The organism is Citrobacter sp. MNAZ 1397 (genome assembly GCF_023613995.1).
GTDB lineage: Bacteria > Pseudomonadota > Gammaproteobacteria > Enterobacterales > Enterobacteriaceae > Phytobacter > Phytobacter ursingii.
This window is the reverse complement of the sequence record NZ_JAKIVH010000015.1, coordinates 56,534-114,204: the sequence shown is the minus strand read 5'-3', so window position 1 is coordinate 114,204 and position 57,671 is coordinate 56,534. Positions and strand designations below refer to the sequence as shown.

At 49.9% G+C, this 57,671-nt stretch carries 53 protein-coding genes and 3 pseudogenes (2 of these 56 running past the window's edge); 35 read left to right on the top strand and 21 right to left on the bottom strand.

Translation table 11 applies throughout. From position 1 onward, the window contains the following. A protein-coding gene (gene barA / locus L2097_RS25630) for a two-component sensor histidine kinase BarA (RefSeq protein ID WP_250353938.1) crosses the window boundary here: on the bottom strand, window positions 1-917 show its start. It extends 1,834 nt beyond the left edge of the window; only the first 917 of its 2,751 coding nucleotides appear in the window; its start codon is at window positions 915-917; its stop codon lies beyond the left edge, outside the window. Between the two features lie 56 nt (window positions 918-973). Between barA and rlmD the strand changes: the two genes are divergently transcribed. From rlmD to eno, 6 genes are all read left to right on the top strand, one after another. Continuing rightward, window positions 974-2,272, top strand: a complete 1,299-nt coding sequence (gene rlmD / locus L2097_RS25625) for a 23S rRNA (uracil(1939)-C(5))-methyltransferase RlmD (RefSeq protein WP_250353937.1) — start codon at window positions 974-976, stop codon at window positions 2,270-2,272. A gap of 52 nt (window positions 2,273-2,324) precedes the next feature. After that, entirely contained in the window at window positions 2,325-4,565 is a 2,241-nt protein-coding gene (relA, locus tag L2097_RS25620) for a GTP diphosphokinase (protein WP_085006998.1), read from the top strand. A 171-nt stretch (window positions 4,566-4,736) separates the two neighbouring features. Then, complete coding sequence (locus L2097_RS25615) at window positions 4,737-5,519, top strand: DUF4225 domain-containing protein (RefSeq protein WP_250353936.1); 783 nt, start codon at window positions 4,737-4,739, stop codon at window positions 5,517-5,519. Between the two features lie 391 nt (window positions 5,520-5,910). Further along, a complete protein-coding gene (gene mazG / locus L2097_RS25610) occupies window positions 5,911-6,720 on the top strand; it encodes a nucleoside triphosphate pyrophosphohydrolase (RefSeq protein WP_250353935.1) in 810 nt (269 codons plus the stop codon). Window positions 6,721-6,943: 223 nt separating this feature from the next. Beyond that, window positions 6,944-8,581: a glutamine hydrolyzing CTP synthase gene (gene pyrG, locus L2097_RS25605; RefSeq protein WP_250353934.1), complete on the top strand. Its 1,638-nt coding sequence runs from the start codon at window positions 6,944-6,946 to the stop codon at window positions 8,579-8,581. Between the two features lie 78 nt (window positions 8,582-8,659). Further along, window positions 8,660-9,958: a phosphopyruvate hydratase gene (gene eno, locus L2097_RS25600; RefSeq protein ID WP_039077700.1), complete on the top strand. Its 1,299-nt coding sequence runs from the start codon at window positions 8,660-8,662 to the stop codon at window positions 9,956-9,958. A gap of 65 nt (window positions 9,959-10,023) precedes the next feature. Here the strand turns inward: eno and L2097_RS25595 are convergent, their stop codons facing one another. Further along, on the bottom strand, window positions 10,024-11,133 hold the full coding sequence (locus L2097_RS25595; RefSeq protein WP_047369067.1) for an SDR family oxidoreductase: 1,110 nt from the start codon (window positions 11,131-11,133) through the stop codon (window positions 10,024-10,026). Between the two features lie 418 nt (window positions 11,134-11,551). Here L2097_RS25595 and queE point away from each other — a divergent pair, with 418 nt between their 5' ends. After that, window positions 11,552-12,223 carry a 7-carboxy-7-deazaguanine synthase QueE gene (queE, locus tag L2097_RS25590; RefSeq protein ID WP_039077698.1) on the top strand — a complete coding sequence of 224 codons (672 nt, stop codon included), beginning with the start codon at window positions 11,552-11,554 and terminating at the stop codon, window positions 12,221-12,223. Window positions 12,224-12,757: 534 nt separating this feature from the next. On the opposite strand, the gene queD is transcribed toward queE, so the two are convergent. Beyond that, window positions 12,758-13,120, bottom strand: a complete 363-nt coding sequence (gene queD / locus L2097_RS25585) for a 6-carboxytetrahydropterin synthase QueD (RefSeq protein ID WP_085007002.1) — start codon at window positions 13,118-13,120, stop codon at window positions 12,758-12,760. A 444-nt stretch (window positions 13,121-13,564) separates the two neighbouring features. Here queD and cysJ point away from each other — a divergent pair, with 444 nt between their 5' ends. The 4 genes from cysJ (at window position 13,565) to L2097_RS25565 (ending at window position 18,645) form a co-directional block, all read left to right on the top strand. Beyond that, window positions 13,565-15,373 (top strand): NADPH-dependent assimilatory sulfite reductase flavoprotein subunit, encoded by a 1,809-nt coding sequence (gene cysJ, locus L2097_RS25580; RefSeq protein WP_250353933.1) that lies wholly within the window; start codon window positions 13,565-13,567, stop codon window positions 15,371-15,373. Next, complete coding sequence (cysI, locus tag L2097_RS25575; protein WP_039077695.1) at window positions 15,373-17,085, top strand: assimilatory sulfite reductase (NADPH) hemoprotein subunit; 1,713 nt, start codon at window positions 15,373-15,375, stop codon at window positions 17,083-17,085. The genes cysJ and cysI overlap by 1 nt, the downstream gene beginning before the upstream one ends. Before the next feature lie 70 nt (window positions 17,086-17,155). Then, window positions 17,156-17,890, top strand: a complete 735-nt coding sequence (cysH, locus tag L2097_RS25570) for a phosphoadenosine phosphosulfate reductase (protein WP_250353932.1) — start codon at window positions 17,156-17,158, stop codon at window positions 17,888-17,890. A 476-nt stretch (window positions 17,891-18,366) separates the two neighbouring features. Then, a complete protein-coding gene (locus L2097_RS25565) occupies window positions 18,367-18,645 on the top strand; it encodes a DUF5339 domain-containing protein (protein ID WP_250353931.1) in 279 nt (92 codons plus the stop codon). A 73-nt stretch (window positions 18,646-18,718) separates the two neighbouring features. On the opposite strand, the gene L2097_RS25560 is transcribed toward L2097_RS25565, so the two are convergent. Next, the gene (locus L2097_RS25560) at window positions 18,719-19,876 is read right to left on the bottom strand and encodes a fimbrial protein (protein ID WP_250353930.1); all 1,158 of its coding nucleotides are present in this window, start codon (window positions 19,874-19,876) and stop codon (window positions 18,719-18,721) included. A 328-nt stretch (window positions 19,877-20,204) separates the two neighbouring features. After that, window positions 20,205-21,248, bottom strand: coding sequence for an aminopeptidase (locus tag L2097_RS25555; RefSeq protein ID WP_047369073.1), 1,044 nt, complete (start codon window positions 21,246-21,248; stop codon window positions 20,205-20,207). 235 nt (window positions 21,249-21,483) lie between these two features. On the opposite strand from L2097_RS25555, the gene cysG reads away from it, so the two are divergent. The 13 genes from cysG (at window position 21,484) to rpoS (ending at window position 32,710) form a co-directional block, all read left to right on the top strand. Continuing rightward, complete coding sequence (cysG, locus tag L2097_RS25550; protein ID WP_250353929.1) at window positions 21,484-22,899, top strand: siroheme synthase CysG; 1,416 nt, start codon at window positions 21,484-21,486, stop codon at window positions 22,897-22,899. Between the two features lie 9 nt (window positions 22,900-22,908). Continuing rightward, on the top strand, window positions 22,909-23,817 hold the full coding sequence (gene cysD / locus L2097_RS25545; protein ID WP_047369075.1) for a sulfate adenylyltransferase subunit CysD: 909 nt from the start codon (window positions 22,909-22,911) through the stop codon (window positions 23,815-23,817). Window positions 23,818-23,826: 9 nt separating this feature from the next. Continuing rightward, window positions 23,827-25,254, top strand: a complete 1,428-nt coding sequence (cysN, locus tag L2097_RS25540) for a sulfate adenylyltransferase subunit CysN (RefSeq protein WP_250353928.1) — start codon at window positions 23,827-23,829, stop codon at window positions 25,252-25,254. Then, window positions 25,254-25,859, top strand: coding sequence for an adenylyl-sulfate kinase (cysC, locus tag L2097_RS25535; RefSeq protein ID WP_142517687.1), 606 nt, complete (start codon window positions 25,254-25,256; stop codon window positions 25,857-25,859). The genes cysN and cysC overlap by 1 nt, the downstream gene beginning before the upstream one ends. A gap of 70 nt (window positions 25,860-25,929) precedes the next feature. Further along, complete coding sequence (locus tag L2097_RS25530; protein WP_047373181.1) at window positions 25,930-26,253, top strand: DUF3561 family protein; 324 nt, start codon at window positions 25,930-25,932, stop codon at window positions 26,251-26,253. A 173-nt stretch (window positions 26,254-26,426) separates the two neighbouring features. Continuing rightward, entirely contained in the window at window positions 26,427-26,747 is a 321-nt protein-coding gene (gene ftsB, locus L2097_RS25525; RefSeq protein ID WP_047369078.1) for a cell division protein FtsB, read from the top strand. Between the two features lie 19 nt (window positions 26,748-26,766). Next, on the top strand, window positions 26,767-27,477 hold the full coding sequence (gene ispD / locus L2097_RS25520) for a 2-C-methyl-D-erythritol 4-phosphate cytidylyltransferase (RefSeq protein ID WP_250353927.1): 711 nt from the start codon (window positions 26,767-26,769) through the stop codon (window positions 27,475-27,477). Continuing rightward, a complete protein-coding gene (gene ispF / locus L2097_RS25515) occupies window positions 27,477-27,956 on the top strand; it encodes a 2-C-methyl-D-erythritol 2,4-cyclodiphosphate synthase (RefSeq protein ID WP_039077684.1) in 480 nt (159 codons plus the stop codon). Before ispD ends, ispF begins: the two co-directional genes overlap by 1 nt. Further along, complete coding sequence (gene truD / locus L2097_RS25510) at window positions 27,953-29,002, top strand: tRNA pseudouridine(13) synthase TruD (protein ID WP_250353926.1); 1,050 nt, start codon at window positions 27,953-27,955, stop codon at window positions 29,000-29,002. The genes ispF and truD overlap by 4 nt, the downstream gene beginning before the upstream one ends. Then, the gene (surE, locus tag L2097_RS25505) at window positions 28,983-29,744 is read left to right on the top strand and encodes a 5'/3'-nucleotidase SurE (protein ID WP_250353925.1); all 762 of its coding nucleotides are present in this window, start codon (window positions 28,983-28,985) and stop codon (window positions 29,742-29,744) included. Before truD ends, surE begins: the two co-directional genes overlap by 20 nt. Beyond that, complete coding sequence (locus L2097_RS25500; protein ID WP_047369083.1) at window positions 29,738-30,364, top strand: protein-L-isoaspartate(D-aspartate) O-methyltransferase; 627 nt, start codon at window positions 29,738-29,740, stop codon at window positions 30,362-30,364. The genes surE and L2097_RS25500 overlap by 7 nt, the downstream gene beginning before the upstream one ends. Window positions 30,365-30,539: 175 nt before the next feature. After that, window positions 30,540-31,592, top strand: a complete 1,053-nt coding sequence (gene nlpD / locus L2097_RS25495; protein ID WP_229222741.1) for a murein hydrolase activator NlpD — start codon at window positions 30,540-30,542, stop codon at window positions 31,590-31,592. A gap of 125 nt (window positions 31,593-31,717) precedes the next feature. Further along, window positions 31,718-32,710, top strand: coding sequence for an RNA polymerase sigma factor RpoS (rpoS, locus tag L2097_RS25490; RefSeq protein ID WP_039077679.1), 993 nt, complete (start codon window positions 31,718-31,720; stop codon window positions 32,708-32,710). A 58-nt stretch (window positions 32,711-32,768) separates the two neighbouring features. Here the strand turns inward: rpoS and L2097_RS25485 are convergent, their stop codons facing one another. From L2097_RS25485 to L2097_RS25475, 3 genes are read right to left on the bottom strand one after another with little or no spacing between them, the layout of a single operon-like run. Continuing rightward, window positions 32,769-33,005, bottom strand: coding sequence for a non-oxidative hydroxyarylic acid decarboxylases subunit D (locus L2097_RS25485; RefSeq protein ID WP_039077678.1), 237 nt, complete (start codon window positions 33,003-33,005; stop codon window positions 32,769-32,771). A 10-nt stretch (window positions 33,006-33,015) separates the two neighbouring features. Continuing rightward, window positions 33,016-34,443, bottom strand: a complete 1,428-nt coding sequence (locus L2097_RS25480; protein ID WP_229222737.1) for a non-oxidative hydroxyarylic acid decarboxylases subunit C — start codon at window positions 34,441-34,443, stop codon at window positions 33,016-33,018. Beyond that, the gene (locus L2097_RS25475) at window positions 34,433-35,035 is read right to left on the bottom strand and encodes a non-oxidative hydroxyarylic acid decarboxylases subunit B (RefSeq protein WP_250353924.1); all 603 of its coding nucleotides are present in this window, start codon (window positions 35,033-35,035) and stop codon (window positions 34,433-34,435) included. The genes L2097_RS25480 and L2097_RS25475 overlap by 11 nt, the downstream gene beginning before the upstream one ends. A 171-nt stretch (window positions 35,036-35,206) precedes the next feature. On the opposite strand from L2097_RS25475, the gene L2097_RS25470 reads away from it, so the two are divergent. Further along, the gene (locus L2097_RS25470; RefSeq protein WP_047369087.1) at window positions 35,207-35,611 is read left to right on the top strand and encodes a MarR family winged helix-turn-helix transcriptional regulator; all 405 of its coding nucleotides are present in this window, start codon (window positions 35,207-35,209) and stop codon (window positions 35,609-35,611) included. A gap of 58 nt (window positions 35,612-35,669) precedes the next feature. On the opposite strand, the gene L2097_RS25465 is transcribed toward L2097_RS25470, so the two are convergent. Continuing rightward, entirely contained in the window at window positions 35,670-36,098 is a 429-nt protein-coding gene (locus L2097_RS25465; RefSeq protein WP_047369088.1) for an OsmC family protein, read from the bottom strand. 136 nt (window positions 36,099-36,234) lie between these two features. Next, window positions 36,235-38,796, bottom strand: a complete 2,562-nt coding sequence (mutS, locus tag L2097_RS25460) for a DNA mismatch repair protein MutS (RefSeq protein ID WP_047369089.1) — start codon at window positions 38,794-38,796, stop codon at window positions 36,235-36,237. Window positions 38,797-39,013: 217 nt separating this feature from the next. Between mutS and L2097_RS25455 the strand changes: the two genes are divergently transcribed. The 4 genes and pseudogenes from L2097_RS25455 (at window position 39,014) to L2097_RS25445 (ending at window position 41,474) form a co-directional block, all read left to right on the top strand. Further along, window positions 39,014-40,291: a tyrosine-type recombinase/integrase gene (locus tag L2097_RS25455; protein WP_250353923.1), complete on the top strand. Its 1,278-nt coding sequence runs from the start codon at window positions 39,014-39,016 to the stop codon at window positions 40,289-40,291. Between the two features lie 101 nt (window positions 40,292-40,392). Further along, window positions 40,393-40,557 (top strand): annotated as a pseudogene (locus tag L2097_RS25450) (IS110 family transposase); the annotation flags it as partial. Between the two features lie 279 nt (window positions 40,558-40,836). Then, entirely contained in the window at window positions 40,837-41,094 is a 258-nt protein-coding gene (locus L2097_RS25825; RefSeq protein WP_350029017.1) for a DUF1883 domain-containing protein, read from the top strand. Between the two features lie 8 nt (window positions 41,095-41,102). Then, the gene (locus tag L2097_RS25445; protein ID WP_250353922.1) at window positions 41,103-41,474 is read left to right on the top strand and encodes a hypothetical protein; all 372 of its coding nucleotides are present in this window, start codon (window positions 41,103-41,105) and stop codon (window positions 41,472-41,474) included. Window positions 41,475-41,735: 261 nt separating this feature from the next. Here the strand turns inward: L2097_RS25445 and L2097_RS25440 are convergent, their stop codons facing one another. Further along, the gene (locus L2097_RS25440) at window positions 41,736-42,125 is read right to left on the bottom strand and encodes a hypothetical protein (RefSeq protein WP_250353921.1); all 390 of its coding nucleotides are present in this window, start codon (window positions 42,123-42,125) and stop codon (window positions 41,736-41,738) included. 238 nt (window positions 42,126-42,363) lie between these two features. Beyond that, a complete protein-coding gene (locus tag L2097_RS25435) occupies window positions 42,364-43,230 on the bottom strand; it encodes a LysR family transcriptional regulator (RefSeq protein ID WP_250353920.1) in 867 nt (288 codons plus the stop codon). A 107-nt stretch (window positions 43,231-43,337) separates the two neighbouring features. Between L2097_RS25435 and L2097_RS25430 the strand changes: the two genes are divergently transcribed. The 3 genes from L2097_RS25430 to L2097_RS25420 all read left to right on the top strand — a co-directional run bounded on the left by L2097_RS25430 (window position 43,338) and on the right by L2097_RS25420 (window position 47,856). Beyond that, the gene (locus L2097_RS25430) at window positions 43,338-44,318 is read left to right on the top strand and encodes a quinone oxidoreductase family protein (protein ID WP_250353919.1); all 981 of its coding nucleotides are present in this window, start codon (window positions 43,338-43,340) and stop codon (window positions 44,316-44,318) included. A 398-nt stretch (window positions 44,319-44,716) separates the two neighbouring features. Continuing rightward, on the top strand, window positions 44,717-46,444 hold the full coding sequence (locus L2097_RS25425) for an ATP-dependent nuclease (RefSeq protein WP_250353918.1): 1,728 nt from the start codon (window positions 44,717-44,719) through the stop codon (window positions 46,442-46,444). After that, window positions 46,441-47,856, top strand: coding sequence for a UvrD-helicase domain-containing protein (locus tag L2097_RS25420; protein ID WP_250353917.1), 1,416 nt, complete (start codon window positions 46,441-46,443; stop codon window positions 47,854-47,856). The genes L2097_RS25425 and L2097_RS25420 overlap by 4 nt, the downstream gene beginning before the upstream one ends. A gap of 197 nt (window positions 47,857-48,053) precedes the next feature. Here L2097_RS25420 and L2097_RS25415 read toward each other — a convergent pair whose 3' ends face one another. Then, complete coding sequence (locus L2097_RS25415) at window positions 48,054-48,806, bottom strand: hypothetical protein (protein WP_250353916.1); 753 nt, start codon at window positions 48,804-48,806, stop codon at window positions 48,054-48,056. A 215-nt stretch (window positions 48,807-49,021) separates the two neighbouring features. Here L2097_RS25415 and L2097_RS25410 point away from each other — a divergent pair, with 215 nt between their 5' ends. The 3 genes and pseudogenes from L2097_RS25410 to L2097_RS25400 all read left to right on the top strand — a co-directional run. Next, window positions 49,022-50,134: a DUF3800 domain-containing protein gene (locus tag L2097_RS25410; RefSeq protein WP_250353915.1), complete on the top strand. Its 1,113-nt coding sequence runs from the start codon at window positions 49,022-49,024 to the stop codon at window positions 50,132-50,134. A 312-nt stretch (window positions 50,135-50,446) separates the two neighbouring features. Continuing rightward, window positions 50,447-50,773: pseudogene (locus L2097_RS25405) on the top strand (integrase core domain-containing protein); the annotation flags it as partial. Between the two features lie 9 nt (window positions 50,774-50,782). After that, window positions 50,783-50,938 (top strand): annotated as a pseudogene (locus tag L2097_RS25400) (IS3 family transposase); the annotation flags it as partial. A gap of 43 nt (window positions 50,939-50,981) precedes the next feature. On the opposite strand, the gene L2097_RS25395 reads toward L2097_RS25400, so the two are convergent. From L2097_RS25395 to L2097_RS25360, 8 genes are all read right to left on the bottom strand, one after another. Then, window positions 50,982-51,644 (bottom strand): DsbA family protein, encoded by a 663-nt coding sequence (locus tag L2097_RS25395; protein ID WP_250353914.1) that lies wholly within the window; start codon window positions 51,642-51,644, stop codon window positions 50,982-50,984. Beyond that, on the bottom strand, window positions 51,628-53,415 hold the full coding sequence (locus L2097_RS25390; protein WP_250353913.1) for an ABC transporter ATP-binding protein: 1,788 nt from the start codon (window positions 53,413-53,415) through the stop codon (window positions 51,628-51,630). The genes L2097_RS25395 and L2097_RS25390 overlap by 17 nt, the downstream gene beginning before the upstream one ends. Continuing rightward, entirely contained in the window at window positions 53,408-54,265 is an 858-nt protein-coding gene (locus tag L2097_RS25385) for a hypothetical protein (protein WP_250353912.1), read from the bottom strand. Before L2097_RS25385 ends, L2097_RS25390 begins: the two co-directional genes overlap by 8 nt. Next, window positions 54,243-55,766 (bottom strand): type 2 lanthipeptide synthetase LanM, encoded by a 1,524-nt coding sequence (locus L2097_RS25380; protein ID WP_250353911.1) that lies wholly within the window; start codon window positions 55,764-55,766, stop codon window positions 54,243-54,245. The genes L2097_RS25385 and L2097_RS25380 overlap by 23 nt, the downstream gene beginning before the upstream one ends. A 57-nt stretch (window positions 55,767-55,823) precedes the next feature. Beyond that, window positions 55,824-55,994: a hypothetical protein gene (locus tag L2097_RS25375; RefSeq protein WP_250353910.1), complete on the bottom strand. Its 171-nt coding sequence runs from the start codon at window positions 55,992-55,994 to the stop codon at window positions 55,824-55,826. Between the two features lie 457 nt (window positions 55,995-56,451). Next, entirely contained in the window at window positions 56,452-56,787 is a 336-nt protein-coding gene (locus tag L2097_RS25370; RefSeq protein ID WP_250353909.1) for a hypothetical protein, read from the bottom strand. A gap of 34 nt (window positions 56,788-56,821) precedes the next feature. Next, a complete protein-coding gene (locus tag L2097_RS25365; protein ID WP_250353908.1) occupies window positions 56,822-57,181 on the bottom strand; it encodes an acyl-CoA dehydrogenase in 360 nt (119 codons plus the stop codon). Window positions 57,182-57,195: 14 nt separating this feature from the next. Then, window positions 57,196-57,671, bottom strand: the 3' portion of a protein-coding gene (locus tag L2097_RS25360) for a hypothetical protein (protein WP_047370582.1). It continues 52 nt past the right edge of the window; the window shows 476 of its 528 coding nt (coding positions 53-528); the start codon falls outside the window, past its right edge; its stop codon occupies window positions 57,196-57,198.

Here is a 57,671-nt window from a genome sequence, read left to right as displayed (position 1 = left end):
GTGCGCAGCTCGTGCGACATATTGGCCAGAAACTCTGATTTAATACGTGCCGCTTCCTGGGCACGCTTTTTCGCCAGATCCAGCTCAACGTTCTGGATCTCCATCTGCTCCAGGGTTTCGCGCAGGTCCGAAGTGGACTGATCAATATTGTGCTGCATCTCTTCATGGTAGGCCGCCAGCGACATGGCCATCGAGTTAATGCCGTTCTTAAGCATGTCCAGTTCGCCGAGCATAAACCCCTCAACCCGGCTGTCCAGTTGGCCGCGGCGGATACGGTCAACCGTGTTAACCATATTACGAATCGGTCCGGTGACATCGCGCATAAGCCGCCAGCCGAAAATGAGCGCAATACCAATACAGAACAAAATCATCAGGCTTGAGATGAAAATTTCTTTGTACTGCTGGAGACGAACGGATTTGAGATCCAGCTCCAGCGCCACATACCCCAGCATATTACCCGCAGGCTTCGCATCGGATAGGGCAGACTCATCCGGCGAGTAGCCCTCCGAGATGATCGGGGTGCGCAGGATCATCAGATCTCCTCTGCGCGTTACGCTCAATCGCCGGGGGAGTGCCGAACCGTCTGCGAGGCGTAACTCACCCGGATCGAGCTGGAAATTTGAGGTGACGAACAGATGGTTCTGCTCATCATAGATGGAAATACCGCGCACGATTTCGGAATGGCGACGGTGCAATACGCTAATAAGTTGCCCAATGGCCTCGCGATCCTGCAACGTCATGCTGTATTCGCTGGAGACGGCAAGCGGTTCAATGATACTGGCACCTGCGTCTTCCAGTTGACGCTGTAAGTCGTTATAGCGGTGAACGACGAAGAAGATACTCAACAGCACGCCGATCAATACGGTCGGGGCGAGGATCAGGATCATCATGCGCGCACGCAGGCTGTAGTTGGTCATGGGGTTCCGTTATGGGAGAATGTGGCCATTATTTGTAATTGAGAAAATTCTCGGCAATGGCGCAATTCTACTCTGCAAAACGACGCGTGACGACGCGTCAGATCATAACTGTAACAGTAAACGACCTCGATCCCTTTGGGCAGGGGGTTGCGCGATATAATGGTAAGACCTTGTTTGTAAAAGATTTGTTGCCGCAAGAAACAGCGGAAATTACCCTGATTGAAGACAAGCGACAGTATGCGCGCGGGGAAGTAAAACGCCGTCTGAACGACAGTCCTGAACGCGTTGCGCCAGTATGTCCCCATTTTGGCGTCTGCGGAGGCTGCCAGCAGCAGCACGCGAGCGTGGCCCTGCAACAACGCAGCAAAAGCGCCGCGCTTGCCCGCCTGATGAAGCAGGATGTCGAAGAGGTTATCGACGCGTCGCCCTGGGCTTACCGGCGCCGGGCGCGTCTGAGTCTGAACTGGCAACCCAAAACCCAGCGTCTGGAGATGGGTTTTCGTAAGGCAAATGCCAGCGACATCATTAACGTCTCTCGCTGCCCGGTCCTGGTGCCCCGTCTTGAGGCACTCCTTGCGCCATTGCACACGTGTCTGGCGAGCTTAAAAGCGGTGCGTCATTTGGGGCATGTTGAACTGGTGCTGGCAGATAATGGCCCACTGATGGTTTTGCGCCATACCGCGCCGCTGAGCGCTGCTGACCGGGAAAAACTGGAACGCTTTTCGCATTCCGAGGGACTGGCGCTTTTTCTGGCGCCCGAAAGCGAGATACTTGAACATGTTACGGGAGAATCTCCCTGGTATAACTCTGACGGGCTACGCTTAACGTTCAGTCCACGGGATTTTATTCAGGTCAATGACGGCGTAAATCAGCAAATGGTTGCCCGCGCGCTGGAATGGCTGGATGTGCAGCCGGATGAGCGTGTACTGGATCTTTTTTGTGGAATGGGCAATTTTACCTTGCCGCTGGCAAAAAGGGCGGCGAGCGTGGTAGGTGTTGAAGGCGTTGCCGAACTGGTGGAGAAAGGGCGTGAAAATGCCCGACAAAATGGTTTGCAGAACGTGACTTTTTTTCACGAAAATCTGGAAGAAGATGTCACAAAGCAGCCGTGGGCGCGCCAGGGTTTTGATAAAATACTTCTTGATCCCGCGCGGGCGGGCGCCGCTGGCGTAATGCAGCACGTTGTAAAATTAGCGCCGGGCAAAGTAGTCTATGTTTCCTGTAATCCAGCGACACTCGCGCGTGATAGCGAAGCGTTGGTCAATGCGGGTTACCAGATTAAGCGGCTGGCGATGCTGGATATGTTCCCGCACACTGGGCATCTGGAATCCATGGTGTTATTCGAGCACAAGTGATTAATTTCGGCTTGTCGAGTTCGGCAGGCTCCGTCCCTTAAAGGAGAGGACAATGGTTGCGGTAAGAAGTGCGCATTTAAACAAAGCGGGTGAATTCGATCCTAAGAAGTGGATCGCCAGTCTGGGTATCTCCAGCCAGCCGTCGTGTGAACGCTTAGCCGAAACCTGGGAATATTGTCTGCGACAAACACAGGGACATCCTCACGCCGATCTGCTGCTATGGCGCGGCGTTGAGATGGTGGAAATCCTCTCCATGCTGAGTATGGATCTTGATACGCTGCGGGCGGCGTTGCTGTTCCCGCTGGCAGATGCCGATGTTGTCAGCGAAGACACCCTGCGTGAAAGCGTCGGCAAATCGATCGTCGAGCTTATCCATGGCGTGCGGGATATGGCGGCTATTCGGCAGTTGAAAGCCACCCATACCGATTCCGTCTCCTCTGAGCAGGTGGATAACGTTCGGCGCATGCTGCTGGCGATGGTGGACGATTTTCGCTGTGTCGTTATCAAAATTGCTGAACGTATTGCCCATCTGCGTGAAGTGAAAGAGGCGCCGGAAGATGAACGCGTCCTGGCGGCGAAAGAGTGTACGAACATCTACGCGCCGCTGGCGAACCGCTTAGGGATCGGCCAGCTCAAATGGGAGCTGGAAGATTACTGCTTCCGCTATCTGCATCCGGCAGAATACAAACGTATCGCCAAATTGCTGCATGAACGCCGTATTGACCGTGAACACTATATCGAAGAGTTTGTTGGGCATCTGCGTTCTGAAATGAAAGAAGAGGGCGTAAAGGCCGAGGTTTATGGCCGTCCTAAGCATATCTATAGCATCTGGCGCAAAATGCAGAAGAAGCACCTTGCCTTCGATGAACTGTTTGATGTTCGAGCGGTGCGCATCGTTGCTGAACGGCTACAGGATTGCTATGCCGCACTCGGTATCGTCCATACCCATTATCGCCACCTGCCGGATGAGTTCGATGATTATGTCGCGAACCCGAAACCGAACGGCTACCAGTCTATCCACACGGTAGTATTAGGGCCGGGAGGTAAAACCGTTGAAATCCAGATTCGTACCCGGCAGATGCACGAAGACGCCGAACTGGGCGTGGCGGCGCACTGGAAGTACAAAGAGGGCGCAACGGCGGGGACCAACAGCGGCGGTCGCGGTTATGAAGACCGCATCGCGTGGCTGCGTAAACTGATTGCCTGGCAGGAAGAGATGGCCGATTCGGGCGAAATGCTTGATGAGGTTCGCAGCCAGGTGTTCGACGATCGGGTCTATGTCTTTACGCCGAAGGGCGACGTAGTGGACTTGCCTGCGGGTTCTACGCCGCTCGACTTCGCTTACCATATCCACAGCGATGTCGGGCACCGTTGCATAGGGGCGAAGATCAGCGGTCGTATCGTTCCGTTCACCTACCAGTTGCAGATGGGTGACCAGATTGAAATCATCACCCAGAAGCAGCCGAACCCAAGCCGTGACTGGCTCAACCCGAACCTTGGGTACGTTACCACCAGCCGTGGCCGTTCCAAAATCCACGCCTGGTTCCGTAAGCAGGATCGGGATAAAAACGTCCTGGCAGGGCGTCAGATCCTTGACGACGAGCTGGCCCATCTCGGTATCAGCCTGAAAGAGGCGGAAAAACAGCTGCTGCCGCGTTACAATTTTAATGATCTGGAAGAGCTGCTGGCGGCAATTGGCGGTGGCGATATTCGTCTCAACCAGATGGTCAACTTCCTGCAATCCCAGTTTAACAAGCCGAGTGCGGAAGAGCAGGATGCCGCGGCACTGAAACAATTGCAGCAGAAGACCTACGCGCCGCAAAACCGCAGTAAAGATAATGGCCGTGTAGTGGTGGAAGGGGTCGGCAACCTGATGCATCACATTGCGCGTTGCTGCCAGCCCATCCCGGGCGATGACATTGTCGGTTTTATCACCCAGGGCCGTGGGATTTCTATTCACCGGGCAGACTGCGATCAACTGGAAGAGCTGCGCACCCACGCGCCTGAGCGTATCGTCGATGCGGTGTGGGGCGAAAGTTACTCTGCCGGTTACTCGCTGGTGGTGCGCGTGACGGCCAACGATCGCAGCGGATTGTTGCGCGATATCACCACCATTCTTGCCAACGAGAAAGTTAACGTTCTTGGGGTGGCCAGCCGTAGCGATACCAAAGAGCAACTGGCTACTATTGATATGAATATTGAAATCTATAACCTGCAGGTGCTGGGCCGTGTGCTTGGCAAACTGAACCAGGTACCGGATGTGATCGACGCGCGTCGATTGCACGGCGGCTGAACAGAGGATTAACGCCATCGAACTCGTTTCGGTGGCGTTTCTGTTGTGACGAGCATATTTCTGAAATTTGATCTGATAACTTAATTTAACGCGTTTCCGCGATAAACTCACTCCTGTATTAACGTTTAAAAATTATGTTAGTTGGCTTTAATTAAACGCACTGGAGAGTTTATGTTTTACGGTTCTAAAAAGGAATTTGAACAACAAAAAAATGCATTTCTGGATGCTGCGCATTATTTATGGATGACAGACCCTTTTTATTTTAAGCAGTCAGGTTTTTTTAGCCGAATTGATAGTGTGGTCAGGCAGGTCGACACTGAAATAGGAATGAACTGTCTTTCATGGGCAGGTGGCGAGGAAATATTAAAATACAAAACGGCAGTTTTGAGCTACCAGAAGTCTGTTATCTTAAATAATAAAATTTATTCGAAGTGGATGGCGGAGCAAGAATGCAAAAATAAACGATCCGCAGAGCTATACAAATTATACAATAAAATAATCGGCTTTCTGGCAGGTATAGGGCAGGTGGCTACGGGAGTGGGGATTTGTGTATCTACGGCCAGTAGTGGAATGATACCCGGTGCTTCAATGATAATGCAGGGTCTGAATAATACTTATGAAAATGGATATTACCTTGTAGTCTATGAGGAAGTCTCAGGACCACTCAGGGACGCATACCATTATGCGGCGAACAAGACCGGTTATGATGAAAAGAAGGCGGATATTGCCTACGGCACGATAGATCTTGCTCTTTCCGGATATGGATTGTTCAGAAAGATCCCCACACCACGAGAGAAATCATGGAACCTTTTTGGCATTACAATAAAACAAACAGATTATGTTCGTAGTGTGAGAGAAATGACTCAACCTGTCTTCATGCTTGAGATCATCAGTGATGAATTTACTGTTTTATCATTGATGCCTGCTTTTAATGAAAGCGACTTGAGGCACTAAAGATGGAGCAGGATGTTATCTTTTTATCGAAGTCATGGCTTCCGGTTGTTTTTTATTATTTTGCTGGAATGGTTTCTTTTATTGGGTGCTATCATCTGCATAGGTGTGCTTGTGTTTATTCAAATGCGCTATGTCGTTTTTTATTCATTGTTGTAATAAATTTTTTCGGTGCAATTCATATCATTACTGGGTTCTACGATGTAGTGGGTTATCACAGCTATGGTATCAACATATTGAAAATGTACCGTATAGCTGATTACGATACGATTAGGTTCGGTGCCGTTCTGTTCGCTGTCCTGAATGCACTATTGGTTCGGCGAATATAATAGGGAGGTGGAAGCAGTGCGTTAACACGTTATCATGAGTGAAAGTTGAAATGAAAAGAGGCTGTATGACTATCACAATCAACAAAACCCCAATCGACCGCCTGCTGGGCATCATGCAACGTCTGCGCGACCCGGAAAAGGGCTGTCCGTGGGATAAAGAACAGACCTTTGCCACCATCGCACCTTATACGCTGGAAGAGACTTACGAAGTGCTGGATGCTATTTCCCGCGAAGATTTCGATGATTTACGCGGCGAATTGGGCGATTTATTGTTCCAGGTGGTGTTTTACGCACAAATGGCCCAGGAACAAAAGCTGTTCAATTTCGACGATATCTGTGCCGCTATCAGCGACAAGCTGGAGCGCCGCCATCCGCATATTTTCGGTGACGCGCATGCGGAAAACAGCAGTGAAGTGCTGGCCCGTTGGGAACAGATTAAAAGCGCTGAACGTGCCGAAAAATCGCAGCATTCCGCGCTGGATGACATTCCGCATAGTCTCCCGGCCTTAATGCGCGCCCATAAAATCCAGAAACGATGCTCAACTGTAGGCTTTGACTGGACCTCGTTGGGGCCAGTGCTGGACAAAGTCTACGAAGAAATTGACGAAGTGATGGATGAGGCGAAACAGGCTGTTGTGGACGAGGCGAAACTGGAAGAAGAGATGGGCGATTTGCTGTTCGCAACGGTCAATCTTTCGCGTCATTTAGGCGTAAAAGCGGAAGTCGCGTTGCAAAAAGCGAATCTGAAATTCGAGCGTCGTTTCCGCGAAGTTGAGCGGATCGTTGCCGCCCGTGGCCTGGAAATGAGCGGAATCGACCTGGAAGCGATGGAAGAGGTCTGGCAACAGGTAAAACGCCAGGAAACTGATATCTAAAGATATTGTGCTTTCAAGTGCGATTTGTATGATTTTTTAAATAACAAGCGCTTGATTTACGTCAAAATCATTTTGCTGAAAGTGGCTATTTTCTCACTCCTTATTACAGGTGAGGTTAGGGATAAGGGGTGAGAATGAAAGTTTGTGAGGCACGCCCTGTTCAGGTATACTACTTTCCCGTCCTGGTTATTCCATCGTTTCACCCTAACTTCTCAGGTTCAGCATGACAACGAACTATATTTTTGTGACCGGCGGGGTCGTATCCTCTCTGGGTAAAGGCATTGCCGCAGCCTCCCTCGCAGCCATTCTTGAAGCCCGTGGCCTCAATGTGACCATGATGAAACTGGATCCGTATATCAACGTCGATCCGGGTACCATGAGCCCAATCCAACACGGGGAAGTGTTCGTTACTGAAGACGGCGCCGAAACCGATCTGGACCTGGGTCACTATGAGCGTTTCATCCGCACCAAGATGACCCGTCGTAATAACTTCACGACTGGCCGTATCTATTCCGAAGTGCTGCGCAAAGAGCGCCGTGGCGACTACCTGGGCGCGACCGTTCAGGTTATTCCGCACATCACCAATGCTATCAAAGAGCGCATCATTGAAGGCGGCGAAGGCCATGATGTCGTGCTGGTGGAAATCGGCGGTACCGTAGGCGATATCGAATCGCTGCCGTTCCTCGAAGCGATTCGCCAGATGGCCGTTGAAGTGGGCCGCGAACGTACGCTGTATATGCACCTGACGCTGGTGCCGTACATGGCCGCTTCGGGTGAAGTGAAAACTAAACCGACGCAGCACTCCGTAAAAGAGCTGCTTTCTATCGGTATTCAGCCTGATATCCTGATTTGCCGTTCCGATCGTGCCGTGCCGGCAAACGAGCGTGCAAAGATTGCTTTGTTCTGTAATGTTCCGGAAAAGGCTGTTATCTCCCTTAAAGATGTCGATTCCATTTATAAAATTCCGGGCCTGTTGAAATCGCAGGGGCTGGACGATTATATTTGTAAACGATTCAGCTTGAACTGCCCGGAAGCAAATCTGGCCGAATGGGAACAGGTCATTTACCAGCAGGCGAACCCGGTAGATGAAGTCACCATCGGTATGGTCGGCAAGTACATTGAACTGCCGGATGCCTATAAGTCAGTTATCGAAGCGCTGAAACACGGTGGCCTGAAAAATCGTGTAACCGTCAACATCAAACTGATCGATTCGCAAGATGTTGAAACACGTGGTGTCGAAATTCTGAAAGGTCTGGATGCTATTCTGATCCCTGGCGGTTTCGGCTATCGCGGCGTGGAAGGCAAGATCGCCACTGCACGCTACGCGCGTGAAAACAATATTCCTTATCTGGGCATTTGCCTGGGGATGCAGGTTGCGCTGATCGAGTATGCTCGCAACGTCGCTGGAATGCAGGGCGCCAACTCGACGGAATTTGTGCCAGACTGTAAGTACCCGGTTGTGGCGCTCATTACCGAATGGCGTGATGAAGAAGGCAAGATTGAAGTACGTTCGGAAAAGAGCGATCTCGGTGGCACCATGCGCCTCGGCGCACAGCAGTGCCAGCTTGGCGACGACAGCCTGGTCCGTCAACTGTATGGTGAGCCGACCATTGTCGAACGCCATCGCCATCGCTACGAAGTTAACAATCTGCTGTTGAAACAAATTGAAGCTGCGGGTCTGCGTGTTGCAGGCCGTTCCGGCGATGATCAGTTGGTCGAGATCATCGAGGTGCCAAATCATCCGTGGTTTGTCGCTTGTCAGTTCCACCCGGAATTTACTTCTACGCCGCGTGATGGGCACCCGCTGTTTGCAGGCTTTGTGAAAGCCGCCAGCGAGTATCAGAAGCGCCAGGCGAAGTAAGAGTTAGAACGGCAGTGCACCCAAATGGGTGCATTGTTTGTCTGGAGTTTTAGTTTAACTTGTACTGAGGAAATCCTAATGTCCAAAATCGTTAAAGTCATCGGTCGTGAAATCATCGACTCCCGTGGTAACCCGACTGTTGAAGCCGAAGTACACCTGGAAGGTGGTTTCGTTGGTCTGGCAGCTGCTCCGTCAGGTGCTTCTACGGGTTCCCGCGAAGCGCTGGAACTGCGTGATGGCGACAAATCCCGTTTCATGGGTAAAGGCGTACTGAAAGCGGTTGGCGCGGTTAACGGCCCGATCGCTCAGGCAATCCTGGGCAAAGATGCCAAAGATCAGGCTGGCATTGACAAGATCATGATCGACCTGGACGGTACTGAAAACAAATCTAACTTCGGTGCTAACGCAATCCTGGCTGTTTCTCTGGCGACCGCTAAAGCTGCTGCTGCTTCTAAAGGCCTGCCGCTGTATGCACATATCGCTGAACTGAACGGCACCCCGGGCAAATACTCCATGCCGGTTCCGATGATGAACATCATCAACGGTGGTGAGCACGCTGACAACAACGTCGACATTCAGGAATTCATGATTCAGCCGGTTGGCGCGAAATCCCTGAAAGAAGCAGTACGTATGGGTTCAGAAGTGTTCCACAACCTGGCTAAAGTTCTGAAATCCAAAGGTATGAACACTGCTGTTGGTGACGAAGGCGGCTATGCGCCGAACCTGGGTTCCAACGCTGAAGCACTGGCTGTTATCGCAGAAGCGGTTAAAGCTGCGGGTTACGAGCTGGGCAAAGACATCACTCTGGCGATGGACTGCGCGGCTTCTGAATTCTACAAAGACGGTAAATACGTTCTGGCTGGCGAAGGCAACAAAGCGTTCACCTCCGAAGAATTCACTCACTTCCTGGAAGACCTGACCAAACAGTACCCGATCGTGTCCATCGAAGATGGTCTGGACGAGTCTGACTGGGCTGGCTTTGCTTACCAGACCAAAGTTCTGGGCGACAAAATCCAGCTGGTTGGTGACGACCTGTTCGTAACTAACACCAAGATCCTGAAAGAAGGCATCGAAAAAGGCATCGTTAACTCCATCCTGATCAAATTCAACCAGATCGGTTCTCTGACCGAAACTCTGGCTGCGATCAAAATGGCGAAAGACGCTGGCTACACCGCTGTCATCTCTCACCGTTCTGGCGAAACTGAAGATGCGACCATCGCTGACCTGGCTGTTGGTACCGCTGCTGGCCAGATCAAAACCGGTTCTATGAGCCGTTCTGACCGCGTTGCTAAATACAACCAGCTGATTCGTATCGAAGAAGCACTGGGTGAACAAGCACCGTACAACGGTCGTAAAGAGATCAAAGGTCAGGCATAAGCCTGTCTTTCTCTGAAATGAAAATGCCAGCCTTTGGGCTGGCATTTTTTTTACCTGTGATAACGTTATTTAAAATCGACGGCCATTTGCTGCGGAATGGAAAGCCCGCGGGTGGTCTGTACGCACTGGGCGATATAATCGGTAAAACGCGGCGGCTTCGGCATACCCAATTCGATGAGTTTGTCATTGCTAAAGCGGACGTTCAGCATGGCGAATGCGCCGTATAGACGCATGGCTTTGAGCATCAGACGCTCGTTGCAGGGCCCAAAAATATTTTTCAGTTCACGACGCATCTTCACCAGCGTTTCATAGCTGACCTGCGTATAGACATCTTTAACCGGCACGGTTTCCAGTGCGCAAGCCATCGCGGCATCAATATCAGCAAACTTCACGCTGTTCTCTTCGCCTGCGGAGATATGGATAACTTCCCCTGCCGGGATGTCGCTTTTCAGCATCATGATTAGCGCATCGGCACAATAGTCCACCGGGACCACGTCAATGCGGTCTTCCAATGAACACATGAATTTTTGCAGCATCAGCGCCATGCTGAATACCCAGAAGATACTGCTGGAGGGCTGGCAGCCGTAATGCGTATGACCCACTACAATAGACGGGCGTGCAATAACCAGCGGCAGGTTCGGATAAGTTTTGCGCATCAGGTGTTCAATGGTGGATTTGGAGTGGGTGTACTCCACCAGATGCTCGGCGTTTTCCTTGAATTCCTGGCTTTCAAAGACCAGTGAATCGGCTTCCGGCGCACACGACATAGCCGTACCGACATGCAGGAAACGCTGCAGCCCCTGCACTTTTGCCATCCGTCCGGCAAAGGCCAGCGTGCCTTCAACGTTGACTTTCCAGATGAGCGGGTTGTTACCAAAAGAGGCGACTGCGGCGCAGTTCAGCACGTGGGTGACGCTGTCCAGACGCGGGTCGTCAAGAAATTGCTCCGGCGTACCCAGATCACCGATGATGATATGTTCGCAGGTCAGACGGGAGAGAATGGATTCGCTGATGTTGAATTTGCGCATGTTCTCTTTTACGCGCTCAACGCCAGCCTGGCTATCCGTTGCCCTGACTAAAAGTAAATAGTTGATTTGACTATCATCATTAAGTATTTTCTCAAACACTGCACCACCGAGGAATCCGGTGACGCCGGTGATCAGTAGAGTTTTCATGATCGCATGCTCATTGTTGTTAATTCGCGGATTGTATTCAGCGAAAATTAAACAATGCTTAAATAAGAGAGGCGGGAATAAATCGATTTCTTAAGGTAATTTTAAGCTTTAAATGCGGAACAAGATTAATTGGACAGGTAAACATAAAAATAAATTCACTAAAAATAAAAATATTTATAACTATTTGAAATTATTGATATTTAATTCTTTGCTTTAAGTTTTTATTTTGATGTTTTTCTTATGTTCATGAGCGTTAGTGAAATAATTTATTACAAATAAATTGATGCTAAGCCTGCTATGCATTATCCATTTTTTTGCTTTATTTCGGTGACATTCTCGCAACATTTACTCGTACCGTAACTCGCCCTGAAGAGCGAAATCTGTAATAATTAATGTTTATTCCCAGGCAGAGTTGATTATGCAGTACCCGATTAATGAGATGTTCCAGACCTTGCAAGGCGAGGGCTATTTTACCGGCGTTCCTGCCATTTTTATTCGTTTACAGGGATGCCCGGTTGGTTGCGCCTGGTGCGACACCAAACACACCTGGGATAAGCTTGAAGATCGGGAAGTCTCCCTCTACAGCATTCTGGCCAAGACCAAAGAGAGCGATAAATGGGGGGCGGCGAGCAGTGAAGATCTGCTGGCGATTATTGAGCGTCAGGGATGGACTGCGCGCCATGTGGTGATCACCGGCGGCGAACCCTGTATCCATGATTTGATTCCGTTGACCCATCTTCTGGAAAAACAGGGGTTCAGTTGTCAGATTGAGACCAGCGGCACTCATGAAGTGCGTACGTCTCATGCGACATGGGTGACCGTGTCGCCGAAGGTAAATATGCGCGGGGGCTATGACATCCTCCAGCAGGCGCTGGAACGGGCTGATGAAATCAAACACCCGGTTGGGCGTACGCGTGATATTGAGGCGCTTGATGAGTTGCTGACGCAACTGACGGATGACAAACACCGCGTTATTGCGCTCCAGCCTATCAGCCAGAAAGACGATGCCACCCGCCTGTGTATCGAAACCTGTATCGCCCGCAACTGGCGGTTGTCGATGCAGACGCACAAATATCTGAACATTGCCTGATTCGTTTTCTGCGGGGGTTTTTGACCAGCAGAATGCGCATTGCCTGAGCGCCCGGCCCACGTGCCGGGCGTTTTTGTTTTTCCGCCGGAAGGGCGGGGAAGTGAGGTGTGAAACAACGCTATCCGGTGAAATCGGTTTTTACCTTGGGTGTGTTTTTATTCTTAATAATAATCAATATGTTAGTTTTTCTTGTCACACCGAAAAAATCGGTAGAATTTGAGATGCAATAAATAATTCTATAATTCAATGGATTATATTTAGAGTGTTCCCCGCGCGAGCGGGGATAAACCGTATTCATGTTCGAAATTTTCACCATTCCACATGTGTTCCCCGCGCGAGCGGGGATAAACCGCAATGGACTACGCTTTGCTTTCGGGCTTGTGCCGTTTGTGTTCCCCGCGCGAGCGGGGATAAACCGTTTTTTGGTCGCATGAATTTGCTCTATGAGCGGTGTTCCCCACGCTAGTGGGGATAAATAACCATAACGGAAGGGAAATAAGCTTACGCAGGCGCTAACGGCACAGAAGCGGAAAATTACTCGCCGCGGTAGATACACCCTGCAGTACAGGTCTCTTTAATCATCACTGCGCTCAGCAGGGGCACGACAGGTTTAACCTGATCCCAGATCCATTTTGCCAGCACTTCGCTGGTCGGGTTTTCAAGGCCCGGAATATCGTTAAGATAGTAGTGATCCAGACGATCGTAAGTCGGCTTGAATGCCGCCTTGAGCTCAGCGAAATCCATGATCCAGCCCGTATGCGGATCCACCTCGCCGGTGATCTCCAGACGCACCATAAATGAGTGGCCATGAAGGCGACCGCATTTATGCCCGGCTGGCACATGCGGCAAACGGTGAGCGGCTTCGAACATGAAATCTTTAAATAACGTGGTGGACATACTGAACTCTCTGACTGGCTGAAAAAACCGCGGCATGGTAGCCGAAATGACCTTTTTTATCATTAACTAAAATCGGCAAAAGTGATTAATCGCTACGCTTTACCGGGGTTATTATATTTTTACCTTTAAAATCAATCAATTAATTAATCTATTTTACTGTTATAAACTATGAGTAAAACAGGTTAGTTCTTTTGGTTATTTATTATTTCCAACCTTTCTTTAATTGTTATTATCCCCGCCGTTAACCTTACTTTCTCTTCTGTTTTTAGTGCGCTGACAGGGCGTGAAAACAGCTTTGCTTTACTCTACATAATTCGTGTTGCAGGAAGGCGGCAAGCGAGCGAGTCCCGATGAGCTTACACCGGTAAGTGATTCGGGCGAACGAGAACAGCCAACGCATCTGCAGCATGAAGTATGACGAGTATTACTGGAACATAACGACGCATGACGACTCAGGTCCCACCTTCCGCTTTGCTTCCGCTGAACCCGGAGCAACTGGCACGCCTTCAGGCGGCCACAACCGATTTAACACCCACCCAGCTTGCCTGGGTTTCCGGCTATTTTTGGGGCGTGCTGAACCAGCAACCCGGTGCGGCAGTTGCAACGGCAACACCTGCCGCGACCGAAGCCCCGACCATTACGCTTCTCTCCGCTTCGCAAACCGGCAATGCGCGTCGTGTTGCGGAAGCACTGCGTGACGATCTGCTGGCGGCAAAACTTAACGTCAAACTGGTGAGCGCGGGCGACTATAAATTCAAACAAATCGCTAACGAAAAACTGCTGATCGTTGTTGCTTCTACGCAAGGGGAAGGGGAGCCGCCGGAAGAGGCCGTTGCGTTACATAAGTTCCTGTTCTCGAAAAAAGCGCCGAAGCTTGATGGCACTGCCTTCGCCGTACTGGGGCTTGGTGACACGTCCTATGAGTTTTTCTGCCAGGCAGGCAAAGATTTCGATAGCAAACTGGCTGAACTGGGCGCCGAGCGCCTGCTCGATCGCGTCGACGCAGACGTTGAGTTCCAGGCCGCCGCCGCTGAATGGCGCGCGCGCGTGGTTGAGGTGCTGAAAGCACGAGTCCCGAAAGAGACGCCGGCCCAGGCCGCAGTGACGGCAACCGGTGCGGTGAATGAGGTTTTCTCCAGCCCTTATACGAAAGAAGAACCGCTGACCGCGACGCTCTCAGTGAATCAAAAAATCACGGGCCGCGATTCAGAAAAAGACGTGCGTCATATTGAAATCGATCTGGGCGATTCCGGCCTGCGCTATCAGCCGGGCGATGCGCTGGGCGTGTGGTATCAGAACGATCCTGCGCTGGTAAAAGAACTGATTGAGTTACTGTGGCTCAAAGGCGATGAACCCGTCAGCGTAGACGGCAAAACCCTGCCGCTGTCCGAAGCGCTGCAATGGCATTTCGAGCTGACGGTCAATACCGGCAATATCGTAGAAAACTACGCCACCCTCACCCGCAGTGAATCACTGCTGCCGCTGGTGGGCGATAAAGCCAAATTGCAGCATTACGCCGCGACCACGCCGATTGTGGATATGGTGCGTTTCTCTCCGGCACAGCTGGATGCCGGAGCGCTGACCGGCCTGCTGCGTCCGCTGACACCGCGCCTCTACTCCATCGCCTCTTCACAGGCCGAAGTGGAAACCGAAGTGCATGTCACTGTCGGTGTGGTGCGCTATGACATTGAAGGCCGCGCGCGCGCGGGTGGGGCATCGAGCTTCCTCGCCGATCGCGTGGAGGAAGAGGGTGAAGTGCGTGTGTTCATCGAACATAACGATAACTTCCGTCTGCCAGCCAACCCGGAAACACCGGTCATTATGATTGGTCCGGGTACCGGTATTGCGCCGTTCCGCGCCTTCATGCAGCAGCGTGCGGCAGAAGGGGCGGAAGGTAAGAACTGGCTATTCTTCGGCAATCCGCACTTTACGGAAGATTTCCTCTACCAGGTCGAGTGGCAGCGCTATGTCAAAGAGGGTGTGCTGAACCGTATCGATCTGGCCTGGTCTCGTGACCAAAAAGAAAAAATATACGTACAAGACAAACTGCGTCAGCAAGGCGCGGAACTGTGGCGCTGGATTAATGACGGTGCGCACATTTATGTCTGTGGCGACGCGAATCGCATGGCGAAGGACGTTGAGCAGGCTTTACTGGACGTGATTGCCGAGTTTGGCGCGATGGACGCCGAAGCGGCGGACGAATATTTAAGTGAGCTGCGCGTAGAGCGCCGTTATCAGCGAGATGTCTACTAATGAGTGAAAAACATCCAGGCCCACTGGTGGTCGAAGGAAAACTGACAGACGCCGAGCGCATGAAGCTGGAAAGCAACTATCTGCGCGGAACCATTGCGGAAGATTTGAATGACGGTCTGACCGGCGGCTTTAAAGGCGACAACTTCCTGCTGATCCGTTTCCACGGCATGTACCAGCAGGATGATCGTGATATTCGCGCTGAGCGTGCGGCACAGAAGCTGGAGCCACGCCACGCGATGCTGCTGCGCTGCCGCCTGCCGGGAGGTGTTATCACCACTAAACAGTGGCAGGCGATTGATAAATTTGCCGCTGAGAACACTATCTATGGCAGTATCCGCCTGACCAACCGTCAGACGTTCCAGTTCCACGGCATTCTGAAAAAGAACGTGAAACCGGTACACCAGATGCTGCACTCCGTTGGTCTGGACGCACTGGCGACCGCTAACGACATGAACCGTAACGTGTTGTGTACCTCCAACCCGTACGAGTCAGAACTACACGCCGAAGCCTACGAATGGGCGAAGAAGATTTCTGAACACCTGCTGCCGCGCACTCGCGCTTACGCAGAGATCTGGCTCGATCAGGAAAAAGTGGCGACCACTGACGAAGAGCCGATCCTCGGTCAGACCTATCTGCCGCGTAAGTTCAAAACGACGGTCGTTATCCCGCCGCAGAACGATATCGATCTGCACGCCAACGACATGAACTTTGTCGCGGTCGCGGAAAACGGCAAGCTGGTGGGCTTTAACCTGCTGGTGGGCGGTGGTCTGTCTATCGAGCACGGTAATAAGAAAACCTATGCCCGTACGGCGAGCGAGTTTGGCTATCTGCCGGTTGAGCATACGCTGGCCGTTGCCGAAGCGGTGGTCACAACCCAGCGCGACTGGGGTAACCGTACCGACCGTAAAAACGCGAAGACCAAATATACGCTGGAACGTGTGGGCGTTGAGACTTTCAAAGCGGAAGTTGAGCGTCGCGCAGGTATCAAGTTTGAACCGATCCGTCCGTATGAATTTACCGGGCGCGGCGATCGCATAGGCTGGGTGAAAGGGATCGACAATAAATGGCATCTGACGCTGTTTATCGAAAATGGTCGAATCCTCGATTATCCGGGGCGTCCGTTGAAAACGGGCCTGCTGGAGATCGCGAAGATCCATAAAGGCGAGTTCCGTATTACCGCCAATCAGAACCTGATCATCGCCGGCGTGCCGGATAGTCAGAAAGCGAAAATCGAAAAAATCGCGCGTCAGAGCGGCCTGATGGATGCCGTGACGCCGCAGCGTGAAAACTCGATGGCCTGTGTATCATTCCCGACCTGCCCGCTGGCGATGGCCGAAGCAGAGCGCTTCCTGCCGTCGTTTATCGATAAAGTGGAAGAGGTGATGGCGAAGCATGGATTGAGCGATGAGCATATTGTGACGCGCGTGACGGGCTGCCCGAACGGCTGTGGCCGCGCGATGCTGGCAGAAGTGGGCCTGGTGGGTAAAGCACCTGGCCGCTACAACCTGCATCTGGGCGGTAACCGCATCGGGACACGTATTCCACGGATGTTCAAAGAGAACATTACCGAGCCAGAAATCATCGCTTCGCTGGATGAACTGGTAGGGCGCTGGGCGAAAGAGCGCGAAGCGGGTGAAGGTTTCGGTGATTTCACCATCCGCGCCGGCATTATCCGTCCGGTGCTCGACCCGGCGCGCGATCTCTGGGATTAAGCTTCCTTGCCTTCCCCCTCTCCCTGGGGAGAGGGATGGGGTGAGGGGAGAAAACACACGAGAGGTAATTATGTCCGTACTCGATCTATCTGCCCTGAATGCTCTGTCGAAAGACGACCGCACGCAGGCTTTGGCGGAGGCTAACGCTCAACTGGAAGCGCAAACCGCAGAAGAACGCGTGGCCTGGGCGCTGGAGAACCTGCCAGGTGAGTATGTGCTGTCGTCCAGTTTTGGTATCCAGGCGGCGGTAACCCTACATCTGGTGAATCAGGTGCGCCCGAATATCCCGGTTATCCTGACGGACACGGGTTACCTGTTCCCGGAAACCTATCGGTTTATTGATGAGCTAACGGACAAGCTCGGCCTGAATCTGCAGATTTACCGCGCGCCGCAAAGCCCTGCCTGGCAGGAAGCGCGTTACGGCAAGCTGTGGGAGCAGGGCGTTGAGGGTATAGAAAAATACAATGACATCAACAAAGTTGAGCCGATGAACCGGGCGCTGAAAGAGTTGAATGCGCAAACCTGGTTCGCGGGCCTGCGTCGCGAGCAGTCCAGTAGCCGTGCTAATCTGCCTGTGCTGGATATTCAGCGCGGAGTCTTCAAAGTGCTGCCGATCATCGACTGGGATAACCGTACGGTTTACCAGTATCTGCAAAAACACGGCCTGAAATATCATCCGCTGTGGGATGAGGGCTATCTGTCCGTGGGCGATACACACACCACGCGTAAGTGGGAGCCGGGCATGGCAGAAGAGGACACCCGTTTCTTCGGCCTTAAGCGCGAGTGCGGCCTGCACGAAGGCTGATGGTGAGTTGTTCGTTATTACATGAAGAAGCGCCCGGCTAACCACCGGGCGTTTTTTATTGGCGGTGGTATGGGGTTACGCGGGTGAAATGAGATGTTGCACCGGTTGTGGTGTTCTTTAATGAGTAGAATCAAAGTATTACCGTTCTTAAAAAATACGGAAACGTTGCCAGGATGTTGGGTGTGGTAATTACTGTTCAAATTTAACGCGTGACGTTTAGAGTATTCCCGCGCCAGCGGGGATAAACCGGCCTCGGAAATCCTGGGCAGCTCAAAATCCTGGTGTTCCCCTCACCGCGGGGATAAACATGGCTCCGAACATTAGTACGAAATATCGAGGCGTGTTCGCCGGGTGAGTAATGTGCACCTTAACCCCTTCATCTGTCCGATTCCGGACACGTTCCGCAGAACCGATTTTGTTATCGTAACAACGCCATTATCCATGGCATGGAATATGACAACGTTATCAGGGACATTATGATGAAAAAGATCACACTGGCGGCACTCCTTATGACCACTGGCTTCTCTGCTTATGCAGAAACGGAAACCTGTAAACAGTATTTTGCTGAGGTAGATAGCTTTATTGAGCTGGCATCAAAACAGGAGGGGACAAAGGCACAGGCCGATATGCTCAAAACACAGCATGCGGAAAGTAAAAAACAGATGGAGGCCCTCACGGCGGAACAGCAGGATGAAGGATGTAAGCAAGGCCTGGCAGCCATGCAGCAACTGAAAGCAGCCATGAACCCCAAGTAACCCCACACGTTACAGGCCACGCACTCCGTGGCCTCTTTTCGCGAGAATAATCAGTAAACAAGCGACCTCACCCTCAATTATAATTCGCCAGGATCTCAATGGCTGAATTAGCCAGCCCCGGTGATTTGGTTTCGCCCGTAGGAACATATCTGGCGGCCAGTTTTACCTGAACAGGTGCTGGTGTTACGCCAGGCGTGAAGGTTTGGGTCGATACCACATTGGGTGCGTCAAAAATGACAGTGTCTGAAGGAATACCTGTTGATGAGGTAAGCGTGTTGGCATCACCCCAGACAAGCTGGATGCCGTAACCCGTTGCGCCCCCGGGGGTAAGGGCAATGGTGCCAGGAATAGCGCTGACAATGCCGGCTCGTGGCAGAACAGAAAGGGCTAAACCCATATGTGGCGTATTCGCGGTTCGGCTTGAAATAACATTGCTATTGTTCAGTGTTGCTGTCATTCCGTAACCCCATGACGTGGGACAGTTCACCGTAAATGTGGCGTCTTTCCAGCGAGACGGAAAATCGCCAAAATGCTCGCCCATTAACACGGTTTTATTTTCGATATCACAGGTACCCGGATTAATATCGAGAGTACCGGACAGTTTCGCATGCATCACCGACCATGTATCTAATGCTGCTGAACTGCTCATATTCATGCGAGAAGCGTAACTATCTGATGCCTTTGCTTGCAGGCCGAGATCAACATAGATATCTGAAAAATTCAGCGATCCTGTCCCTAATTTACCCGGTATCTTCCACAGGGTGATTTTAAGATTAAACTCGGGCGTTGCTTGCGCCAGCGTATTTGTCAGAGACCACGATCCAAGGACGGTTGGCGTTGTAATGGTATTTAGCGCTTTGTTGCCGCCAGAAGTCATTTCATTGAATGATATTCCTATACCATTTATTGAGGTGGGAAATATAACATTGCCATCGTGAATATGTGGTGTTGTGCTTGTTCTCACAAATGCGACCCATAAGAGTGTCGTTCCTGCACCTGACTCAGTGACCTGACACTGGCTATTTGCCTTGCCGAAATGAAAATAATTATAGGTATAGAGTTTTCGGTAATGCGTTGTATCGTTTGATAAACCTACTGTTATTTTATCAAGAGAAGCCGAGTGGGGTAATGTCACTGTGGATGCAGAGCCACCATAGCAATTAATAGTGAAAGCAAATGATAATGTCGGCCATATCATTACAGTCAATATCAATAATATTTTTTTAAACATAGCATACCACTTACATACGTGATTTTATTTCCACAGCACGGAAATGAATTCACCATATGAATACTAAGATTTCGTGAAATAAGTTTGAGTAAAAAACTGAGAGCAGATTAAAATGTTATTTTCGATAGATCAATAAAAATCGATCGGTGCTAACTATTGTTTTTAAGGATCAATTTATAGTTATCAATGGGTTATTTCAACTTAATTAACGTAAATATAAAAAGAAACAAACCGATAATAAATCAATAAAATGTCACAGGACGTGGGTTAATGACGTAATACTGAAAAAAGACTTACCCGGTCATACGAGTCAGTCTTTTTTCTGATCCTATTTTTTCTCCGCCTTTGCCAGTTCTTTTACCAGCGGCAGCATAATGCGCACTACATCACGGCTGCGGCGGTCAATACGGCCGGGCAGGGCCTGATCGATATGCTGAATGTTATCCAGCTTGATATCGTGCCAGCTCACGCCGTCCGGGAACGCTTTCGATTTAGCACGCTGCTGATAGCCATCCTTTTTCCCCAACGACCAGTTTGTCGCCTCGACGGACAAAACCGGTATACCGGCTTTATCGAATACGCAGGCATCATTGCAGCAGCTTGTTCCCTGCGGAAAGGCGGGATTCAGGCCCGGATTAGTGGTCGCTTTAATACCCAGGTTACGGGCAATCGCCAGCGCCCGATCGCGCGTCAGTTTCCGCACTGAGGCAGGGGTCTTCTTGCCGCTATTAAAATAGAGGTTATCGCCAACGATAAGGTTGTCGAGATTGATCACCAGCAGGGTATGTTTTTTCTCTCTTTCAGACATGCGGCTAAGCACGTTCTCAGCACCCAGGCTTCCTTCTTCTTCGCCGCTGGTCGCCATAAAGCGAATGGTGTACTCCGTTGGCACCGATTTGAGTTGTTCAGCCAGTTCCAGCATCACGCCCACACCTGCGGCATTATCATCGATGCCCTGTAATGTCAGGCCACCCAGATTATGATTGGTATCAGCATCGCTACGCGGCGCGTAGGTGTCCAGATGAGCCATAATAATGATTTGCTGCGGATGCGTGCCTTCATGGGCGGCTATTACCGTACTGCCCGTGACGTTCTGCCAGTTTTGCTGATTATCATGGGTCGTCCAGCTGTAGCGGCTGTTGAATTTGCGGATGTCACTCTGGTAACCCATCTGCGAAAACTGCTGGCGAAGGTAATCCGCTGCGAGCATTTCGGCAGGGGTGCCGGTCATTCGGCCGGGAAAATAGGTGGCGATATGACGCGCCTGGTTGCTTGCAAATTCGCCGGTATGAGGTGCTCGTGCCTGAGCAGAAAAAATGAAGCATACGCCGAGCGCCAGGGCAGCGGTACGGTGGCGCAATGCGGAAAGCATAGAGAGTCCTTTTACGACAAAAATTTTAACGCGCTTAGTATGAAACTGTGATCCGTTTTACACAATTTCATTTGTTCTTAACTCTGCAAAAAGAGGGGAGTTAAGCACTTTTTGGCATTTGTTTTTTTAGCGCGTTATTCCTTTGCGGAACTACTCATTCCAATTCGTAATTTCATTCGCTCTAAGCTCCCCCCTATAGTCCCACTATTACTGGTTGCTAATGAGTTGTTGCCCTGTGGATTACCTGCCTTTATTTGCTGACGTCAAAGACCGTCCCGTGCTGGTTGTCGGTGGTGGCGACGTTGCTGCCCGTAAGATTGCCTTTTTACGTCGCGCAGGGGCACGCGTAATGGTGGTGACAAAACATCTCGAACCCTCACTACAACAACTGGTGGATGAGCAAAAAATTTATCTGCTGGCTGATGTGTTCGAGGAAGCGCAACTCGATAATGTCTTTCTGGTGATTGCGGCAACGGATGACGCGACAGTCAACCGTCGCGTTTTTGACGCCGCAAATGCCCGCCATCGTCTTGTGAACGTGGTTGATGACCAGCCGCTGTGCTCATTTATCTTCCCGTCGATTGTCGACCGCTCGCCGCTACTGGTGGCTATCTCTTCCGGTGGGAATGCACCGGTACTGGCGCGATTACTGCGTGAAAAGATTGAAGCATTGTTGCCCGCAAACTTAGGCCGTATGGCCGAGGTGGCCGGACGCTGGCGCACGCGCATTAAAGCATTTCGAAAAACCACCGATGAACGTCGTCGTTTCTGGGAGAGCGCCTTTCGTGGTCGTTTTGCCAGTCTGATGGCGGCGGGCAAAGAGCAGGCGGCGGAACAGGTGCTGGCCGATGAACTGGCAAAACCGGGTAGCAGCACCGGCGAAATTATCCTGGTTGGCGCCGGCCCGGGCGATGCAGGGCTGTTAACACTGCGTGGTTTGCAGGTTATACAGCAGGCTGATGTGGTGTTTTACGATCATCTGGTGACCGACGGTGTGCTGGAGCTGGTACGCCGTGATGCGGAACTGATCAGCGTCGGGAAACGCGCAGGTTCACACCTTGTTGCGCAGCATGATACCAACCGCTTGCTGGTTGAGGCGGCGCAGGCGGGCAAAACCGTGGTGCGTTTAAAAGGCGGCGACCCGTTTATTTTTGGTCGCGGCGGTGAAGAGTTACAGGCGGCTGCCGAAGCGGGCATTCCTTTTCAGGTGGTACCGGGCGTTACGGCGGCCTCCGGCGCGACGGCTTACGCGGGCATACCGTTGACTCATCGTGACTACGCACAAAGTGCCACCTTTGTTACCGGACATTACAAAGCCGACAGCGCGCCGTTTGACTGGAGGCAACTGGCCCAAAGTCGCCAGACGCTGGCTATCTATATGGGTACGATGAAAGCGGCAGAGATCGGCGAACAACTTATCGCTCAGGGGCGTGAGGCAAATACACCGGTCGCGGTGATTTCGCGCGGCACACGGGCTGATCAACAGGTCAGAACCGGCACATTACAACAACTTGAGGAACTGGCGAAAGATGCGCCGATGCCCGCCCTGCTGGTGGTGGGCGAGGTAGTTCAACTGCATCGCGAACTCGCCTGGTTTCAACATGCAACAGACTCAGAGGCGTTTGGCGCCTCTGTGGTGAATCTGGCTTAAGGAACGGTTATGGATCAAAAACGACTCACTCACCTGCGACAACTGGAAGCGGAAAGCATCCATATCATTCGCGAGGTGGCTGCCGAATTCGCTAATCCGGTGATGATGTACTCCATCGGCAAAGACTCCAGCGTGATGCTGCACCTGGCGCGTAAAGCCTTCTATCCTGGCACGCTGCCTTTCCCGCTGCTGCACGTGGATACCGGCTGGAAATTCCGTGAGATGTATGAGTTCCGTGACCGCACGGCGAAGGCGTATGGCTGTGAGCTGCTGGTGCATAAAAACCCGGAAGGGGTGGCAATGGGCATTAACCCCTTCGTTCACGGCAGCGCCAAGCATACCGATATCATGAAAACCGAAGGGCTTAAGCAAGCGCTGAACAAATACGGCTTTGATGCAGCCTTCGGTGGTGCGCGCCGTGACGAAGAAAAATCCCGCGCCAAAGAGCGTATTTACTCGTTCCGCGATCGCTTCCACCGCTGGGATCCGAAAAACCAGCGTCCGGAGCTGTGGCATAACTACAACGGCCAGATTAACAAAGGCGAGAGCATCCGCGTGTTCCCGCTCTCTAACTGGACCGAGCTGGATATCTGGCAATATATCTACCTGGAAAATATCGAGATTGTTCCGCTGTACCTGGCCGCTGAACGCCCGGTGCTGGAGCGCGACGGCATGCTTATGATGATCGATGACGATCGTATCGACCTGCAACCTGGCGAAGTGATCGAACAGCGGATGGTGCGCTTCCGTACTCTTGGCTGCTGGCCGTTGACCGGCGCTGTAGAGTCAGAAGCGCAAACGCTGCCGGAAATTATCGAAGAGATGCTGGTTTCTACCACCAGTGAACGTCAGGGCCGCGTGATTGACCGCGACCAGGCAGGCTCCATGGAGCTGAAAAAACGTCAGGGATATTTCTAAGGAGCCGCCATGAATACTACTATTGCCCAACAAATTGCCAACGAAGGCGGCGTCGAAGCGTACCTGCACGCACAGCAGCACAAAAGTCTGCTGCGTTTTCTGACCTGCGGCAGCGTCGATGACGGGAAAAGCACCCTGATCGGCCGCCTGCTGCACGACACGCGCCAGATTTATGAAGATCAGCTCTCTACGCTGCACAATGACAGCAAACGTCACGGCACCCAGGGTGAAAAACTCGACCTGGCCCTGTTGGTCGACGGCCTGCAGGCAGAACGTGAGCAGGGCATCACCATCGACGTGGCGTACCGTTACTTCTCAACCGAGAAGCGCAAATTTATCATTGCCGACACCCCAGGGCACGAACAGTACACCCGTAATATGGCCACCGGTGCGTCAACCTGTGATCTCGCGATCCTGTTGATTGACGCCCGTAAAGGCGTGCTGGATCAGACGCGTCGTCACAGCTTTATCTCTACGCTGCTGGGCATTAAACACCTGGTGGTGGCGGTCAATAAAATGGACCTGGTCGGCTTTAGCGAAGAGACCTTTGAGAACATTCGTCAGGAGTACCTGACCTTCGCAGAACAGCTACCCGGCAATCTGGACATTCGCTTTGTGCCGCTGTCCGCGTTAGAAGGCGACAACGTCGCCAGCCAGAGCGCCAACATTCCGTGGTACAGCGGCCCGACGCTGCTGGAAGTCCTCGAAACCGTAGAAATTCAGCGCGTTGTGGATACCCAACCGATGCGTTTCCCGGTGCAGTACGTTAACCGCCCGAACCTCGATTTCCGCGGTTTTTCCGGTACGCTGGCCTCAGGCAGCGTGAAAGTGGGCCAGCGCATCAAAGCTCTGCCATCCGGCGTGGAATCCACCGTCGCGCGTATTGTGACCTTTGATGGCGACCTCCAGGACGCGCATGCGGGTGAAGCGATTACCCTGGTGCTTAAAGACGAAATCGACATCAGCCGTGGCGATCTCATTCTGGATGCGCAGGAGAGCGTACCTGCGGTGCAGAGCGCCTCTCTTGACGTGGTGTGGATGGCTGAGCAACCCCTGACGGCAGGGCAGAGCTATGACATCAAAGTGGCAGGTAAAAAAACGCGTGCCCGCGTTGATGCCATTCAGTACCAGGTGGATATCAACAATCTCAACCAGCGTCAGGTGGATACGCTGCCATTAAACGGTATCGGGCTGGTCGATTTGACCTTTGATGAGCCGCTGACCCTGGATGCCTATCAGCAAAACCCGGTGACCGGCGGTGTTATCTTTATCGACCGCCTGAGCAACGTGACGGTAGGCGCCGGTATGGTGCGCGAAGTGCATCAACAGGAGACTTCTGTACCATCGCAGTTCAGCGCCTTTGAGCTTGAGCTGAATCAGCTTATCCGTAAGCATTTCCCTCACTGGGGCGCGCGTGATTTGCTGGGAGGTAAATAATGGCCGCACATGATGAGAACGTCGTCTGGCATCCTCATCCGGTTACCGTAGCGCAGCGTGAACAACTTCACGGGCACCGTGGGGTTGTGTTGTGGTTTACCGGACTGTCCGGTTCCGGTAAATCGACGGTAGCGGGCGCGCTGGAAGAGGCATTACATCAGCAGGGGGTCAGTACTTACCTGCTTGATGGTGACAATGTGCGTCACGGCTTGTGTAGTGATTTGGGGTTTAGCGATGAAGACCGCAAAGAGAATATTCGTCGGGTTGGGGAAGTGGCCAGCCTGATGGCGGATGCCGGGCTTGTGGTGCTGACTGCGTTTATCTCCCCGCATCGTGCTGAGCGGCAGATGGTGCGTGAACGTGTGGGGGAAGGGCGCTTTATTGAGGTTTTCGTGGATACGCCGCTGGCGATTTGCGAAGCACGCGACCCGAAAGGGCTGTATAAAAAAGCCCGCGCGGGGGAGTTACGCAACTTCACCGGCATTGATGCCGTTTATGAAGCGCCTGAGAAACCCGAAGTTCACCTCGAAGGTGAACAATTGGTAACAAATTTGGTGGGCCAATTATTAGACCTCATGAGACGGGACGATATGATCAGATCCTGAGACAGTGCCGGGGATACGCAGAATGTGGGGCGTATCCTGTTTCGTCGGCCGTCAGTTAATGGGATCAGATATGCGTAATAGTCAGAACATCACCATCTCAAGGTCGGATACCATCACGACCAGCGACGACACCACCTGGTCCCTTCCTGGGGCCGCAGTGGGCTTTGTCGCGTGGCTGTTGGCGCTGGCTATCCCTTTTCTGATTTACGGTCCTAACACGCTGTTCTTCTTCCTCTACACCTGGCCTTTCTTCCTTGCGCTGATGCCCGTCTCGGTTGTGGTGGGTATTGCCCTGCATTCTATCGTCAATGGCAAATTGCTCTACAGCATCGTCCTCACTGCGCTCACCGTTGTGGCCATGTTCGGTGCGTTGTTTATGTGGTTGATGGGCTAAAGCCGTCCATACTTCAAACCGTAACTCACATTAAGACAATGTGTCCGGGCACAACCCTACGGAAAGGTGCGCAAATATGTTACATTCTGTCGCGGTGACTCGTTATCACCCGGCCCCGGTGTGGAGTCTGAGAAAAAGTTATGGGATGATGATGCCGTTTTTCAGGGGGCAGGATGGGTAAACTAACGCTGCTATTGCTGGCTTTGCTGGTCTGGCTACAGTATTCGCTGTGGTTTGGCAAAAATGGTCTTCACGACTATAGCCGTGTCAGCGAAGATGTGGCCGCACAGCAGGCGACAAACGCCAAATTAAAAGCGCGCAACGATCAACTCTTTGCTGAAATTGACGATCTCAATGGTGGCCAGGAAGCGATTGAGGAACGCGCTCGCAACGAATTAACGATGACCAAACCGGGCGAAACCTTTTATCGTCTGGTGCCGGACGCGTCCAAACGCAACCAGGGGTCAGTACAGAACACACAAAATAATCGATAAACAATCCCGGGTTTACGACATGTCTGTAATTATTCCGGACGTTTGTGCGGTGGTGCCGGCCGCCGGATTTGGCCGCCGCATGCAAACGGAATGTCCCAAGCAATATCTTTCCATTGGCGATAAAACGATCCTCGAACACGCGGTGGCAGCCTTACTGGCCAATCCGCACGTGGGGCGCGTTATTATCGCTGTCAGCCCCGGTGACGAGCGATTTGCCCGCTTGCCGCTGGCGCAACATCCTGCCATTACCGTTGTGGCTGGTGGCGCAGAACGCGCAGATTCCGTACTGGCGGGGCTGAAAGCTGCGCAAGGGGCGCAGTGGGTGCTGGTGCACGACGCCGCACGTCCTTGCCTGCATCAGGATGATTTAAACCGCCTGCTTGCGCTTCGCGAAACCAGCCGGGTCGGCGGTATTCTTGCTGCGCCGGTTCGCGATACCATGAAGCGTGCAGAGCCGGGTAAAACGGCTATTGCGCATACCGTGGAGCGTAACGATTTATGGCATGCGCTCACGCCGCAATTTTTCCCCCTGGAACTTCTGCACGACTGCCTGACGCGCGCGCTCAACGACGGTGCGACGATCACCGATGAGGCCTCGGCACTCGAATATTGCGGATTCCACCCGGAACTGGTCGCCGGACGCGCGGATAATATTAAGGTGACGCGTCCCGAAGATCTGAAACTTGCAGAATTTTATCTCACCCACTCTGAACACCAGGAGAAGGCATAATGCGCATTGGACACGGTTTTGACGTACACGCATTTGGCGGCGATGGCCCCATTATTATCGGTGGCGTCCGCATTCCCTGGGAGAAAGGCCTGCTGGCGCACTCCGATGGCGATGTCGCGTTACATGCGCTGACCGACGCCCTGTTAGGCGCCGCGGCGTTGGGAGATATTGGCAAATTGTTCCCGGACACCGACCCGTCGTTCAAAGGGGCAGACAGCCGTGCGCTGCTGCGTGAGGCATGGCGTCGTATCCAGGCCAAAGGCTATGTGATTGGCAACGTGGACGTCACCATCATCGCGCAGGCGCCGAAAATGCTGCCGCATATCCCGCAGATGCGCGTATTTATCGCCGAGGATTTGGGCTGCCATATGGATGACGTGAACGTAAAAGCGACCACCACCGAGAAACTCGGTTTTACCGGTCGCGGAGAAGGCATTGCCTGTGAGGCGGTAGCGCTCCTGCTTAAGGCCGCGAAATGACAGAGTTCGAACAACTGACCTATTTGCACGGTAAGCCTGCGGGAAGTGGTTTGTTGAAAGCCAATCCGGAAGATTTCGTTGTCATCGAGGATTTGGGTTTCGAGCCGGACGGTGAAGGCGAACATATTCTGGTGCGTATTCTGAAAAACGGCTGCAATACCCGCTTCGTTGCGGACGCGCTGGCAAAATTTCTTAAAATACACGCCCGCGAAGTGAGCTTTGCCGGACAGAAAGATAAACATGCCGTGACGGAGCAGTGGTTGTGCGCTCGCGTGCCTGGCAAAGAGATGCCAGACCTGAGCGCGTTTCAACTGGAAGGCTGCAAAGTGCTTGAATATGCTCGTCATAAGCGCAAACTGCGTCTGGGCGCGCTTAAGGGCAATAGCTTTACGCTTGTACTGCGCGAAATCAGCCACCGTGACGATGTGGAGTCTCGCTTGCAAGCCATCAGCGAAGGTGGCGTACCGAATTATTTCGGCGCACAGCGTTTCGGTATCGGCGGCAGTAACTTACAGGGTGCGCTACGCTGGGCGCAAAGCGATGCTCCGGTGCGCGATCGTAATAAGCGCAGTTTTTGGTTGTCGGCAGCGCGCAGTGCGTTGTTTAATCAAATTGTTAGCGAGCGCCTGAAAAAAACAGACTTTAATCAAGTTGTTGACGGCGATGCGCTACAATTATCGGGGCGCGGAAGCTGGTTTGTCGCGACCGAAGAAGAGCGTGCCGAACTGCAGTCGCGCGTTGATGCCAGGGCGTTGATGATTACCGCGTCAATGCCGGGAAGCGGCGAGTGGGGAACGCAGGGCCAGGCGCTGTCCTTTGAGCAGGCGGCCGTTGCCAATGCACCGGATCTGCAGGCTTTGCTGGTGCGCGAAAAAGTAGAAGCATCGCGCCGCGCTATGCTGCTCTTTCCGCAACAATTAAGCTGGAACTGGTGGGATGACGTGACCGTTGAGTTACGCTTCTGGCTGCCGGCAGGTAGCTTCGCCACCAGTGTGGTAAGGGAAATTATCAATACATCGGGTGATTATGCGAATATTGCTGAGTAACGATGACGGGATTCATGCGCCAGGGATTCAAACGCTGGCAAAGGCCCTGCGGGAGTTTGCCGACGTACAGGTCGTGGCTCCCGATCGTAACCGTAGCGGCGCATCGAACTCTTTAACGCTGGAATCCTCCCTCAGAACCTTCACCTTCGACAACGGCGATATCGCGGTGCAAATGGGCACCCCGACCGATTGCGTCTATCTGGGCGTCAACGCGCTGATGCGCCCGCGCCCGGACGTTGTCGTCTCCGGCATAAATGCCGGGCCGAACCTCGGAGATGACGTTATCTATTCTGGTACTGTCGCGGCAGCGATGGAAGGACGCCATCTGGGCTTTCCGGCTCTGGCGGTGTCGTTAAACGGCCAGACGTATTACGAGACAGCCGCCGCTGTCACCTGCTCCATTCTGCGCGCGCTGTCGCGCGAGCCGTTACGTACCGGGCGTATTCTGAATATTAACGTCCCGGACTTGCCGCTCAGTGAAATCAAAGGTATTCGTGTTACCCGCTGTGGCAGTCGTCATCCAGCGGATCAGGTCATTCCGCAGCAGGATCCACGAGGCAACACGCTTTACTGGATTGGCCCGCCGGGCGAGAAATGCGACGCCGGGCCGGATACCGATTTTGCCGCTATCGATGAGGGTTTTGTTTCTGTCACCCCGCTACACGTGGATTTAACCGCGCATAGCGCGCATGATGTTGTTTCGGGCTGGCTGGAACGCGCCGGAGTGAGTAAACGATGGTGAGCAGACGCGTACAAACACTGCTTGATCAATTACGCGCGCAGGGCATTACCGATGAGCATGTGCTGGAAGCCATCTCTCTGGTGCCGCGCGAGAAATTTATCGATGAAGCGTTTGAACACAAGGCCTGGGATAATGTGGCGCTGCCTATCGGCCAGGGCCAGACAATCTCTCAGCCTTATATGGTGGCGCGGATGACAGCTTTACTCGAGCTGACGCCGCAATCACGGGTGCTGGAAATCGGCACGGGGTCTGGTTATCAGACTGCGATACTGGCGCATCTGGTCCATCACGTTTGTACGGTTGAACGCATTAAAAGTCTGCAATGGCACGCACGACGCCGCCTTAAACAACTTGATTTACATAATGTTTCAACTCGACATGGCGATGGCTGGCAGGGTTGGCAGGCGCGCGGTCCATTTGATGCCATTATTGTCACAGCCGCACCGCCAGAAATTCCGGCGGCATTAATGTCGCAACTGGATGAAGGTGGGATTCTCGTTTTACCTGTGGGCGACGAGCAGCAATTTCTGAAACGTGTTCGCCGGCGGGGAGGCGAATTTATCATCGATACCGTGGAGGCCGTGCGCTTTGTGCCGTTGGTTAAAGGCGAGCTGGCCTGATAAACAGATTTTTCCTGATGTTTTCATGCCGCATCAGCGTATGGTGGGCAAACTTGCCGAAACCGTTCACGGTTAATTTTAAGTCATTGGTAGCTAACACATTCCTGGGGGATAAATGAGCACGGGAAGCCCTAAATTCACCGTAAGCCGTGTTGCGGCACTATCACTGGTTTCTATCTGGCTGGCAGGCTGTACAAGCTCCAGCAACGCACCCGCTCCGGTCAGTTCGGTGGGTGGCAATACCAGCTCCAGCAGCAATTCCGGAATGTTAATCACTCCGCCGCCAAAAATCGGCACCGCATCACAGCCGCAAATACAACCCGTTCAGCGCCCGGTAACACAGCCCACGCCTGTTCAGTCAGTGCCGGAACAGCCTGTTCAGACTGTGAATGGCAAGATCATCTATAACCGTCAGTATGGGAACATTCCGAAAGGAAGCTATACCGGTGGAAGTACCTATACCGTCAAACGTGGTGATACCTTATTTTATATTGCGTGGATAACCGGGAACGATTTCCGCGATCTGGCCCAGCGTAACCATGTCGCTGCACCGTACGGCCTGACGGTAGGTCAAACCTTGCAGGTGGGTAATGCATCAGGTGCGCCAATAACGGGCGGAAACGCGATAACGCAGGCAGATGCGAGTGCACAAGGAATTGTCTCAAAACCTGCACAAAATTCCACCGTAGCTGTTGCTTCAAAACCAACAATTACGTATTCTGAGGATTCAGGTGAACAAAGTGCTAACAAAATGTTGCCGAACAACAAGCCTGCGACCCCTGTCACAGCGCCTGTTACGGCTCCAACAGTTAGCACTACCGAACCGACCATCAGCAGCACGTCAACCAGTACGCCAATCGCTTCATGGCGCTGGCCGACAGATGGCAAAGTTATCGACAACTTCTCTGCTACCGAAGGTGGCAACAAAGGTGTCGATATCGCTGGTAGCAAAGGACAGGCAATCGTCGCGACCGCAGATGGGCGCGTCGTCTATGCCGGTAACGCGCTGCGCGGTTACGGTAATCTTATTATCATCAAACATAATGATGATTACCTGAGTGCCTACGCCCATAACGATACGATGCTGGTCCGGGAACAACAAGAAGTTAAGGCGGGGCAAAAAATCGCTACCATGGGTAGCTCCGGAACCAGTTCTACACGCTTGCATTTTGAAATTCGTTACAAGGGGAAATCCGTAAACCCGCTGCGTTATTTGCCGCAGCGATAAATCGGCAAAGTGGTTGAACCGTTCCTCATTGTTGTCGTTGCAGCGCGCGCAGATGCCGCTGCAATGGTCAGTAATGAAGTGCTATTCAGGTGCTTTGTCCAGGGATCACGGGTAGGAGCCACCTTATGAGTCAGAATACGCTGAAAGTTCATGATTTAAATGAAGATGCGGAATTTGATGAGAACGGAGTAGAGGCTTTTGATGAAAAAGCCTTAGTTGAAGAGGAACCCAGTGATAACGACCTGGCCGAAGAGGAATTGTTATCGCAGGGCGCAACCCAGCGTGTGCTGGATGCGACTCAGCTTTATCTTGGGGAAATTGGTTATTCCCCGCTGCTAACGGCCGAAGAAGAAGTTTATTTTGCACGTCGCGCATTGCGTGGTGACGTTGCATCGCGCCGTCGCATGATCGAAAGTAACCTGCGTCTGGTAGTGAAAATTGCCCGTCGTTATAGCAATCGTGGCCTGGCATTGCTGGACCTGATTGAAGAGGGGAATCTGGGCCTGATCCGTGCGGTTGAGAAATTCGACCCGGAACGTGGTTTCCGCTTCTCCACTTATGCGACCTGGTGGATTCGTCAGACTATTGAACGGGCGATTATGAATCAAACCCGTACTATTCGTCTGCCAATCCATATTGTTAAAGAGCTGAACGTTTATCTGCGTACCGCGCGTGAGTTGTCCCATAAACTGGACCACGAACCGAGTGCGGAAGAGATTGCCGAGCAACTCGATAAACCGGTCGATGATGTGAGTCGCATGTTGCGCCTCAACGAGCGTATCACCTCGGTGGACACACCGCTGGGCGGTGATTCTGAGAAAGCGCTGCTGGATATCCTGGCCGATGAAAAAGAAAACGGTCCGGAAGACACCACGCAAGATGACGACATGAAACAGAGCATCGTCAAATGGCTGTTCGAACTGAACGCCAAACAGCGTGAAGTGCTGGCACGTCGTTTCGGTCTGCTGGGATATGAAGCAGCAACGCTTGAAGATGTGGGTCGTGAAATCGGTCTGACACGCGAGCGCGTCCGTCAGATTCAGGTTGAAGGTCTGCGCCGTCTGCGTGAAATTCTGCAGGCGCAAGGGCTGAATATCGAAGCACTCTTCCGCGAATAAGTATGAACATCAAAAGGCCGGTTAAATGACCGGCCTTTTTCTTTGCGCGCTTTCCGGCTTAACGCTTATCTGCCGCCAGTAACGGTGGGATTGTTGGCACCTGCGGCGCGTCATCTATATCTTTTTGCGTCATACGAAACGCCTCCGGATAGTGTTCGCGGCTGGTGCGGCGTAGTGGTTCGGTATCGCGCCAGGTATACAGACAATGCTGGCACTGATAAACAGTCCAGATACCTTTCACCGGTGAGGTTGCCATCACCTCAATATGTTCATCGGCACAACGTGGACAAATCATTCTCCCCTCCTTATTTACGTGCGGCCAGCATCGCGGTCAGTTTTTCAACCCACTCTTTGGTTTCAGGTAAATCCTGTACCGGCTGGCTGTAGTGACCGCGCCTGTCCGGTGCGACCGGTGTCGTCGCGTCGATAATCAGTTTGTCGGTAATGCCTGCCGGACTTGAGCCAGGATCCAGCTCCAGCACCGACATATTCGGCAACTGTACAAGATCGCCTGCCGGGTTCACTTTTGATGACAGCGCCCACATCACCTGTGGCAGGTTGAACGGGTCAACGTCTTCATCGACCATAATCACCATTTTTACGTAACCCAGGCCGTGTGGCGTGGTCATTGCACGCAGCCCCACCGCGCGGGCAAAACCGCCGTAGCGTTTTTTGGTTGAGATAATTGCCAGCAGACCATGGGTGTACATGGCGTTCACCGCCTGTACTTCCGGAAACTCAGCTTTTAACTGTTGATAAAGGGGGACACAGGTTGCCGGGCCAATCAGGTAGTCGATTTCGGTCCATGGCATGCCCAGGTATAGCGATTCAAAAATCGGTTTTGTGCGATAAGAGACCTTATCAATACGCACGACCGTCATATTGCGCCCACCGGAATAGTGACCAGTAAATTCGCCGAACGGCCCTTCGATTTCGCGTTTACGCCCTTCGATGACCCCTTCGAGGATCACTTCCGAGCCCCATGGCACATCAAAACCGGTGAGTGGCGCAGTGGCGATGGGGTAAGGACTTTCGCGCAGCGCGCCGGCCATTTCGTATTCTGACTGATCGTATTTCAGCGGCGTGGCGCCCATGAGGGTGATGATTGGATCGTTACCCAGCGTAATGGCAACCGGCAAGTCTTCGCCGCGTTCTTCCGCTTTATGCAGATGAAGCGCGATGTCGTGCATCGGTACCGGCTGCAAACCTAGTTTGCGTTTACCTTTCACTTCCATGCGGTAGATGCCAACGTTTTGCTTACCAAAATGGTCAGGATCGACCGGATCGCGGGAGACGACGCAGGCTTTATCCAGATAGAAACCGCCATCGCCATCGTTCAGGCGAAACAACGGCAGGATGTCGAACAGGTTAATCTCGTCACCATCAACGGTGTTTTCCGCCCACATCGGATTTGCGCGGCGTTCCGGTGCGACAGGGAAGGTATCCCAGCGGCGAATAAATTCTTCAATCTGCTTTTTAACCGGGGTGTTCGACGGCAAACCCATGGAAATGGCGTGATTCTGCCAGGAACCAATGGTGTTCATGGCCACGCGCGCATCGGTAAAACCGCGAATATTATCGAACCACAGCGCAGGCGCACCGTCGCCAATACGCCCGGTTGCATTAGCCGCCGCCGCGATATCCGGCTCGGCGTTAACCTCTTCACTGATTTTCAGCAGTTGCCCTTCGTCATCAAGGGCCTGCAGGAAGCTTCGTAAATCATCAAAAGCCATATTCTTTCTCCTGTGAAAAATGCTGTGCCGCCCGCAGGCCTTCCCAGCGGCGTGCTTTGCTGTGCTCCAGACCAAACTGGTCGAGCACGCGGGTCACGATATGCCAGGTAATGTCATCAACGGTCTGCGGATGGTTGTAATAAGCGGGCATGGGGGGAACCATCGCTACCCCCATGCGGGAAAGCGCTAACATATTTTCTAAATGAATGGTGCTAAGCGGCATTTCGCGCGGGACGAGGACCAGCTTGCGGCCCTCTTTGAGCACGACATCGGCGGCGCGTCCGACCAGCCCTTCGGCATAGCCCGCACGAATACCTGCCAGTGTTTTCATGCTGCAGGGAATAACTATCATGCCGTCGGTACGAAACGAGCCTGAGGAGATGGTGGCAGCCTGATCGGCCGGGTTATGCGTGACATCTGCCAGTGCCGCAACGTCGCGGGCAGTCCAGGGGGTTTCCAGTTCGATGGTGGTTTTCGCCCACTTCGACATCACCAGGTGAGTTTCAACCTCTGGCATCTCATGCAGCGCCTGCAATAACGCCACGCCCAGAGGGGCGCCGGTTGCCCCCGTCATCCCGATTATCAGTTTCATTCCCCACCTCAATCATTGTTCGTATGCGAACATTTAAAAATAACCTACTCCCGGGAATCGGCACAGACAAGATTGTTCGTATGCATGCGCATTTTTTGTTAAAAAATGCCGCGTTAAAATTCGGCAAGTTAATGGCTATCATAGGGAGGAGAAACCCGTAATGGAGCATTCATGGAGTTAAGAAAAGAGGCCTTTCACCTGCTACGTCAGCTTTTCCAGCAGCATACGGCGCGCTGGCAGCAGGTACTGCCGGAACTGACCAAACCACAATATGCGGTGATGCGTTCTATTGCCGAAAACCCCGGCATTGAACAGGTAGCCCTGACGGAGGTGGCGGTCAGCACGAAAGCGACTCTCGCAGAAATGCTCAGCCGTATGGAGACGCGTGGTCTGGTACGCCGGGAACACGATCCTGACGATAAACGACGCCGTTTCTTATTTTTGACCGAGGAAGGTGAAGCCGTGCTGCAAGCGAGCATCCCGGTGGGTAATGGCGTGGATGCCGAGTTTCTTGGCAAATTAAGCGAGGAAGAGCGCGAACAATTCACGCAACTTATTCGTCGGATGATGCGCTGAGTAGTGGGGAAGAGCAGGAAACAAGCCGGGCGGTTTGTTTCCTGCCTGATACGGCGTATTAATTCAGTGTGTATTCCAGCGAGATTTCCGCATTCAATACTTTGGATACCGGACAACCGGCTTTGGCTTTCTGAATGGCTTCATCAAATTTAGCGGGGTCGGCACCCGGAACTTTGACCGCACTTTTCAGGGCGATTTTGGTAATCGCGAATCCGCCGTCAACCTGGTCCAGCGTGACAGTTGCCGTGGTGTCGATACTGTCAGCCGTGTAGCCCACTTCCCCCAATATCATCGAGAGCGCCATTGAGAAACAGGCTGCATGTGCTGCACCGATCAGCTCTTCCGGGTTAGTCCCCTGAACGCCTTCGAAACGGGTGTTAAAGCCATAAGGAAGTTGCTTAAGCGCACCGCTCTCGGTTGAAACCGTCCCTTTCCCACGTTTCAGATCACCTTCCCAGTGAGCCTGCCCTTTCTTGTGAATTGCCATAACATGGTTCCTTTTCATTATTGAAAGAAATAAGTCGAGTCAGATAAAAAGTATAGAAGCCGATATCGGGCTTGCCTGGCAATCGGGGAATTTATTCGATAAACAATGGCCCGCAGGGAACTGCGGGCCGGGAGTATTAGACGAGACTTTTCAGGCGGTAAATCCACTCGAGTGCCTGACGTGGCGTAAGGGAATCCGGGTCCAGATTTTCCAGCGCTTCCATTGCCGGGCTGGTCTCTTCCGGTACGGCTAACAGCGACATCTGCGTACCATCAATCTGCGTGGCGCCCGCACCCGGCGACAGGCTTTCCAGCTCACGTAATTTTCCACGCGCACGCTTGATCACCTCTTTCGGAACACCCGCCAGGGCGGCGACTGCCAGACCATAGCTTTTGCTCGCCGCGCCATCCTGCACGCTGTGCATAAAGGCGATGGTGTCGCCATGTTCCAGCGCGTCAAGATGGACATTCGCCACACCTTCCATTTTTTCCGGCAACTGCGTCAGTTCGAAATAGTGGGTGGCGAACAAGGTCAACGCTTTGATTTTATTCGCCAGATTTTCCGCACAGGCCCATGCCAACGACAGCCCGTCATAGGTAGAGGTGCCGCGCCCAATTTCATCCATCAGCACCAGGCTGTTTTCCGTAGCGTTATGCAGAATGTTGGCCGTCTCGGTCATCTCCACCATAAAGGTGGAACGCCCGCTTGCCAGATCATCTGCGGCACCCACACGGGTAAAGATGCGGTCAATAGGACCAATTTCCACCTTCTGAGCCGGAACATAGCTGCCGATATAGGCCAACAGCGCAATCAGAGCGGTCTGGCGCATATAGGTACTTTTACCGCCCATGTTCGGGCCGGTAATGATCAGCATTCTGCGCTGTGGAGACAGATTAAGCGGGTTCGCAATAAACGGCTCTTTCAGCACCTGCTCGACCACCGGGTGACGGCCTTCAACGATACGGATACCCGGTTTATCGCTGAAGGTCGGGCAGCAGTAGTTTAGCGTGTCCGCACGCTCCGCCAGGTTGACCAGCACGTCCAGCTCTGCCAGCGCCGTGGCGCTCTGCTGTAAATCGCCAAGGTGTGGCAGGAGCATGTCGAACAGTTCGTCATAGAGCTGTTTTTCCAGCGCCAGCGCTTTGCCTTTTGAGGTCAGAACCTTGTCTTCATACTCTTTCAGTTCAGGAATAATGTAGCGCTCGGCATTTTTCAGCGTCTGACGGCGAACATAGTGAATGGGGGCAAGATGGCTCTGTCCGCGGCTAATCTGAATATAATAGCCATGTACGGCGTTATAGCCGACCTTGAGGGTGTCGAGCCCCAGCTTTTCGCGCTCGCGAATTTCCAGCCTGTCGAGGTAGTCTGTCGCGCCGTCTGCCAGCGCTCGCCACTCATCCAACTCTGCATTGTACCCCGGGGCGATAACGCCGCCATCGCGCACCAGCACCGGCGGCGCGTCAATGATTGCACGCTCCAGCAGTTCACGTAGCTCAGTGAACTCGCCCATTTTTTCCCGCAGGTTCTGTACCGGCTCGCTCTTCACGTGCGCCAGTTGGGCTCGGAGTTCCGGTAGTTGCTGGAAAGCATGGCGCATCCGCGCCAGGTCGCGTGGTCTGGCGGTACGCAGCGCCAGACGAGCAAGGATACGCTCCAGATCGCCAACCTGACGCAGGACGGGCTGCAATTGCGCGGTGTTTTCCTGCAATGCGCCAATGGTTTGCTGACGTTCGAGCAATGTTTTGGTGTCGCGTACCGGCATATGCAGCCAGCGTTTGAGCATACGGCTCCCCATCGGCGTAACCGTACAGTCGAGCACGGATGCCAGGGTGTTTTCGATACCGCCTGCCAGGTTCTGGGTAATTTCCAGATTACGGCGCGTTGCGGCATCCATAATGATGCTGTCCTGCTGGCGCTCCATAGTGATGGAACGAATGTGGGGCAGGGCGGTGCGCTGGGTATCTTTGACATACTGCAGCAGGCAACCCGCAGCACAGAGGCCGCGCGGGGCGTTTTCTACGCCAAAGCCAACCAGATCTCGGGTACCAAATTGCAGATTAAGCTGCTGACGCGCGGTGTCGATTTCAAATTCCCACAGCGGGCGACGACGCAGGCCGCGACGGCCTTCAATCAGGGATGTTTCCGCGAAGTCTTCGGCATAGAGTAATTCAGCCGGGTTAGTGCGTTGCAGTTCTGCCGCCATGGTTTCACGATCTGCGGGTTCACTGACGCGAAAACGTCCGGAGCTAATATCCAGCGTGGCGTAGCCAAATCCTTTACTGTCCTGCCAGATGGCCGCCAGCAAGTTGTCCTGACGTTCCTGTAATAATGCCTCGTCGCTGATGGTGCCGGGGGTGACAATGCGCACCACTTTGCGCTCGACCGGCCCTTTGCTGGTGGCCGGATCGCCGATTTGCTCGCAAATCGCTACCGATTCACCCAGGCTGACCAGTTTCGCCAGGTAGTTTTCTACCGCATGATGCGGCACCCCGGCCATCGGGATGGGTTCACCTGCGGAGGCTCCGCGTTTCGTCAACGAGATGTCCATGAGTTGAGATGCGCGTTTTGCATCATCATAAAACAGCTCGTAAAAGTCGCCCATGCGATAGAAGAGCAGGATATCCGGATGCTGCGCTTTCAGTTTCAGATACTGCTGCATCATTGGGGTGTGGGCGTCGAAATTCTCTAGTGTACTCATCAGTTTATGATGTCCATTTTCTTAAATTTTAATGAGTTAGTGGTGTTTGTTGTTCTCATTGAGTTTCACTTTGTCTCATTGGATCTCATGAAATCCTACATTTAAATGTAGGTTAAAGTGTAGCTTGCCAACCTATAGCCTGGTAAAATATGGCTACATACAGCACAACCTACATTTCGTTTCATAAATGCGTAGGAAGCATGATAACGGAGTCTTTATGGCAGGAAAACAAGAGGGAAAGCCACTTTCGTTTAAAGCGGTAGAAATGATGAAGCCAGGTGACAAAGATAAAGCTGATATTGGCGAAAATCGTGGTTTACGCGTCTCCTGCGGTGCAACTGGGGTTAAGTCTTTTTTCTACCGTTACACGAGCCCTGTGACTGGAAAACTTGCTCAGGTAAAAATTGGCAACTTCCCGCAGACTTCTCTCGCCGTTGCACGCCTTAAACTCAACGAATTAAAGCTCCTCCGTCAGGAAGGTCGGTGTCCTGCATCAGAACTCAAGCAGGAAAAACAACTTCGTGCAATCGAGGCTGAACAGGCCAAAGTACCTGAATTAACTGTGCAGGGATTAGTTGAGCTCTACCTGACTGAGCGCGTTGAGGACCGCAAAACTAAGGATGGCAAAATCATTCCGGGAGCCCGGAAGAAGAAAGGCCAGGATGAAGTGCGCAGAACACTGTATGCCGATGCGGTAGATAAGTTGGGTGATCGTAATGCAGCAGAAATCACACGCAATGAAGTGATTACGCTTATCAATGGCATTGTTGCCAGAGGCGCAAAAGTGCAAGCCGGTAACGTTCTAAGGGAGCTCTCATTGGCCTACGAGTTCGCTATTGGTTTGGGGCGTTTTGATGCCAGCTTTGCTAATCCCGCGCTGTTGGCAAAGTCCAGCCTCCGTCAGACTCGAATCAAGCTTACCAATAATCGTGGTACGCGTGTGCTGAGTGAAGCTGAGCTTAAAAAGTTTCTCCAGTGGCTGTCAGGCTCTGCTTTTTCCCCAACAATCAAAAACGTGCTTCGTCTAACCTTGTGGACAGGTTGCCGCACCGGAGAGGTCTGTAACATGGCGTGGAAGGATGTTGATCTGGAGAAGGGTACGATACACCTGCGTGAGACTAAAACGGGTGTTGAGCGTTATGTCCAGTTATCCACTCAGGCCGTAGACTTTCTTAAAGTGCTCCGCCTCAACTCGGATACCTACCTATTTCCGTCTACACGAACAAGACGACCAATCCAGCAAAAGTATCTGACAGAGAATGCCTGGCGCTTACGTGAATCCGGCCAGATGTTAGATATACCGAGCTGGACGCCACATGATTTACGGCGGACAGTGCGTACTGGACTGTCACGGCTGCAATGTCCTAACGAAGTGGCAGAGGCGATTCTGGGGCATACAAAAGGTGGTGTGGAAGGAATTTATAACCTTTATAAGTATGATGATGAGTGTAAGAAGTGGTTGCAAGTTTGGGCAGATTATATAGATAGTTTTTAAATGGTTTGAATCGCTACGGGTTTAACAGACACCTCACATGCCATCTTTGGACTGACCCCGTTGTGAGGACAGGAACTGTCTACGATCGTGGGGTCAGTCCACAGAGCCTCAGAGAGAAGGGTAAATCTCACCAGTCTGCGCTCCGGGCACTGGCGTTCAAATGGATCCGGATAATTTATAGCTGCTGGAAGAAAAGAATCTGTTACGACGAAGCAAAGTATTTGCTGGCTCTGGAAGCGCGAAACTCGCCCTTGCTGAAGTCATAAAAAGCTTGTCGAATGTCTCAGGGCGTGAAGCGGAAGTTCGGAATTGTTCTGGCCCCGAGGACGCATTTCAAACATCACCGTGTGTTAATCAACGGAATGCAGAATGATTTAATTAAATCAGCCAGCTATTATATATAGGCTGGTGTTGACATCCACTGCCAACTGTTTGTTTTGTCTACTTGATTAAGAATCCATAAGTGAGCTGTTTACTACTTAAATAGTAAACAGCATAATTTATTTTCCCGGTATTTAGTAGGTTATTAGAGCGAGTCACTTTAAATGAATTTTTTGCATTACAACCTTAACTTAACGAGCGGTAATGTTGTTGAGGTTACATTAGATAAACAAGCAAATGTACGTCTGATGGATGACCTCAATTTTACAAAATATAAAAAAGGCTTGCAGCATCAGTACTATGGTGGACATGCAACTAAGTCCCCCGCAAGGCTAACTGCTCCACGTTCAGGACGCTGGAATTTGGTTATCGACTTAGGGGGGTACTCTGGGACAGTTAATGCATCGGTTAGGGTTCTATAGGCATAATTATGACGCAGACATCAGAGAAAGGGAATGGATTTACTGTTGCCATTCGCCGTGCAAAACTTGATACGTTAACTATATATGAGATATCTGAAGACGAATTGCTGACTATAGAGCGAGGTTCACCGGATTCTATTTATCTTACTATCGCAATCGCTTTGTTATCTTTCGCATCAGCAATTTTTTGCTCATTACTTGTTACAGAAATAAAATCCACGGTTGTCATGATCGTCTACGTACTAATAGTTATCGTTGGATTTGTTATTGGATTTATATTATTGGTTTTATGGAAAAGAACAGAAAGTTCTGTTTCAGCATGTATAACTATTATACGAAAAAGATTACCCCCTCCAGAAGGAGAACAGGCAAACCCATAAATTCAGTAATGATGATTGTTATTTTGATGACCATTGTAAGGACTAAAACATAGAAGTTTTAATATTGAGCTGCTCACCAATTTTAATAAATGACTTACACTCTATTGATTAACATATCAAGTTGTTGGTAGTGTCGGCTTTTGGCACTTAACGGACCGTTGCGAAGGTCTGCTGTGAGCGAGGAGCTGACTTTGAGACCGACATCACCGGCATTACTACTTGAGCCGGTGATTAAAAAAATTCTGGTGCAGGCTGGCATATTTATTCACAGTAAGTTATTAATGGTTTTACAGATGATAAAACATCAATAACATCATCACTTGTAACGATTAAGTAATGTACTATCTCATCATTATCATGGATATTGGCACTTTGATTATTAAACCAAATCAAATATTCTGATCCTTCAACCAAATAAATCCCTGTTAGCATTTGGCCGTTGAGTTCATCTTGTAGCTTTAATAAATCACCTTCATCTGTGACACGAAAAGAATGTACCCAATCAAACACTATGTCAATTTCATCTATTTTGTTTTCTTGAGTTGAGGATAATGTGATCTGTAGAGCACCTGATGAATATCTAAAATTCACCAGAAATCTGTTTTTAAAACAGAAACCATCATTTTTGATATGTTTTAATTTCTTAGTCATATAAGACTCCTCGGGACATTATCGTGAATAGAGAGCATCCTACCATAATGCATTACGAGCTTATCGACGTCTGCTCTTGGCACAAAGTAGACGTTGCATCAGATAATGCCCGCTAAGAGTGAAAAGCGAACAGGTGAGTTTGAATCATACCTGGCGGAGATAAAACTCAAATCGTACCGATATTAATTAACGAGAAGCCCTGTCAGTCATATAACATGAGAAATTAACAAGAAAAAACTCAGATATTCTTGTCAGGCGGGCAGGACCGGCCAATGATTTCAGCAAGGAAATCCATCACCACGACAGCAGAGTGATTACGCTTAATTTCAGGGTAGGCAACCAGCCAGATGTTCCTCACGGGCGAAGGCAGATTTTCCTGCAGCCTTACCAGTTCGCTGTCATTATCACCCATAAAGCAGGGTAAAGTAACGATGCCCAATCCTTTCCGGGCAGCCTGTTGCTGCGCCATCAGATCGCTTGCCCGAAAGATAACACGCCGCCCGTTCAGCAGTGATTCAAGCCATTGCTGCTGCGTGACATGTGCAAGCGTGCTGTCATAAGCAATAAAAACCCAGTCTTCCTGAGGAATTTCTTGCCAGAACCGAGAAGCATAAAGACCAAAGCGCATAGTACCTATACGCCTTGTCATCAGGTCTGGATCGTCAGGCCTTTCAAGGCGAACCGCAACGTCAGCCTCACTTTTATTCAGAAGAACATGATGCGAAACGCCGGATAATGACAACGTGATACCCGGATGTTTCCGGGTGAAGCCTGCTATAGCAGGCGCAATGAGGTGTGCTGCAACGGCAGGTGACGCGCTGATATTTATAGGCATGGCTGGTTCGGCACACAATGACCTCGCCTGGATTCGAATACGGTCTGCAATGCGGTACATTTCGTCAGCGCTGGAGGCGATAATCCGCCCATGCCCGGTAAGCATGGTACGGCGTGGCAGGCGCTCTGTGAGCCTGAGGCCCAGCGAACTTTCAAGGGCTGTAATCCGGCGGCTCACCGTGGCGTGGTCCACGCCAAGCTCCCTGGCCGCGGCAGACAGGGAACCACACCGGGCAAGGGCGAAAAAAAAATGTAAATCCTGCCAGTCCATATCTCACCTCTTGTGCATTTTTACACATGTATGGTGCTTTTATACCTGTATTCTTCCTGCAATAAACTCATTTATAGTTTTCTCACTTCATAAGTGAGGAAAAAATAATGTCGTTAGCAATGATTATCAGCCAGCCGGGTGGCCCTGAGGTTCTTAAAGCGGTGGAAAGAGAGTCAGTCAGTCCCGGTCCCGATGAAGTTCGTATCAGACACGAAATAATCGGCGTGAATTTCGTTGACATCTATTTTCGCTCAGGACTCTACCCCCAGCCATATCCCCAGGCGGTGCCTGGTTTTGAAGGGGCCGGCGTAGTCACAGCAACGGGCAGTAACGTCAGCGCCTTTGCTGCAGGTGACCGAGTTGCCTATACGGGAAATCCGATGGGCGCTTATGCTGAATCCCGCAATATACCTGCCAGCCGCCTCATCAGGATTCCGGATGGTGTGGACACACGTACAGCCGGTAGTACGATGCTTCGGGGCCTTACCGCACATATGTTGCTCAACAAAGTAAGGGAAGTCAGGGCTGGCGACTGGATACTGGTTCATTCTGCTGCCGGGGGGCTGGGGCAGATAGTGACTCGCTGGGCAACGATGAAGGGGGTCAGGGTTATTGGTACAACGGGCTCACCGGAAAAAGTGGCAACGGCCCGCCTTGCTGGCGCGAGTGAAGTTTTGCTCCATACAGACGCCGCATGGCCGGAGAAAGTCCGCGATATCACGGAAGGGTATGGCGTGCATCTGGCCATCGACGGTATCGGAGGAACAATGCTCTCCAGAACGTTCAGCGTGGTCCGCCCTTTTGGCACCGTCGCCAGTCTTGGCCAGCCTGCCGGCCCTATACCTCCTGTGCGGGTGGAAGAACTGGGATTTGCCCGATCTATAGCACTGATGCGACCCAGTTCACTCGCCTATGCAGATGATGCTGCGCTTTACAGAAAGGGAGCGGCCGACCTTATGTCAGCACTGTCGGCAGGACTTGAAAATCACATTGGCGCTGAATTTACCCTTACCGACGCAGCAGAAGCACACCGGGTTCTGGAGGCGGGTCATACAACAGGAAGTGTCATTCTCACGGTTCAGTATTGAGACTCTGACGTGAATGAAACGAGCGACGCAGGCATCTTTAAAGGAATGCCGTATCAGTGACGTGACGACCAGGCTGGATTTATGTCCCTTAAGGACAATCATTCAACCCTTGTCGTCCCTTTCAGGTACTGCTAAGGAGATATCCAAGAAATTAGATAAAGGGGATGAGCCTGCTAAATTACTAACGTTCATACAATATCCGCTTCTGGCACAAAGCGGACAGGCTTCGTGACCATCATGTCTGCTGTGAGCGAACAGCGGACCTTTGTTTGATTGAAGTGTTTCCTCTCAGCTGAGTCAGCGTGTATACCCGCAATATCACAATTAAATAAGAAAGGGTATGTCATAATTCCTGCTATTACGGCGCAAATACAACATTCGTGGATTAGGAAGGAAACATGGCTGTTATCCGCCACATCAGCATTCAGAATTTTCGCTCAATACGGCAGGCAGAATGGTTTCCAGGTTCAGGGCTGAATTGTCTGATAGGGCCTGGAGATTCAGGGAAATCGACCTTTATTGATGCTATTGACCTAGTACTCGGAGCGCGAAGATCGTTCACATTCAGTGATGCGGATTTTTATCTCATGAATTCCGCTACTCCAGTCTGCATCAGTGTAACTCTCGGACAGCTTGATGACGGGCTTCGGAACCTTGAGAACTATGGGCGTTATCTTCGTGGTTTCAATAGCGAAACAAAGGAAATCCATGATGAACCTCTGGCAGGAGATGAAACCGTACTCACACTGAGAATGGTCGTTGGTGCAGATCTCGAACCAGACTGGTGCTTATTTTCAGAACGAGCAACAGTGGAAGGGGTAGAGAAAAGGTTACTGTGGAAGCACCGGGAGCAGTTAAGCCCTACTCGCCTTGGGGCAACCTCGCATCATCATCTGGCATGGGGCAACCGCTCAGTGCTGAATAAATTATCTGCAGAAGATTTTGATATCAGTTCAACGTTGGCCGAACTGTCCCGACAGACACGACACAACTTTGCTGCCCGGCAACTACCGCAGTTGGATAACATTCTTACCGAGGTCAGAACCATTGCAAATGAGTTAGGCGTTCAGGTTGGAGAACTTAAAGCGCTGCTGGACGTGAATGGCGTCTCCCTGTCTAACAGTGCGATCAGCCTGCATAACAGTGATAACACGCCACTGAGAATGCTTGGTACAGGATCAACCCGATTGCTGGTGAGCGGGTTACAAAAAGCTGTCGGGGGGCCGGGGATCATACTGGTTGATGAAGCAGAGTACGGACTAGAGCCTTACAGGATCAGCCGACTCTTGAATCAACTGGGTTCTCGTGATGATGAGCCTACTTCGCAGGTATTCATCACCACCCATTCCCCATATGTTCTCAGGGAACTCAAGGCAACCCAGCTCTGTGTGTTGCGGAAACTAGAACAACCGCCCCCAGAGCCTTCACACAATTTCCTGACACTAAGTGGGGACGATAAGGAACAAGCTACCTTAAGGGCCTGCGCTGAAGCCTTTTTCAGCAAAGCCGTAATTGTGGGCGAAGGTGGAACTGAGGTTGGTTTTATCAGAGGGCTGGACTTGTCCAGACAACGCAGGGGAAGAACAGGCTTTCAGGATCAGGGGGCCTTTGCTACAGATGGCGGCGGCGGGGACAATTATTTCAAACGCGCCGAGGTTTTTGCACAACTGGGATATCGTACTGCCTTATTAAAAGATTCAGATATCACGACACCTGCACACAGGCAACAGACAGAACATTGCCGGGCAAGCGGCGTTACCATTTTTGAATGGGGTAATGGTTTTTCAACAGAGGGTGCCCTGCTAGCTTGGTGTCCTGCTGAGACTATCCGTGACATCGTTCTTCTTGCTGCGGATCTGAACAGCCAACAACAAGTGGATCAGCACATTCATAACTGCTCCCAAGGGGCTTATAACTTTGACACATGCACAGGTGAACCGACAGAAGAAATGAGAACGCCAGTGGCTCACGCTGCTGGCAAATATGGCTGGTTTAAAACGATCGGGAAGGCTGAGGATCTAGCGGAGAATATCGTGGGTCCGGTCATCAATCAGTTTTCACGACCATTCAAAGCAATTATAAGAGATATGCTGGCGTGGGCAGCAGAAAACGGTGACCCACGATGAGTGTGGATGCCATTTTAAACGCCAGTAAAGGCCTGATTGTAGCGCCAGCGGGATGTGGCAAAACCCACCTGATTACTGAAGCACTTGGTTTTGCGCAAAGTAAGCCGTATCTCGTGCTGACGCACACAACCGCAGGTGTAACGGCACTCAAAAAGCGACTGAGCCGTTTTGCAATTCCTCCGCGGAACTATGTTGTGACAACAATCGATGGATGGGCTCTGAAAATAGCTGGCTGCTTCCCGGGATTGTGCCCGCTCGGTGTGGGTCCTGAAAATCCAACCGTTTTTTACCCTTCTCTTCGCCGTGCCGTACGGGATCTGGTTGTTAACGGTAATATTAGCGAAATCATCACAGCTACTTATTCGCGTTTGCTGGTCGATGAATACCAGGACTGCAATAGCGAGCAACATGAACTGACTTGTGCGCTTTCACGTTTGCTACCAACGGTAGTCTTTGGTGACCCGATGCAGTGTATTTTCAACTTTAGCGGCCCTATGCCCAACTGGAACCAAACCGTGGAAACTTTTTTCCCTACTCTGGCAACCTTACAAACGCCCTGGCGTTGGAACAATGCACAAACGCCAGATTTGGGCCAGTGGCTCCTTGAGCAAAGACATCGATTACTTCTCCGGGAGCGTATCGACTTAAGGTCCTGTCCTGACTATGTACGTTTTCGGCCTCTTTTACGAAATCATAATGACAATATCCAGCGCCAGCAGCGCGAATATTACTCGCTGCTGCGACAGTTTCCCAACGACTCGGTTTTAGTTATAGGTGATTCACGAAGAGCGTCATCCAGGCATCAATTTGCACAACGAATCAATGGCATTGATGTTGTTGAACCAGTAGATCTGAGTGACGTGATAAAAATGGCTGCATCCCTTGACGATGCTAATGCTGCCAACGTGATGCCAAGGCTTTTACAGGCAGCAGCTGAGCTGATGACAAACGTTGGCGTTAGTACAACCTTACGAAGAATTAGTTCTATTCAGGCTGGACGAAACAGAACAGCCCCTTCTTCGCTTGAGAATGCTTTGATAGCACTTGCTCTGGCCCCAACCCGACAAAATATTCGAACGACACTCCTTTTGCTCGAAGAGAAGGAAGAGACACGCGTATTCAGGGCCGGAGCTCTGCACGTTCTAAAAGATGCGATAAATCTGTCCATCAGTTCACCTGACAAAAGCATTAGAGAGTCTGCATCAGTTATTCGTGAACAACGTAGATACCAAGGTGAAGGACGCGTATCGCACCGTTCAATAGGCTCAACTCTTCTTCTGAAAGGTCTGGAATGCGACCACGCGGTGATACTAGATGCGGGAAATATGGGGGCAACTGATTTGTATGTTGCGCTCTCAAGGGGAGCTAAATCTGTTACGATCTTCTCAGGTCGTGATGAGTTCACACCCTAATAGCCCACCATAGACTGCCCCCTAGACGATCGTACCTTAGTGTTTATAAGGCCTGCTCTTGGCACTGAGCGGACCGGCGCGAAGATCGATGTCCGCTGTGAGCGAAAAGCGGACTTAATATAACATGGAGGCACGTTGACTATCCTGCGCCTGGTGCCGAGATATGGACATCATCTTTTTAATAAGTTTTTAATTTTTCAGCAAAGTTCTGCATATATAACATATGTGTTGATATTTTTAGGGGCGCATTGATATTTGTTAGCGACTCTGTTTTTGAATGCTTTACTTTCAGAAATAAATTTTAATGTAGCCCCTTTTGCGAACAAAACCTCCAACTCATGACCATGCCCGGCTAATTCTTTATCATAGACAAATGCCTTTGTTTTAGTTGCATTAGTTTTTATAACAATGAGATCCAGCCTGTTAGCATCCCAAGCTTTTCCCCTCCATTCTCCATTATTTAGAGCAACCTTTGGGCAAAATGATGTAGACAGAACTCTATCAGTAACAAACGTGGAGGAGGGATTACCATGCTTATCACTCGGCCATAGCCCGCCGTGAAATAAGAATTGTCCATCTGGGAGTAATATCCCATATGTTTTGACTGCTTGATCAATAATATTAAAGTCATTTGGCGGGTATGAATCTTGATAATCTAGCAATTCAATAGGCACAAAGGATGGCATTAGGCTTAACCATTTCGAGTACTCATCACTTGTATCAAGAAATTTTGCAACAAACCTATCAAGCCTTGATTCATGTTGGTTTGCAGCTAGAAACTCTGCCGCATCCATTGGATGGCAAATGGTTTTATCAATCTGTATGTTGATACTCACACAAGGTTTCCATATACCTTGCTTTATCATTTCCAAACTTTCTTCATTAGTAGGTTCGCGGGTTTTCCATATGTCATGTGGAACACCGAATGGATTGATACTTTTAATATTCATAACAAACTAAATTTAGCTTAAGGTTAACTACATGATTAGTTGATATTATTGAATAACTTTTCTAGAGTCAAATGTATGTATCTGGCATAGAACGGACAGCCACTGGAGTATGATGTCCGTTATGAGCGAGGAGCGTAAGTTGGCACTTTAGTGGACTGCTCCAACAAAAGTGACTACAGAAATAGTTGCAATTCAAATTACATAAGGAGAATAAAATGGAAGTCAATGAGCTTAGAAATATTCTTATCCAGCATAATGGCCTTCGAAATACTGATGAAGTTTATACATTTTATTATGATGAAACTAATAACATCCGAAAACTATATTTAAAAGATTCTGGCTTTAATGTTAAAAAAGCGGATAATTTCATCCTTTCAGGAATACTACACAAAGGGTTAAACACTGGCAGTGATTATTTAACTTTATTTCAAATGCTTAATCTTCAAAAAAACGCCCATGAGCTAAAGCTCAGACATATTGCTAAGGGTGGTTTTTTGGATATGCTTAAGTCTGATAAACTTTTAATTATTATAAATTGGCTCATTGAAAATAAATTCTACATTCATTACTTTAATCTTAATATCACATACTGGTCTGTTATTGATATTATTGATTCTATTATTGGTGAGCTACAAAATCCTTTTTATATCATGAATCACATGTCACTAAAGAGCGATTTTTATGAGCTTGTCAATAGCAATTCTGATGTTTTCTTAAATGCTCTCCACGAATTTAACTACCCAGATATTCCTGCAGAAAAAGCTCATGAGTTTTGCCTATGGCTTATCGATTTTACATGCATGCACAGTAGTATGCTGTCGGATTTTAGAGCGAATGTACTCGAAAACTTGGTTAAAGAATCTATCAAAATTGAAGATCTACCGTTCATATCGGGATTTCATGGTCGAGAGCTGATCGATAACTTTATGGTATTTTATTTAAGAAACTTGTATCTTTTTAAAAATTCTATTCACATATTTGATGAAGAAAAAAGCATACAGGATGAAGTTGAAAATTTCCCGTTAACTGAAAATGGCATGCGAATACAGAATCATGAATTCGTTAAATCTCACCACTCAGAGGCTGTTCAACTATCTGATGTTATTGCAGGCTTTTTGGGTAAGTATTTTTCTTACTTAAAAGATGTAAATGACGAGCAATTAGTGCTTGATAAGGCAGGCTTAACTAGCAAGCAATTAAAGACGCTTTCTGCGTTAAAACACATTATTGATATTTCTGATGATGTTAGCAGTGGATTTTTTAATGTAGTTATCAGCGAGGGAGAGCAAAGAAGAAACAACTGGTTTTTACATAATGTAAAATTGTAAGGGTTAAAGTCTGCTATTGGCACGGAGCGGACAGAAATCAAGGTCACAAGGTCCGCTGCGAGTGAGGTACGGACTTTTGTAGTTTTCAGGGCTCGTGGATATTTTACGTACATAGCCGTATATTTGTTAACAGGGAGCAGGTCAGGACACATCAAAAAAATTATTTTTTAGATGGGTGTAATGGAGTATGATATTTCTTAATGGTGTAAATCTAAATACTTGATAAGAAGCATATAATCATCACGAATCACTGAATCGCCACGGGTTTAACAGACACCTCGGAGTCATTTAAGATGGCTTAAAGAGAGGTGTCCGCTGAAACTGCGGATGGACAACGTCCCGGAACTCATCTCGCTGACGCTGGCGCAATGGGCAGAAGAGCATGGTGTGGTACTGGAATTTTTTAAACCAGGCAAGCCAACACAGAATGCCTTTATCGAACGTTTTAACCGGACCTACCGGACAGAAATACTGGATTTTTACCTGTTCAGGACACTGAATGAAGCACGGGAAATAACAGAGTGCTGGCTGACGGAATATGACAGTGAGCGGCCTCATAAATCCCTGAATAACCTGACGCCGGAAGAGTACCGGCTGATGGCTGAAAAACCGGAAATCTCAAAAAGTGCGTGGAACTAAAACGGGTGTGCTTACACAGCCAGCGCTATGAATTGCGGCCTTTCCACAATGACGCGACGGGGGAAGCCGTTGCGTGATAAGCAATAGGGAAAAACATCACAAGCTTCCCCCATTACCCCGGAACAAATTAAAATACGTGAGCTTAGGAAAAAGCTACAACGTATTCCATCGCTAGTTTTCTGTATCCGGTTCGTTCAAATATAACACATTATTGATTTTTATTTAGCAAGTAACGGATAATCCCGGCATAGTCTTTCTCAAAACTTTCATCTGTTGTTGTATCAAGGGCCATATTATTAACCAGATATTTACCCCGAACGAAAAAAGCTGGAACGAACCTCAATCCTAAACTGCTGGCTAGAGTATCCTGCCGATTTACTGCTGCTGTAATCTCAGTTGAGTCCCAGATGGATGTCAATTCATTCGTTTTCATCCCTTGATTTATAAATAGAGCTTGAAGACTTTTTTTGTCGTGTACCACGTTTGACTTTTGCATAGCGTTAAATATGATAGGTGTCATTTCTGACTGCTTGTGCAGAAAATTTGCCACCGCCCAGGCTCGGGTTAATTCAGAGCCAAACGGGGCAATATGGGATGAATGATAGCGTTCGAAGCTCGTACCTGAAGGAAATGATGCAACAATAGAATTATTGATATCCGACTTCATTTCAAAATAATAACAATGTGGACAGTTGAATGAAAAGTACTCCACCACGTCAGATACTCCTGAAACAGTATTAGGTAGTTCAAAGTAATCTTTACCCGACACATATTCCTTCGCTTCACACGGTATTACCCAAAGCAGGCATATCAGAACTATGAAACCTTTAACTCCTTCAGCAAATTGTAGTTTATCAAGCAACTTCATCATTTTTACTCTCTCCATATTGATATTGTTCTCGTTGTAATTTCAGCAGTGAATAATACTCCCCTTGTGCCTGTTCTAACTTGACTGGGGTACCACACTCGACAATCTCACCCTGCTTAAGGACAATAAGGTAATTAGCGTGCTTCACAACGCCAAGGCGATGGGTGACCATGACAGCAGTTCTGCCCTGGACAAGGGTAGAAAATTGGCGAAATATTTCAGCCTCAACACGAGGATCCATGGCGCTTGTCGGCTCATCAAGGATGACCAGGTTGCCCGGTGCATAGAGTGCTCTGGCCAAAGCAAGACGTTGCCATTGCCCGCCCGAAAGTTCCGTACCACCATATTCTTTACCGATTAACGTCTCTGGTCCGATGCCATTACCCAAATCAAACTGAGCTATTTCGCAGGCCTTTAAAAAATCCCTTTCTGTTTCAGAAGTGGCCATATTTGTAAAAGTTACGTTCTCTTTTATGGTCATATTATAATGACCAAAATCTTGGAAAATGGCGCTTAATTGACGTCGCCATTGCTTAATATCTATCCTCGCTATATCTATACCGTTACAGGTTATACGACCGGAAGTAGGAAGATAAAGTCGGCAGAGAAGTTTTATCAATGTACTTTTACCCGCACCGTTTTCTCCTACTATAGCCAAGTGGTCTCCAGTTCGAAGGGTCAGGTTTATATTCTTCAAAACGTAATTTTCACCATCATAGGTAAATGATACGTCTTCAAATCGGATCTCTTGCAACTGGCCGGAATTTTCTTCAACTGGGATGTCCTGCGTTGCATTAGCAATAGTTTCCAACGCCTTAAGCCGCGCAAAGAATCCAAAACAAACACCCACGTTGGCAAATGAGTACACCATCCATTGACAGGATAGCCCAAAGAACGAAATGGATTGGATCGTCCCTAATAGCCCTCCCACCGATATCTTCCCTGTGGAAAGGTAATCCACAAACCAAAACATAACGCCGAGGGAACACAACAGATAAAGGATATTCCATGGCTGGGGTCGCATCAGTTGTTTCTTTCGAACAAGGTTGAGTTCATCTTCAAGCTCGTTAAACGACTGTTGGTGTTTATCTAAGAAAAAACCAGACAAGTCGAACAACCTAATTTCTTTCGCGAGTTTTACATCCAACAAAACAGAGAGAAAATATTTAATCCTTCTAGCGGGCATCCCCTTCCCGAGCATTGCTTTAAAGATATCGATCTGCGAATAAGCTACCGCAAATGTCACCGGGATAAGCGGAAGCAGAAATGCAAGGGGTAACCACCATACAACCGATGCCAGAACCATAGATAGACTGAGCAGTGTCAGGGTGCCCCTGAAAATATCGATCAGATTAACAAGTAGGTTAAGGGGGCGGTGTGCAGCTTCTCGTGACAATATTTCCAGATCGTCATGTAGGCCTGGGGATTCAATCAGCATCAGGTCATCAATTCGACACGCTGCCTCCATTATTTTTTTTTGGGTCAGGAATGTCGCTTTTGAGTTCAGGATACTCTGCAGCGTACTGATAATTGGTGCCAGGATTCCGGGGACTACGAATGTTAGAGCCCATAGTATTGCAATCGTTGTTAGACCTGTATGGTCAGCACTGCCGATTATGTTTCCAAGATGTATGCTGGTCATCACACTCAGAGTTGGCATAACCCCCTGTAGTGTGATTAACAGCAAAAAAATAAAAGACAGTTTTGGTGAGGAACGTAGCAATAGCGAAACCGAGTAACGGATAAGCTGTAGTTTACCGATAATCTTACCCATGATTACTCTCCATGGTGATAGGGTGACCTGAAGGGTATACGATCACTTCGTCAAAATGTAATGGAACCCAGACACTCATCGAAAGGGCGTCCGACTCCTCACTGCGGTAGTAAGATGAAACCATTTTTACTTGGTACTGCTCACCACATCGAACACATGCATCACTTATGCGAAACGATTCAAGTTTTCTTCCATCTGGGGTGGCAATGAAGATCATATCCTTGGAGAAAATTCCACAGGAATTGACGGATATATTATAAGCGTGCTTTTCAATTATCCTCTGACAGAGTGAGCGATAGGATAACCACGAATATTTCGTTGCGTGAAAGTTATGGCAGATAACGACCACTTCTTGATAATTTGCTTCGAGGATAATGGACAGTTTATCTGTCATCATTATCTCCCGCTGTTCAGCCGTAACAGAAGAAAGAACCTCCTCAGCAATCTTGTCATACTGTAATAAATTAGTTAAGACCTGCCTGACAGAGGACTCGATTGTATTAGGTAAAAACATGCAATTTATGTTCCGGGAAATCGAATAGGGTATATCGATGCCGAATATATCTATATTCGAGGGCAGGCAGAGAAGTAGGTTCCTGAATTCGACAGACCTCATCCACCAATACGTTGATGAGCTGAGAAATTTCGTCATTGCCGTTTCGTCAAAAGATTTCCGTTTCAGAGCATACAAAACAAGATCAACGGTTGGGCACTCTACTACAACGGCCACTGGTATATCCGAAGCTAGCCCGTTTATATATGTTCTTCTTGTTTGCCACGATTCGTCTGAACCATGACTGTTCTGCCCCAGAAAAGTGATGCGGCGATTACCTCGCGGTGAGATGGACATGCATACTCCTAGCGATCAGTTCACGTTGTCTATTCAGGTAAGTGGTCGGGCGAAAGAAGTTGGATTTTATTTGTTCGATCGGAGGCTTAGTAAAGAAATTAATAATTATTTCGCCATCAGAACTGAATAAAGAAGTGGAATCACAGCGTATGTAAAAGATTGGTATATCATAATTTTTGAGACTTTGGGCTTCATAAGGGATAAGTGCCGCGAAACGGTGATGTGCGCCCTGATAATGCAAGAATTCATCAACAAGAGGCTGAAATGTTGATTCAATCGAACGACTTACACTAGGATGAATAATTTTATTTATGACCAGCATATAATAGGCTGTAGTTCTGATTAAGTAACGTGGCCTGATTTCACCATGTTTACTAAGACAAGTTATAACTGCGTCTTTGTTGGCCACAAGTTTTGAGTAGGCATCCTCATAGCCAGAAATAACGTCCGGAATATAATTTTCAGATTGAACCGGCTTACCGTTAAAATGAGGATAATTTTGTGTTTTCCTCTTAAAACCATGCTCATAGCGAACTTGAATGCGTTCGCTGGCATCATTTAGCGCATGTGGATGTGTGTAAGACTGGAAGATATTTGTCACTGCCGTTAAGGCTGATGTGTGACCAATACCATTCATCGCGACTTCCGGGCTTTGGAGTAATCCACTCTGGTAAACTGATCGTTCAAAATCCGGATTGTCATCAAAAAAATACTGAAAACTGGTTTCAGCATCTATGAAGTACACCCTATTCTCATCCACGATAAAATTGTCAAAGTGACAGTCGTTGATATTCAGCATATCGGCTAGGGCCAGAATCTCCCCGTAACGGCGGTAAGTATCTGCCGCTTTATCAAACGATGATAGTGGCCTATTATCCACATATTCCTGCCATAAGTGTGTCCTGCAGCTTAGTGTGTCAGGGCACACAGCTTCTAACCCGACGATATCACAAACGGCGTTTAGTACTGATTCTACAGAAGAATCTCTGGGTTTATATATAATACGCCTCTGTCCCATAATCAAAAGCACGGGTTGTTGCCCATTCTCATGGCGGTCACCTCCGAGAATTTCAATCGCTGTTGCTGATGATGATGGTGGAAGATTAAAAATATCTTGTAGTTGTCGGAAATCTGTTGTCAATCGCTGAAGGAATAAAGTTAAGTTGGCAAATGTTGTATCGCAAATATGAACAGCCAAACTTTCAAGGAAGGCATTCTGTTTTAATATCTCCGGACGCCACTTCCCGTCACTATTTTTGAAGTAGTTGGTATACCGATCTGTTGATGAAGGGGGTTGGTTACTAAGCCATGCATCAAAGGCGATGACGAAATCGGGTAGATAAATCTGATCAAGTGTTTCAGCAATATGCGTCAATACAGCACTATAATCGATGTTAAAAAGGTTGTAATCGTAAAGTAATTTACTAATTTTTTTTTGTGAATTGTCTAAGTGAGTAAAATATAAATATGCCCTATAAGGTTCGATAAGCTGGTATTTCATCTGAGTATCCCTCAAACGAAAAGTGGCACTATAGAGTGCCACTTAATGTATCAGTGATTAGCTGAAGAAGTCTGCAGAAACTTCTTCAAGCTCTTTAGAGAGAAAATCCTCAGAGCTGATCCAACCGCCACAGTCACAGGTTCCACTGGCGCAGTCCACGCCACTGTTAGCCATATACCCACGAATTTCTGAAATCTTATCCGGTGCTACCTCTACGATACGTTCCATTGAAAACCTCACTTAGATTATTAATAGAAGAATGATCTAAAGCTACTGTTTTTCGCGAAGTGCTCTTGTGCGCACCATTTATTAATATCTGAACTCAGGAAATTTTCACATATCATTATTTAATTGCGTTCTACAACGAAGGCAAGCCAAGCCATAAAATGTATTATTTTCATACGCATGTAGTATTGTAAGAAAATGTAAACATGCGTCAATTAAAGTATAATAATAAAATCAGTAAACTATTATAATTTGATTAATTTATGAGCGGTCAATTCATAATCTTGTCACTTAATAGCGTGTGTCAAGACATCACTGATTTTGACTTGCTCAATATATTATTTTGTTAAATAAATTCATTTCAGCTTTCCATGAAATATTTTTCCGGAGATGGAGTAATGTTTTTTTTACAATTTAACACCTGTGTTCCTCCTGAAAGAAAAACACGCTAGCAAAAAAACTATAAACCCCATACATTAATATAAAACTGCCCTTTACCATCGTCAGTTTTCTGTATCCGGTAAGTTATTGGCAATGAATCTTGTCTGCCGGGTTTTGCAAATGCTAAATCAGCCGCGCACTGGTAAACATCAAGACCCGACTCATGACTTACCGTCCTGACGTTCTCGACAGAAATACGTACATCCTTATCCAGCGTCATTCCTTTCTCTATCGTTTTCCGTGCTATATCAACGACCAGATTCTTAGCGTCATCGCTATTGCATTTTGGTGTCTTATCGCCGCAGCCCACTATTAAACCCGCTGCAATCAGCACCAGAGATATGTTTATTTTCATTCATTGTTCCCCTCAATTCAGAGTGGTTATCTTGTTATTTTTTATTGTATAGACCATCCATTGCGCCTGCTGCCGAAGCCCCGCAGTATCCTTCGCAACCACGAGTCATTACGCTGGTTTTTCCATTATTCATTTCACTGAGCACAGCAACACACTGGCTGGAACTGTCGTTCCAGATCCAACGACGTTTCTGATTCTCACCAGCAGTTATTTGTTGTGCTGTGCCTTCCATGTTGCAGAGCCCTTCTCCATCTCTGGTTGATGCGTTGATGCTGAACTCCGCATTACCGTTCCCTGCCTTTAGCGTTAAAACCGCACCCGGCTTAGCGTATTGGGCTGCGATTGTCGGGAGGGCAATGGCTGCCAGTATTAATGCAATAACTGTTTTCTTCATCGCTGAATATCCTGTTAGCTGATACGAATGTTTTTGGTGATTTTCCCCAGTGCCAGCGGTCTGCGTTTTTCCACAAAGAAATACACTACGTTGAAAGCTGATTTACGGTGATTTCCCCGACCCAGGGAAGGCCAGTTACGGAAAGATTCGATCTGTTCTTCTGAATAGGGCGTGTCAGAGAAGTCAAACAGTACAAGCAGGGCTTTGCCGTCGTGCTTCATCAGCTTCTTCACTTCCGTGCTGTTTACGGTTGCGGAGACATTGGAACGAGCTGCTGTTGGCTTACGGACTGCAAACTCAACAGCCACATCGTCAATCACAAAGTCAATGAAACCATGTCCGGATACCGTTCCTGGTAATCTGCTTTTGACTTCTGGCGAGACGTTATCCGCAAACCAACCCAGTAAATAGCAACGTACTAATGGCAGTAGTTCCCGCTCGCTACATTCATTCAGACGCAGCGTTTTCACAAATTCACGCCGGTAAAGGG

Bases quoted from the DNA above. Each gene is read 5' to 3' on its own strand.
- L2097_RS25565 (WP_250353931.1), top strand. From the start codon at position 18,367: ATGATGAAAAAGATCACACTGGCGGCACTCCTTATGACCACTGGCTTC.
- L2097_RS25385 (WP_250353912.1), bottom strand. From the start codon at position 54,265: ATGTCCATCTCACCGCGAGGTAATCGCCGCATCACTTTTCTGGGGCAG.
- L2097_RS25410 (WP_250353915.1), top strand. From the start codon at position 49,022: ATGGAAGTCAATGAGCTTAGAAATATTCTTATCCAGCATAATGGCCTT.
- L2097_RS25365 (WP_250353908.1), bottom strand. From the start codon at position 57,181: ATGAAGAAAACAGTTATTGCATTAATACTGGCAGCCATTGCCCTCCCG.
- ispD (WP_250353927.1), top strand. From the start codon at position 26,767: ATGTCTGTAATTATTCCGGACGTTTGTGCGGTGGTGCCGGCCGCCGGA.
- L2097_RS25470 (WP_047369087.1), top strand. From the start codon at position 35,207: ATGGAGTTAAGAAAAGAGGCCTTTCACCTGCTACGTCAGCTTTTCCAG.
- L2097_RS25415 (WP_250353916.1), bottom strand. From the start codon at position 48,806: ATGAATATTAAAAGTATCAATCCATTCGGTGTTCCACATGACATATGG.
- mazG (WP_250353935.1), top strand. From the start codon at position 5,911: ATGACTATCACAATCAACAAAACCCCAATCGACCGCCTGCTGGGCATC.
- L2097_RS25370 (WP_250353909.1), bottom strand. From the start codon at position 56,787: ATGAAAATAAACATATCTCTGGTGCTGATTGCAGCGGGTTTAATAGTG.
- mutS (WP_047369089.1), bottom strand. From the start codon at position 38,796: ATGAGTACACTAGAGAATTTCGACGCCCACACCCCAATGATGCAGCAG.
- truD (WP_250353926.1), top strand. From the start codon at position 27,953: ATGACAGAGTTCGAACAACTGACCTATTTGCACGGTAAGCCTGCGGGA.
- cysH (WP_250353932.1), top strand. From the start codon at position 17,156: ATGTCCGTACTCGATCTATCTGCCCTGAATGCTCTGTCGAAAGACGAC.
- L2097_RS25595 (WP_047369067.1), bottom strand. From the start codon at position 11,133: ATGAAAACTCTACTGATCACCGGCGTCACCGGATTCCTCGGTGGTGCA.
- L2097_RS25475 (WP_250353924.1), bottom strand. From the start codon at position 35,035: ATGAAACTGATAATCGGGATGACGGGGGCAACCGGCGCCCCTCTGGGC.
- L2097_RS25455 (WP_250353923.1), top strand. From the start codon at position 39,014: ATGGCAGGAAAACAAGAGGGAAAGCCACTTTCGTTTAAAGCGGTAGAA.
- L2097_RS25530 (WP_047373181.1), top strand. From the start codon at position 25,930: ATGCGTAATAGTCAGAACATCACCATCTCAAGGTCGGATACCATCACG.
- cysI (WP_039077695.1), top strand. From the start codon at position 15,373: ATGAGTGAAAAACATCCAGGCCCACTGGTGGTCGAAGGAAAACTGACA.
- L2097_RS25825 (WP_350029017.1), top strand. From the start codon at position 40,837: ATGAATTTTTTGCATTACAACCTTAACTTAACGAGCGGTAATGTTGTT.
- cysJ (WP_250353933.1), top strand. From the start codon at position 13,565: ATGACGACTCAGGTCCCACCTTCCGCTTTGCTTCCGCTGAACCCGGAG.
- L2097_RS25395 (WP_250353914.1), bottom strand. From the start codon at position 51,644: ATGATGAAGTTGCTTGATAAACTACAATTTGCTGAAGGAGTTAAAGGT.
- L2097_RS25560 (WP_250353930.1), bottom strand. From the start codon at position 19,876: ATGTTTAAAAAAATATTATTGATATTGACTGTAATGATATGGCCGACA.
- relA (WP_085006998.1), top strand. From the start codon at position 2,325: ATGGTTGCGGTAAGAAGTGCGCATTTAAACAAAGCGGGTGAATTCGAT.
- L2097_RS25420 (WP_250353917.1), top strand. From the start codon at position 46,441: ATGAGTGTGGATGCCATTTTAAACGCCAGTAAAGGCCTGATTGTAGCG.
- L2097_RS25425 (WP_250353918.1), top strand. From the start codon at position 44,717: ATGGCTGTTATCCGCCACATCAGCATTCAGAATTTTCGCTCAATACGG.
- L2097_RS25375 (WP_250353910.1), bottom strand. From the start codon at position 55,994: ATGGAACGTATCGTAGAGGTAGCACCGGATAAGATTTCAGAAATTCGT.
- ftsB (WP_047369078.1), top strand. From the start codon at position 26,427: ATGGGTAAACTAACGCTGCTATTGCTGGCTTTGCTGGTCTGGCTACAG.
- L2097_RS25485 (WP_039077678.1), bottom strand. From the start codon at position 33,005: ATGATTTGTCCACGTTGTGCCGATGAACATATTGAGGTGATGGCAACC.
- cysN (WP_250353928.1), top strand. From the start codon at position 23,827: ATGAATACTACTATTGCCCAACAAATTGCCAACGAAGGCGGCGTCGAA.
- queE (WP_039077698.1), top strand. From the start codon at position 11,552: ATGCAGTACCCGATTAATGAGATGTTCCAGACCTTGCAAGGCGAGGGC.
- queD (WP_085007002.1), bottom strand. From the start codon at position 13,120: ATGTCCACCACGTTATTTAAAGATTTCATGTTCGAAGCCGCTCACCGT.
- pyrG (WP_250353934.1), top strand. From the start codon at position 6,944: ATGACAACGAACTATATTTTTGTGACCGGCGGGGTCGTATCCTCTCTG.
- L2097_RS25500 (WP_047369083.1), top strand. From the start codon at position 29,738: ATGGTGAGCAGACGCGTACAAACACTGCTTGATCAATTACGCGCGCAG.
- L2097_RS25465 (WP_047369088.1), bottom strand. From the start codon at position 36,098: ATGGCAATTCACAAGAAAGGGCAGGCTCACTGGGAAGGTGATCTGAAA.
- surE (WP_250353925.1), top strand. From the start codon at position 28,983: ATGCGAATATTGCTGAGTAACGATGACGGGATTCATGCGCCAGGGATT.
- L2097_RS25390 (WP_250353913.1), bottom strand. From the start codon at position 53,415: ATGGGTAAGATTATCGGTAAACTACAGCTTATCCGTTACTCGGTTTCG.
- eno (WP_039077700.1), top strand. From the start codon at position 8,660: ATGTCCAAAATCGTTAAAGTCATCGGTCGTGAAATCATCGACTCCCGT.
- L2097_RS25480 (WP_229222737.1), bottom strand. From the start codon at position 34,443: ATGGCTTTTGATGATTTACGAAGCTTCCTGCAGGCCCTTGATGACGAA.
- ispF (WP_039077684.1), top strand. From the start codon at position 27,477: ATGCGCATTGGACACGGTTTTGACGTACACGCATTTGGCGGCGATGGC.
- L2097_RS25380 (WP_250353911.1), bottom strand. From the start codon at position 55,766: ATGAAATACCAGCTTATCGAACCTTATAGGGCATATTTATATTTTACT.
- L2097_RS25440 (WP_250353921.1), bottom strand. From the start codon at position 42,125: ATGACTAAGAAATTAAAACATATCAAAAATGATGGTTTCTGTTTTAAA.
- rpoS (WP_039077679.1), top strand. From the start codon at position 31,718: ATGAGTCAGAATACGCTGAAAGTTCATGATTTAAATGAAGATGCGGAA.
- L2097_RS25430 (WP_250353919.1), top strand. From the start codon at position 43,338: ATGTCGTTAGCAATGATTATCAGCCAGCCGGGTGGCCCTGAGGTTCTT.
- L2097_RS25435 (WP_250353920.1), bottom strand. From the start codon at position 43,230: ATGGACTGGCAGGATTTACATTTTTTTTTCGCCCTTGCCCGGTGTGGT.
- L2097_RS25555 (WP_047369073.1), bottom strand. From the start codon at position 21,248: ATGCTTTCCGCATTGCGCCACCGTACCGCTGCCCTGGCGCTCGGCGTA.
- L2097_RS25615 (WP_250353936.1), top strand. From the start codon at position 4,737: ATGTTTTACGGTTCTAAAAAGGAATTTGAACAACAAAAAAATGCATTT.
- L2097_RS25445 (WP_250353922.1), top strand. From the start codon at position 41,103: ATGACGCAGACATCAGAGAAAGGGAATGGATTTACTGTTGCCATTCGC.
- cysD (WP_047369075.1), top strand. From the start codon at position 22,909: ATGGATCAAAAACGACTCACTCACCTGCGACAACTGGAAGCGGAAAGC.
- rlmD (WP_250353937.1), top strand. From the start codon at position 974: ATGGCGCAATTCTACTCTGCAAAACGACGCGTGACGACGCGTCAGATC.
- cysC (WP_142517687.1), top strand. From the start codon at position 25,254: ATGGCCGCACATGATGAGAACGTCGTCTGGCATCCTCATCCGGTTACC.